Below are 48,602 nucleotides of genomic sequence, written 5' to 3'. Positions count from 1 at the left end.
TGTACGAGGCGGCGGTGCTCGTGGTCGCCGAGACGGACTCTCCTGCCCGCACCCGCGCGCACGCCCGACAGGTCGCCGCGGCCCTTGCCGGGGAAACACTCCTCGAACGCCACCGCCGCGCCGCCACCGAACGCACGGTCACGGTGCGGTCCCTCGACGACGGGCTGGCCTTGCTCACCGCGGTCCTCCCCGAAACGGTCGCGATCGCGATCCAGGACCGGATCACCCGCATGGCCCGCGACGTCATCCGCGCCCGGGGCGAGACGCCACCGGGTGAGGTCATCGGATGGGGCGACGATCCGGACGACCTGATCCTGCCTGAGCACATCGACCCCACCGACCCCCTCGCCGGCGTCATCTTCGGCGAAGACACCGCCACCTTCACCACCGACCCGCTCGGAGCCGACCCGCTCGCCACCGACACGCTCGGGTCAGCGTCGGTCACCGACGACATCAGCGTCCCCGGTGATACCGTTCCCGGTGACACCGTTCCCGGTGACACCGTTCCCGGTGACACCGTCCCGGGCGATGAGCGCACGATCGATCAGGTCCGCGCCGACCTGTTCAGCGATCTGCTCCTCGCCGTCACCCCCAGCCCCGCCCTCGGCAACAGCCTCGACGGCATCCAGGCCCGCATCCAGGTCACGATCGCCGCGACCACCCTCGCCGGCCTCGACGACCACCCCGCCGAACTCGACGGCCACGGCCCCCTCGACCCCGACATCGCCCGCACCCTCGCCGGCCGCAACAACGGGTGGAGCCGACTCTTCCTCGACCCCGACGGCATGGTCACCGAAACCGACACCTACACTCCGACCGAACCCATGCGACGATTCCTCCGCGCCCGAGACCAACACTGCCGCTTCCCCGGATGCCGCATGCCCGTCCACCGCTGCGAACTCGACCACAACCACGACCACGCCAAGGGCGGCAAGACGGCGATCACCAACCTCGCCCACCTCTGCACGAGTCACCATCAGCTCAAGCATCCCGACATCGATCCCGATCATCGATGGACGGCCCGTTCCGGTCCAGGCGGCACGATCGAATGGACCAGTCCCCTCGGCCGCGTCCACTCCGACCACGCCCCACGCCGCGTCATATTCGTCTGACGCGCCGTCGCTGTCGCACGCGCCTGGCGCTGGCGCTGGCGGGGTCGCGGTCGCCGGGCGCGGTCGCGGACTCACCTCGAGACACCACTCGGCTCGTGAGACACCACTCCGCTCGTGAGACACCACGTGAGAGCTGATGGCTCGCGACGAAAGTGGTGTCTCGACGACCGTGCACCCCTCACTCTCCGACGATGAGCCCCGCTCGGTGCGCCAGGATCACGGCATGGATGCGGTCGCGTGCACCCAGCTTGGCGAGCACGCGGCCGACGTGCGTCTTGACGGTCGATTCCGTGACGAAGAGGCTGTCGCCGATCTCGGCGTTGCTCAGGCCCCGGGCGAGTGCGAGGAAGACGTCACGCTCGCGATCGGTGAGTGACGCGAGAAGGGATGCCGGAGAATCGGACCCGTCACCCGACGCTGCCGGCGACGGCAGCGTCGAGGGCGCGGTCGAGACACCCAGCGTCGGAGTCACGTGCTGCAGCAGCATCCGGGTGATTCGCGGCGACAGGGCGGCGTCGCCGCGATGCACCGCCCGCAGCGCCGAGAGCAACTCATGCCGCTGCACGTCCTTGAGCAGGAAGCCGCTCGCGCCGGCGCGGATCGCGCCGAACGCATACTCGTCGAGGTCGAAGGTCGTGAGCACGAGAACACGGGTCTGCGGATGCCGCTGAACGATCTGCTCGGTCGCCGCGATGCCGTCGAGCCCGGGCATCCGGATGTCCATGAGCACGAGATCGGGCTGCAGCGCCGCGGCCTGGGCGATCGCCGCCTCCCCGTCGCCGGCCTCGCCGACCACCTCGATGTCGTCCTCGGCCTCCAGCACCATCCGGAACCCGAGGCGGATGAGCTGCTGATCGTCGACGAGCAGCACCCTGATCTTCTCGGTCATGCGTTCTCCTCCGCGGGGTCGGCGCCCGGTCGCGCATCGTCGAGCGGCAGTTCGGCGCGCAGCATCCATCGTCCCCCGTCGACCGGGCCGTGCGCGAGCGTCCCGCCGACGTGCGCGACGCGCTCGTCGAGACCACGCAGCCCGAACCCGGGGGCACCGGCGGATCCTCCGGCACCCGCGACCCCGGATCCCCCAACCCCGGCACCCCCAGCCCCGGATCGCCCAGCCCCGGCACCTGCGACCCCGGCTGCGCCGCGCGGCGCCACCCCGTCGTTCGTGATCTCGAGGTGCACCGCCTCGGTGATGTGCACGATCCGCACGTCGATCACACTCGCCCTGGGCGCATGGCGCATCGCATTGGTGACGCCCTCCTGCACGATCCGCGACACCGCGTGCCCGACGACGGCGGGCAGGGGCACCGGCGTTCCGACCGTGGTCAGCGTCACCGGGTAGCCGGCGCGCTGCGCCGCGGCCACGGTCTCCTCCGGCGAGGGTGCGGTGAGCGGCGCCAGCGGCAGCGGACTCGCGTCGTCGCGCAGAACGCCGAGCATCGCCCGCATCTCGGTGAGCGCTCCCCGAGCGGTCTCGGCTGTCGCGGTCGCCGCCGCCCGCGCCTGCGCCTGGTCGGGTGTCGCGGCCGCCCCCTCCGAGAGCGCGACGATGACCGTGAGCGAGTGCGACACGATGTCGTGCATCTCGCGGGCGATGCGCGCACGCTCTGCAGCGGCGGCGAGCTGCGCCTGCTGGTCGCGCTCGACGAGCAGCTGCCTCGACCGGTCGATGACGGCGGCGAGGTAGCGCTTGCGTCCGCCGACGTTCACGCCGATCAGCGTGCCGATGAGGCCCAGTACGAGCACGTTGATGACCGGGTTGATCGCCACCTGGAACGTGATCGCCCCCGAGAGGCTCAGCAGTCCGGCCAGTACCGCCAGCGCGCCCACGCCGATCCCGAAGCCCATCCAGGCGGCGCGCGCCGAGAGATAGACCGCGAGCGAGTAGCTGGTGACGAGGGCGAGCGGGGTGCCGCCGGGCAGGGTGCCGAAGAGGAACAGCACCTCGACGGCGAACGAGGCGATGAACGGCAGCAGCGGAACGCGTCGGCGCCACATCAGCGTCGCACACGCGAACACCACCGACACGGGTACGACGACCGCGAGGATCTGCCCGATCGGCGACGGCAGCGACGGGTCGATCCGGTTCGCCGGGGTGAGCGAGAGGACTAGACAGATCAGGGTGATCAGTACGTCGGCGACGACCGGATGCCGCGCCCAGAAGCGCCGGAACACCCCCGGCGGACGCGGCAGCCGCAGCTCCTCGTCTTCCCGGGCCTCGTCCCGGACCGAAGTCCGGGACGAGGCCCGCGGCGAGGCGCTGCGGCTGCTCGTCGTGATCACTCGCCAGACTCTACGCGTCGCGGGTGCGCAGCACCGCCCACGCCGTGAGCAGCGTCGCGACGACCCAACCACCCAGAGTCAGGTACGCGACGGGCGTCTCGAGCGATCCGCCCGAGAGGATGAGGCTCTGCGCCGCCGAGGAGGGCAAGTACATCCCGGCATCCGTGACCCACTTCCAGGCCTCGCCGGCGATCGAGAACATGCTCGCCACGATCGGCAGCACGAACAGCAGCCCGACGGTCGCGGCGATCGCCCCGGCGCCCGAGCGCAGGATGAATCCGAACGCGACCCCGATGAGCGCGAACACCGCCATCGAGAGCGACGCTGTGAGGATGGGACCGAACGAGAGGTCGAAGTCCGACCAGTCGATGCTCTGGTCGCGGCCCGCGACGACCGCCGATACGGCCACCGCCGTGATGCCGAAGATGATCAGCGACGACACGAACAGGAACACCGCGAGCACGACCGACTTGGCAGCCAGCACCGACCCGCGGCCCGGGTTGGCGGTGAGGGTCGACCGGATCATGCCCGTCGAGTACTCGCCGGTGACGGCGATGGCGCCGAGGATGCCGGCGAGGAGCATCGTGAACTGGATCGGCGAGACGACCGCCTGGATCGGCTCGAAGCCGGGCATGTCGACGGCCGAGGCGAAGAGCACGGCGATGCCGACGGTGAGCGCCGCGGCGATCGCGATCGACCACCAGGTCGAGCGCACGGTGGTGAGCTTGATCCACTCGCCGCGCAGGGCACGCACGAACGTCAGCCGGTAGCGGGTGTCGATCTGGTGCGGCACGGCGGGAACAGGGGCGTGGGTGACGACCGGGGCGGTCATGCGATCTCCTTCGTCCGGTACTCGACGGCCTCGCCGGTGAGCGCGAGGTACGCGTCCTCCAGCGATCCGGTGGTCGGGGTGAGCTCGTGCAGCGCGACGCCGCGCTCGGCGGCGAGGTCGCCGATGCGCGACGCAGGCAGTCCCGAGATGTCGAACAGGTCGGGAGCGGTGCTCACGATCTCGACGTCCGGTCCCGCGACGAGTTGGGCGAGCGCCGCACCGTGCGGGGTGCGCACCCGCACGCGGTTCGTGGTCCATGCCCGCACGAGGTCCTCGAGGGGAGCATCCGCCAGCACTTTGCCGCGTCCCATCACGATGACGTGATCGGCGGTCTGCGCCATCTCGCTCATCAGGTGGCTCGAGAGCAGCACGGTGCGCCCTTCGGATGCCGCGTGCCGCACGAACTGGCGCACCCAGCGCACACCCTCGGGGTCGAGGCCGTTGACCGGCTCATCGAGGATGAGCGTGTGCGGGTCGCCGAGCAGCGCCGACGCGATGCCGAGGCGCTGCCCCATGCCGAGCGAGAACTTGCCGGCGCGCTTGCGAGCGACCGATCCGATGCCGGCGAGGTCGATGACCTCGTCGACGCGCGATGCGGGGATGCCGTGGGTCGCCGCCATCGCGCGCAGGTGATTGCGGGCGGTGCGACCGGTGTGCACGGCCTTCGCGTCGAGCAGCACGCCCACCTCTGTCAGCGGCGCACGGAGCTTGCGGTACTCGCGGCCGCCGACGGTCGTACGGCCGGACGTGGGGCGGTCGAGCCCGACGATCATCCGCATCGTGGTCGACTTGCCCGCGCCGTTGGGCCCGAGGAAGCCGGTGACGGTTCCGGGCTTGATCGTGAACGACACGTCGTCGACGGCCGTCTTGTCTCCGAACCTCTTCGTGAGGCCTTCTGCTGTGATCATGTGCTCCACGCTACGAGCGGCACCGCGGCCACCGCATCCGCCGCAGGTACCGTCTTGCGGACGACGCATGTACGACCTGCGGAGGATGCCCGCGCGCGGCGCAGGTCACGCCGAGACATCTCATCGGAATCGTCCGTCAGGAACCCGCCGTTCGCGCAAAGAGAGCAGCGCAGCACGGCGCGCCGCGCGCGATAGCGTCGCTCGCGGAGGGGAGGACCGTGCAACGACTCGTATGGGTGATGCTGCTGGTGCTGGGTCTCGCGGCCGTCACGACCGCCGTGGTTCTGCGCCTGTGGACGCTCCGGCATCCGCTGATCGATGCCGAGCCGGTGCCGACCCTGCTGGTCATCGTCTTCTTCCTCGGACTCGCGATCGTCGTCGTCGCGACGATCGGGAACGTCGTGCTCACGGCGCTCGATCGGCGCTCGTGAACCGACCGCCGGCGCGGCCTCACAGGTGATCGAAATGCCCGCCGTAGGGGAAATCGAGATCCCCCGTGTCACGCTCGTCGAACTGCACGGTGGCCACGCTGATCGTGACCCGGCTGTTCCCCGTGACCAGCACACTCATCGAGCGGTTGCCGACGACCACGAAGTCGACGAAGCGGCCGGTCGTCGCAGCGGCGTCCTCGATCCGCGTTCGGAGTTCGTCGATGCTCTGATCCTGCGCCAGCAGGAATTCGATCCCGTCAACCGCGACGGTCGTCTGGATCATCGTCTCTCTCTTGGCCATGCACGCCAGCGTAGGAGCCGCGCGGACCACCCCAGAGGGGGTTGCGAGCGCGCTCGAGGTCTGGTTCGCGCACGACATGGAGAGGTGTGTAAGGAATCGCTCGCTCGAGCCAAAGAGCGGATGCCGCGGCCCCGCGCACCCGATCGATACTGAAGGTCGGGGGGCCGGCTCGTGCGCCCCGGCGGGGGCTGACGCGGGGCGCACGAGTGCTCTCTCCCGGTACCGTGAGGGAGCAGGGAAGAGACGGAGCGGGGTGGCGATGCGTCTGCGGTCGGACCCTCGCGCGCGCCTGCGCGTCGTGCTCGCCGAGGTCGACGGGCGCATCGCTCGCGAGCGTGCTCACGCCGCCCACTCCGGTACACCGGCACCGCGCAGCAAGGCCGTCGCCTTCCGGATCCTGTTCGACGAGCACCTGCCCCGGGTGCGTCGGCATCTCGCGTGCTACCTCGACGACCGGAGCGAGGTCGAGGAGATCGCGGCCGAGGTCTTCGTCGTCGCGTGGAGGAAGCTCCGGCCCGAGAACCCGATGGGCATCGCCTGGCTGCTCCGCACGGCCGACAACAAGCTGCGCGACGCCGCCCGACGCGATCGATCGAAGCGGCGCGCGCTCGACGCGCTCACGCGTGGCCTGGAGGAGACCTCCGATGCCCTGCATCCGCTCGAAGCCCTCGCGCTGCGCGAGGCGATCGTCACCCTGAGCGCACGCGAACGCCAGGTCGTCGTGCTCACGTATTGGGACGAACTCAGCGCCGGGGAGGTCGCGCAGGTGCTCCGGTGCAGCGCTGCCTCGGTCTGGACGACGCTGACCCGCGCACGCGCCAAACTACGACGTCAGCTCGAGACGAAGGAGGCGGATGCATGACCCTCACCGATGACCGGCTCGACGAGCTCTTCGCGCTCGCGCACCCCTCGCCCGCCCGCGACACCGCCCTGCGCGCTCAGGACATCGCCCTGCGCGAGCGGATCATCCGCGGCGACGTCACTCCGCGGCGAGCGCCGCACCGGCGCGGCATCTGGGCTGCGGGTCTGACGACGGCGGTCGCGAGCTGCGCGATCATCGCACTGATCGCCGTGAACGTGCTCGCCCCCGACCGGAGCGCGGTCGCCCTCACTCCGCCGCCCCTCGTCTACACGATGGCCGAGCCGCTCGACGTGGTCATCGCCGACGCACACGCAGCGCTCTCGGACGGCGACGGACCCGTACAGGCTCCGCACGTGGAGTTCGTGACCTGGGGGTGGAGCATCGACATGTCGGAGAAGAACATCGAGGTGATCCCCCAGGACGTCACGATCGACTGGACGCCCGGCGAGGGCGGCGTCACGACGATCCTCGCCGGCGAGCCGTACTGGGAGGACGGTGAACGGCCCGAAGGACTCGGCGAGAGCCCCTACGAGCCCGGCGAGTTGATCGATCGGGTCACGATGACGCCCGAGCAGTTCAACATCCCGCCCGCGACGGCGGCCCTCGACGGGTCGAGTCGCGAGGAGCTGGAGTCTGCGCTGGCCCCGTACCTGAGCGGCGATGCGGCACCAACGTCGGGAGAGCTCGCGACGGCCATCGTCTCGCTGATGTTCCAGTGGACGCTCACCGACGAGCAGCACGCGACGCTGCTCGACATGCTCGTCGATGCGGGCGGGGTGACCGTGCTCGGCCGCACGACCGATCGGCTCGGGCGCGACGTGGTGGGTCTCGAGGTCGCCGAGCCGCTCAACTCGCACTACCGGCTCACGGTTCTCGTCTCGCGCGAGACCGGACGCATCGTCGGCACGGAGGACGAACTCACCGAAGCCCTCGACTTCATCCCCGCGGGCGTGACCGGCTACACGCTCTGGGACGTGCGGTAGCGCGAGGAGCCGCGGGGTGCCCTGGTGACACCATGAGCGACTGACCCCCTGGGTGCCTGAGCCCGTCGACGAATCCTGCCCCACACACTGGGTCCCTGAGCCCGTCGAAGGGCCCACCCCGAGGTGCCCCGAGATACCCCGCCCGCCTACCGGTCGGCGAAGACATCGATGCGATCACCGCGCATGATCAGCTCGAGACCCGTGCCATCACCGAAGCGGTCGCGCAGCGCCTGGGGCTGAGCGGAGGTGACCTCGATCCTGATCACCGGCGGGAACGATCCCGCATCGCACCCCCAGGCCGCGATCTGGAACCCGCCGGAGTCTCCGAGAAGCTCCGCCGTGTCGATCGCGACGATGCACATCGCATCGGACTCGTCGAACGACAGCCACTCCACTCCGCGGGCGATCGTCAGCCCTTCGAACTCCTCGAACAGCGCCGCGTCCTGACCCTTCTCGCCGAAGGACTCCGGCCACGAGGCATCCGGGTCGACCGCGATCTCGGCCACCAGCCGCGCCTCGACCGACCGCACGGAGAGCGCGACGGTCGCCGCCCCGAGCGCGGCCAGCGCGATGCACGCCGCACCGAGCCACAGCCAGGGTGCCGACGGCCGCGGCGTGAAGAGGGCGCGCGGACGAGACGGCGACGGATGTTCGGCGGCCACGTCTTCGCGCGAATCCGCGTCGGTCGGGTCCTCGCGAACGCTGGCCTCGCGAACCGGCACCGCTGCCGGTTCAACTCCCGCCTGCACCACGCTCGCCGAAAAAACACTCGCCGAAACATCGCTCGCCGACCCAACACTCGCCGGAGCAACCTGCGCTTCCAACGCTCTCAACCGGGCGAGGGCCTGCGGGTCGCCGTCGATGTCGGCGTCACGTCCGTACGCGCGCGCACGCAGCGCGCGAAGTTCCTCATCGCTCATGCGTCGCCCCGCCCCCGAAGACGACGACCGAATCGGTGCGAGCCCGGGCGGCGCGCAGCGCGACAGCCCCCAGAGCACCGGTGGCGGTGATGCGGGTCAGCTCGGCGACGCTCACGACGAGGATGATCGCATTCATGTCGGTGACCGCGCCCGACAGCATGAAGTACCCCATGAGTCCCGCGAGCACGACGGCGGCGAGAGCGATCGCCGGCACCGCACGCCACGGCGACGCGAGCGTGCTGCGCAGGAGTCCGGCCACGGCGACCCCGCCGAGGGCGAGCTTCACCAGAGCATCCGCGAACGCGGGAACCGCGCTGGCGTCACCGAAGAGGAGCGACAGCAATGGCGGACCCGCAATGATCCACGTGGCGAGCATCACCAGGGCGATCGGCACAGCCGGTCTCGCCCGCACGGCCCACGGGTGCACCCGCACCGCCACCGCGGCGCAGACGAGTCCCGCGGCGAAGGCACCGGTCGCGAGAACGTTCAGCGCCGACAGGGTTGCGCCGTCGATACCGGCCGGCATGGAGCGGAGCAGACCCGCCGCGGTAGCCAGGAGCAACAGGATTCCGGATGCCGTCCACCACGGCTCCCAGCGATCGGGGGCGCGATGCACGGCGATGTGCGAGGCATCCGACTCCGTCATCGGGCATCACCGTCCTTGGTCCGTCGCTCTCCGTGAGGGCGTCGTTCGAGCGTATCGTTCGGCGGCTCTCGGACCCGCCGTCAGAACCCTTCGGCCTGGCGGGGCGTGTAGGCGCTTTCGAGTGCGTCGATCTCGGCGGGTTCGAGGCGGATGCCGACGGCCGCCACCGCGTCGTCGATGTGGGCGGCACGGGTGGCGCCGACGATCGGCGCGGTGACCGCCGACTGCTGGGCGACCCAGGCGAGGGCGATCTGCGCGCGGGAGACGCCCCGATCGGATGCCACGCGGGCGACGGCCTCGACGATCGCCCGGTTGGAATCCTCCTCGCGGTGGTAGAGCGTCGCGCCGAAGGCATCCTTCCCGGTGCGGTTCGTCGTCTCGTCCCAGTCTCGGGTGAGTCGGCCGCGCGCGAGCGGCGACCACGGCAGCACCCCGACACCGGAGTCGAGGCAGAACGGATGCATCTCCCGCTCCTCCTCGCGCTGCAGCAGGTTGTACTGGTCCTGCATCGACACGAACGGGGTCCATCCGTTCTGCACGGCGACGTGCTGCGCCTTCGCGAACTGCCACGCCCACATCGACGAGGCGCCGATGTACCGCGCCTTGCCGGAGCGCACGATGTCGTGCAGCGCCTCCATCGTCTCCTCGATCGTCACCTCGGGGTCCCACCGGTGGATCTGGTACAGGTCGACGTAGTCCGTGCCGAGGCGGCGCAGGCTCGCGTCGATTCCCGAGAGGATGTGCCCGCGGCTGAGGCCGGCCTGATTCGCGCCGGGCCCCATGCGTCCGTGCACCTTGGTCGCGAGCACGATCTCGTCGCGGCGGGCGAAGTCCGAGAGCGCACGGCCGACGAACTCCTCGCTCGTGCCGTCGGAGTAGACGTCGGCGGTGTCGAACGTCGTGATCCCCGCTTCGAGCGCCTGTCGGATGAGCGGACGGCTCGCCTCCTCATCGAGCGACCACCCGTGCGCGCCGCGATCCGGGGCGCCGAAGCTCATGCATCCGAGGACGACGGGCGAGATGCGCAGTCCCGATCGTCCGAGTCGCACGTGGTCAGCGGGCTCGATCATGAGGTCTCTTCCTTCTCGTGGGGGGCGCTTCTCGTGGGGGTTGGCTTGTCGTGAGGGTCGGACGGATGCCGGGCGGGCGCTATTCGATCTGCCCGATCGGCTCGCGCTTCTCCGCCTGGAACTGGTCCTCGGCGCGGCCGCGCGCCCAGTACGCCGAGATCGAGAGCGATTCGCGGGGCACCTCGCGCTGCTTCAGCAGGGCGCGCACCTCCTTGATCGTGCCGCGCTCCCCGTGCGCGAACACACCGGGGTGCCCCTCGGCCCAGGGCAGGTCGGCGAGAGCGGCGAGCAGTTCGTCGTCGGTCTCGGTCCACCGCACGCTCACCCCCGCCGGCGCTGCGGGCAGCACCCGGTCCGACGGGTCGGTGACGGTCAGGAGCACGTGGCCGACGGCATCCGCCGGCATCTCCTCGAGCGCCGACGAGATCGCCGGAAGGGCCGTGTGGTCGCCGACGAGCAGGTGCCAGGGCGTCGACGGCTCAGGCCGGTATCCGCCCCCGGCACCGCTGACGACGAGCGTGTCTCCCGGCTGCGCCCGACGCGCCCAGGGACCCGCGACGCCCTCGTCGCCGTGCACCACGAAGTCGATCACGAGCTTCTGCGCCTCGGGGTCGGCCGAGCGGATCGTGTACGTGCGGCGGGTCGGTAGCTTCTCGGGGCTCTCCTCGCGCAGCTGCGCCAGGTCGTAGGGCGGCACGAGTCCGTGGCGCGGATCGGCGAAGAGGATCTTCACGTACTTGTCGGTGTAGACGTTGTCGGTGAACTCCGTGTACCCGTCGCCACCGGCCGTGATCCGGATGAGGTCGGGGCTGACCTGTTCGACCTCCTGCACGGTGAGGACGGCTTGTGCGGGGGGCTTACGCGGCTGATCGGTCATCACATCTCCCGGAGGTTCGAACGTTCCCTCCAGTCTGCCCGGGATGCGAGGGGTGAGGGGCCGGTGGTTACAGGATTCCGGTGAGCACTCCCCCGTCGGCGCGCAGCGCCGCACCGTTGGTCGCCGAGGCGACGGGGCTCGCGAGGTAGGTGACGAGGCTCGCGATCTCGGTCGGATCGAGGAAGCGCTCGAGCAGCGTCGTGGCGTTCTGACCGATGATCGCCTGCTTCATGGCATCCGCCGGCAGCGACTGCGCCTCGGCTACGGCGGCGACCGTCGCCGCCACACCGTCGGAGTACGTGGGTCCGCCGAGCACCGTGTTGACGGTGACCTCGGTGCCGCGGGTGAGCTTGGCGAGACCGTTGTTCAGGGCGATCATCGCGGCCTTGGTCACGCCGTAGTGCACCATGTCGGCGGGAACGTTCACGCCGGACTCGCTGCTGATCGAGACGATGCGCCCCCATCCGCGCTCGAGCATGCCGCCGAGCACGTGCCGCGACAGGCGCACGGCGCTCATCACGTTCACGTCGAGGTAGCGCACCCACTCGTCATCGGTGACCGCGGCGAACTCGGCCAGACCGAACAGCCCGACGTTGTTGACGAGGATGTCGATGTCGCCGAGGTCGGCGAGGAGTCGTGCGACCTCGTCGGGCTTCGCGAAGTCGGCGACGAGCCCGGTCGGGTGGGATTCCGGATGCTCCGCCCGGAGCCGAGCCACGGCGCCGTCGAGGCGCCCCGCGTCGCGGCCGTTGAGCGTGACCTGCACGCCCTCCGCGGCGAGCGCCGATGCGATCGCATACCCGATTCCCTGCGTCGAGCCGCTGATGAATGCCTTCTTGCCTGCGAGTCGCAGATCCATGATCGATGCCCTTTCACTTGCCTGAGCAAGTCACGGTACAGCTTTTCACTTGCTTGAGCAAGTCATTTCCGACTATCCTTGTGCGATGCCGAAGACGAACGACGACGGACTCAGCACCGACGAGCTCGCGATCTGGGCCTCGCTCGCCACCCTGCTCGAGCGCCTGCCCACCGCCCTCGACGCACAGCTCCAGCGCGACAGCGGACTCACGCACTTCGAGCACGGCATCCTGTTCGCCCTGCACAGCGCACCCGAGCGCACCCTGCGCCTCAGCGTCCTCGCGGCCTACGCGAGCTGCACGCTGTCACGCCTGTCGCGCGCGGTCTCCCGCCTCGAGAGCAAGGGGTGGGTCCGCCGCGAGATCGACCCGACCGACGGACGCTTCACCCTCGGCATCCTCACCGACGCGGGCGCGCGAGTGGTCGCCGAATCGACCCCCGCCCATCAGGCCCTCATCCGGACCCTCGTCTTCGACGCCCTCACGGATGCCCAGGCGCGCCAGCTCGGCACGATCAGCCGCAAGGTCGCCGAGGGGATCGGGCCCGGGGGCGTGTGGAGTCCCACCTGAGCCGAGACTCAGCGCGGGCGGCGGGAAACGCACCATCGCTGGCAGTCGCTCCCCTGGCGGCAGACTCACGGCGAAGGCACCGTCGAAGGATGCAGAAGCACAACGTGTTCGACGAGGCCGCCACTCTCAGCGAGTTCTGGTCGCAGCGCGTCCTACAAGAGTCCAACGGCACCCTGCTCAAGGTCGCGAAGGGCATCGCCTCGACGCGGTGACACAGCCACGACGATCAGGACGAGACGTTCCTCGTGCTCAGCGGACGACTCATCGTGCAGCTCAGCGACGAGGACGTCGAGCTCGGCCCGGGCGACCTCTTCACCGTGCCGCAGGACGCCGAGCACTGCCCCGCCGCCCGCGCGGAGACGCGCTTCCTCATCCTCGGGCGGAGCGTGACGTCGAACGCCGCCGCTGGATCCGCTACTCGAAGACGCGCAGAAACTCGCCGAGCCGCTCTCCACGATCTGCGTCATCCACGGAGGTGCTGAGTTCGGCACTCACAGCTCCCGCCCCCATCCGGAGCGGGAGTGAGCCACATGCCATCGTGTTCTGGAAGTCGCCTCGGTAGGCGTAGAGGCAGATCGGGGCAGACGGGTCGGCGCCGGCAGCAATGAAGAACCGGGCTTCACCTCGGCTCTCCCCCAGGAACCGGATCGTGTCAGGGTCGACCATGTCGAGTTGATCGACAGTCATGCCTGCAGGGGGCACTGCTGGCTCGCCGCTGGACAATACGGCCTCGGATGCTGACGGCGCACACCCCGTCAGCACCGCAAGGAGCGCGCCACTAGCCACGAATGCGGACAGTCGACGGCGGTCATCCATCGTTTTAGGGTAGATGAACCACTCGTCAGCACCGGTATCGACGTCACACCCCGCGCACGCGAAAGGCCCGGTTCCACAACGGGAACCGGGCCTTCTCGACTCGCTGTGCGCGAGGGGGGACTCGAACCCCCACGCCCGCAAGGACACTGGCACCTGAAGCCAGCGCGTCTACCATTCCGCCACTCGCGCGAGTGTCTCGTTCCGAAGAACTCAACCTCGTAAGGCTATCACGCGTTCTCACCCCGCGAGAAACTCTCGCCGTCCCCTGAAAAACCCCGGAAATACGCGACTCCGACCCTGTCGCGAGGCGGATGTTCAGCACACCTGGCTACGATGTCCCTACCAGTTGGCATGCCAGAGGAGCCCAGTGGGACTACTTGACAGCTTTGAGAAGGGTCTCGAGCGCGCCGTGAACGGTGCGTTCGCGAAGACCTTCCGCAGCGGCATCCAGCCGGTGGAGATCGCTTCGGCGCTCCGGCGCGAAGCCGATACGAAGGCCGCGGTCGTCAGCCGCGATCGCATCATCGCGCCCAACAGTTACGTCGTGCGCCTCAGCGCCGACGACGCCGAGCGGATGCGTGGACTCGGCGGTGCGCTGACCGACGAACTGCACGCCCTCCTCACCAAGCACGCGAAGTCGCAGGGCTACAGCTTCGCCGGCCCGCTGTCGATCGCCCTCGAGCGCGACGAGAAGGTGTCGACGGGCACGGTGCGCGTCAGCTCGGGCACGGTCGAGGGCCGCGTCAGCTGGGAGGCCGTGGTCGACGTCGACGGCCGTCGCCACCGCATCACCAAGGCACGCACGGTCATCGGCCGGGGGACGGATGCCGACATCACGATCTCGGATGCCGGATCGAGCCGCAAGCATGCCGAGATCCTCTGGGACGGCGAGCGCGCCATGATGCGCGACCTCGGCTCCACCAACGGCACCAAGGTCAACGGGCAGAAGCTGCGCGAAGCGGCGCTCCCCTCCGACACCACGATCACGATCGGTCGCACCGATCTCGTCTTCCGCGTGGTGCCGCAGTCGGCACCGGCGCGTGTCAGCGACGCCACCCGTGCGTTCGGAGGCATCCATGAGTGAACTGGTCCTCCTGCTGCTGCGCATCGGCTTCCTGGTGCTGCTGTGGTTCTTCGTGTTCGGCGTGGTCTATTCGCTGCGCGCCGACCTCTTCGGCGTGAAGGTACGCAAGCTCCCGGCCGAGGCCGCAGCGGGCGCCCCGGCATCCGCTTCCTCCGGCGCACCGACCGCCGCCGTCGCGAAGCCCGCCTCGGCGAAGCCCGCGTCCGCCAAGCCCTCCACGGGACCTGCGACCGTCGCGACCGCCCAGCGTCTCGTCATCACCTCCGGACCGAAGGCGGGGCTCGAACTCCCCCTCGGCACCGACACCCTCACCATCGGCCGCTCGAGCGAATCGGCGCTCGTGATCCGCGACGACTACACCTCCAGCCACCACGCCCGCCTCATCCTCCGCGGTGATGCGTGGGCGGTGCAGGACCTCGACTCCACCAACGGCACCTTCGTCGCAGGTCAGCGCGTCGGCAACTCCCCCGTCTCGCTGTCGCTCGGAACCCCCATCAAGGTGGGCGCCACGACCTTCGAGCTGCGAGCCTGACGCCGGCATGGTCTTCGAGGGCTCGAGCGCCGCGATCTCCCATACGGGCAAGATCCGCTCCAACAACCAGGACTCCGGGTACTCCGGAGCCAACCTGTTCGTCGTCGCCGACGGCATGGGCGGTCACGCGGGCGGTGACGTCGCGTCGAGCCTCGCCATCCAGCGCCTCGAGCCCCTCGATCACGCCTACGCCTCGACCGACGACGCCCAGGCCTCGCTGCAGGCAGCCGCCACGACCGCCGCCGGCGACCTCATCCGCGCTGCGAAGGACCGCCCCGAACTCGCGGGCCTCGGCACGACCGTCAGCGCGATCATCATGGTCGACGAGTACGCGGTCATCGGCCACATCGGCGATTCGCGCATCTACCTCTACCGCGACGACGCCCTGACGCAGATCACCGCCGATCACACCTTCGTGCAGCGCCTCGTCGACTCGGGACGCATCACGCCCGAAGAGGCCCGCTACCACCCGCGCCGCTCCGTGCTCATGCGCGTGCTCAGCGACATGGACTCCGACCCCGAGCTCGACATGTTCGTCATGCCGACGCAGCCCGGCGATCGCTGGCTGCTCTGCTCGGACGGCCTCTCGGGGGTCGTCGACGAGAACCGCATCCTCAAGGCGATGCGCCTCGGCCTCGCACCGGGTCGCACGGCCGACAACCTGCTCAAGCAGGCCCTCGACGGCGGCGCCCCCGACAACGTCACGATCGTGCTGGTCGACGTCGGCGGACAGCATCCGCTCTCCTCCGGCACCCCCACGATCGTCGGCGCGGCCTCGAACCCCTCGGGCATCATCGTGCCGCCCGTGCGCGCCGCGCGCGGCAACTGGCTGCACCCGGTGCGCCAGGCGGCCAACGATCCGACCCACTTCGAGCCCGCCGCCGAGTACCTCGAGGAACTCATCGAGGAGGACCGCCGACGCGCGACCCGTCGCCGGGTCGGTTGGATCGCCGCGATGCTCCTCGTGCTGGCGATGCTCGGCTTCGCCGCCTTCGCCGCCTACAGCTGGACGCAGACCCGCTACTTCATCGGCGCCGACGACGACAGCGTGGTGATCTTCCAGGGCGTGCAGCAGAACATCGGCCCGATCACTCTGTCGACGCCCGTCGAAGACACCGACATCCTGCTCGCGAACCTGCCGGAGTACCAGCGCGCGTCGGTCGAGCGCACGATCACGGCCCGTTCGCTGTCGGATGCCATGGCCATCGTCGACCGCCTCCGGGCGGGTGCCGACGCGAACGCGCTGCCGACGCCGCTCCCGACGCCCACGCCCACTCCCTCCGAGACCCCGGGCGAAGACGGAGGTGACGGATGAGCACCGACGTCTCCGCCGACACCGCGGTCCTCAAGGCGCTCAAGCGCATCCGCACTCCGCAGAAGCAGCGCAACCGCGAGTTCTGGTTGCTCCTGTTCGCCGTGCTGATCTCCGGCGCCGCGCTCACTCTCGTGCAGCTCGGTGCCCTCGGAACGGTCGACCCGGTGATCCTCGCGATCGGCGGCGGACTCGCCGTGCTCGCCTTCGCCCTGCACATCGTGCTGCGGGTGGTGGCGTCGGATGCCGACCCCTTCGTGGTTCCCATCGCGACCCTGCTCACGGGGCTAGGCATCGCGATGATCTACCGCATCGACATCGCCAAGTCGCTGACCGGCTGGGATGCCTATTCCACCAAGCAGCTCGCGTGGACCGGTATCTCGCTCGCCGGTGCCATCGCCGCGGTGATCCTGCTCCGCAACTATCGCGTCCTATTCCGTTACACGTATATCTTCGGCTTCGCCGGAATTGTGTTCCTGCTGCTGCCGTTCGTGCCCGGTCTGCGCATCCCCGACGCGAACGCGGCCGTGTGGGTGTCGCTCGGCGGGGCGTTCGCCTTCCAGCCGGGTGAGATCGCGAAGATCTGCCTCGCGATCTTCTTCGCGGGCTACCTCGTGCGCACGCGCGAGAGCCTCACCTCGGTCGGGACGCGCTTCCTCGGCATGACCTGGCCGCGCATGCGCGAGCTCGGTCCGGTGCTCGTGGTGTGGCTGATCTCGCTCGGCATCATCGTGCTGCAGCGCGACCTCGGCACCGGAACCCTCATCTTCGGCATGTTCGTGGCGATGCTCTACGTCGCGACCGGCAAGACGAGCTGGGTCGTGATCGGCCTCGGCCTCGTCGCCGCGGGCGTCGCCCTCGCGACGCAGATCCTCAGCTACGTGCGCGGACGCTTCGTCAACTGGCTGTTCCTGTTCGATCCGAACCAGGTCGACCCCGAGAACGCCGGCTACCAGCCCATGCAGGGTCTCTTCGGCCTCGCGCACGGTGGCCTGTTGGGAACAGGATGGGGACAGGGCCGCCCGTGGGTCACTCCCCTGGCCCACAGCGACTACATCATCACGAGCCTCGGCGAGGAGCTCGGCCTCATCGGCCTGTTCGCGATCCTCTGCCTCTACATGGTGTTCGTGAGCCGCGGGGTGCGCATCGGGCTCGCAGGGCAGGACGACTTCGGCAAGCTGCTCGCGATCGGTTTCTCGTTCACGATCGCCCTGCAGGTGTTCATCATGGTCGGCGGCGTCACGCGCCTCATCCCGCTGACGGGTCTGACCACGCCGTTCCTCGCCGCGGGCGGATCGTCGCTCGTCGCGAACTGGCTCATCGTGGCGCTGCTGCTGCGGATCTCCGACGGCGTCCGCCGCCAACCGAGGGTGGTGATCGGATGACCAGAGAGCTACGCCGTCTGAGCGTCGTGATGCTCTTCATGTTCATCGCACTGTTCGCCGCCACGAGCTGGATCCAGGTCGTGGACGCCGATGCACTGGCCCAGAACGACAACAACCAGCGCACCCGACTCGACAGTTACGAGATCCAGCGCGGGTCGATCATCATCGATGGCGCGAACGTCGCGACCTCCGTGCCGTCCGACGACCGCTACCAGTTCCAGCGCTTGTATACCGATGCCGGCATGTGGGCTCCGGTCACCGGATACTTCAACGCCGCCCTCGATTCCCGCACCGGCATCGAGCAGGCGATGAACGCCGACCTCTCGGGAACCGGATCGAACGCGTTCTTCTCCGAGATCGAGCGCATCCTCTCGGGGCAGCCGCAGACCGGCTTCAGCGTCGAGCTCTCCCTCGACGCCGCGGCCCAGAAGGCCGCCTACGACGCGCTCGACGGGTTGGAGGGGGCGGTCGTCGCGATCGAACCCTCGACGGGACGCATCCTCGCGATGGTCTCGACGCCGTCGTTCGACACCAACCTGCTCGCCACGCACGATGCGGATGCCGCGAACGCGACGTACGACCAACTGGTGCAGGATCCGCTCAAGCCGCTCTCCAACCGGGCGATCGCGGGCGACCTCAATCCCCCGGGCTCGACGTTCAAGCTCGTCGTGGCGGCCGCCGCCTATGCGAGCGGAGACTTCACGCCCGATTCGACGCTCCCGAACCCCGCCGCGTACACGCTGCCCGGGTCGAGCAACCGCGTCTCGAACGCCTGGGGCGGCACCTGCGGCTCCGGCGAGACCGTGACGATCGCCGAGGCGATCCGCCTGAGCTGCAACATCCCGATGGCCGAGCTCGCGGTCGAACTCGGCGACGACGCGATCCGCGAGATGGCCGAGAAGTTCGGGTACAACCAGAGCTTCGAGACCCCTCTCGTGACGACGGCCTCGAGCTACCCGCGCGCGCTCGACGACGCCCAGACCGCTCTCACCGGTTTCGGGCAGGGCCAGGTCACCGCGACACCGCTGCAGATCGCCATGATCTCGGCCGGGATCGCGAACGACGGTCTGGTGATGAACCCGCACATGGTCGACCAGGTGATCGGCAACGACCTGTCGGTGGTGCGCTCGTACGACGACACCGAGTTCGGTCGTGCGCTCGAGCCCGACATCGCCGACGAGGTCACGGATGCGATGGTCGCGAGCGTCTCAACGGGCGCGGCGCAGGGTGCAAGAATAGACGGGATCGACGTGGCCGGTAAGACCGGCACCGCTGAGAACGGAAACAAGCCGCACACGTTGTGGTTCACCGGCTTCGCGCCGGCGGACGACCCCGCTGTGGCGGTGGCAGTCGTCGTCGAAGACGACGGAGGACAGGGTCAATCCGGATCCGGCGACACGATCGCCGCTCCGATTGCGAAGAAGGTCATAGAGGCGGTGCTGGGCAGATGAGACCGACGCAGGGTGTGTCGTTCGGTGGTCGTTACGAGCTGCAGTCGCGTATCGCGATCGGTGGCATGGGTGAGGTCTGGGAGGCGACGGATCACGTCATCGGACGTACCGTCGCGATCAAGATCCTCAAGGACGAGTACATGGGTGATCCCGGGTTCCTCGAGCGCTTCCGCGCCGAGGCCCGTCACGCTGCCCTCGTCAACCATGAGGGCATCGCGAGCGTGTTCGACTACGGCGAGGAGAACGGCAGCGCCTATCTCGTCATGGAGCTCGTGCCCGGCGAGGCGCTCTCGACCGTGCTCGAGCGCGACGGCGCGCTCAGCGCCGACAAGACGCTCGACATCGTCGCCCAGACGGCATCCGCTCTGCAGGCCGCGCACGCGGCCGGACTCGTGCACCGCGACATCAAGCCGGGCAACCTGCTGATCACGCCCGACGGCCGCGTCAAGATCACCGACTTCGGCATCGCGCGCATCGCCGACCAAGTGCCGCTCACCGCGACCGGTCAGGTCATGGGCACCGTCCAGTACCTCTCCCCCGAGCAGGCCTCGGGTCACCCGGCGTCGCCGGCGACCGACACGTACTCGCTCGGCATCGTCGCCTACGAATGCCTCGCCGGCAAGCGCCCGTTCACGGGCGAGTCGCAGGTGGCGATCGCGATGGCGCAGATCAACGAGCAGCCGCCGCCGCTGCCGCCGACGGTACCGATCCCCGTGCAGAACCTCGTCATGGCGATGATCGCGAAGAAGCCGGGCGACCGTCCGTCGTCGTCCGCGACCGTCGCGCGTGCCGCCCAGGCCCTGCGCCGGGGGGACCTGAATTCCGCGGCGATCGCCGTGCCCGCCATCGCGACCGGCGGCGTCGCCGACGACGCGACGCGCATCCTCACCGCGAGCGGCGACGACGGGGCGACCCGCGTGCTGCCGACCACGGCGCAGCTCCCGACCGGAGCCGGCGACGACAAGGATGCCGACGGCAAGAAGAAGAAGCGCAGCCCGTGGACGTGGCCCCTCGTCGCCCTGATCGCCCTGCTGGTGATCGTGCTCGGTGGAACCGTGTTCGCGCTCATGAACCAGGGCGGCGGGGATGCCGACCCGACGCCGAGTTCGTCGACCTCACGCACCCCCACACCGAAGCCCACTCAGACCGAGACCGAGACTCCCGCCCCAGAGCCGGTCGACATCGATGCCCTGCAGCTGCCGGGTATGTCGTGCGACGCAGCGCTGGCCGCCGCGCGGGACGCGGGCCTCGTGCCCAATTGCGTGACCGGGACGACCGTCGCGCCATCGGCCGACCTCGTCGGTGCCGTCGAACGCGTCGAGCCGCGCGGCTCGGTCGATGTCGGCAGCGACATCACGCTGTACCTCTACGCGAACCAGGCCGATGTCGGCGCACCGACCAACGCTCCGACCTTCTCGGGAACCTTCCTCGAAGGCGGCTCGGCGAACATCAGCTGGACGGCCTTCTCCTGCCCGAACGGCACCGGAACCCTCTCGTCCTACGAGGTGACGATCACGAACGCCTCCTTCGCGGGCCCCGGCCAGCCGGCCGTGACGACGAAGAGCTTCGGCCCCGGCGAGACGACCGCGGGGATCTCGATCAACACCGGTACGGCCGGACAGGTCGTGACCGGTACCTACAAGGCGTTCTGCGGCGATCGCGAGTCCGGCGTCTCGCCGCAGGGACAGTCCACCGCCATCCAGGGTGCGGTCGTCGCACCGGGTGACGGCGACGACAGCGGTGACGGCGGGGATACAGGCAACTGAGGGTAGCCTTTACCCACCACACTTCACGTCCAGTTGTCCCAGGGGGGTCATCCGTGTCCACAGAGCCACGCGTTCTCGCGGGTAGGTACCGCGTCGACGAGCTCATCGGGCACGGCGGCATGGCGAAGGTCTACCGTGGGTACGATCTGACCCTCGGACGCGAGGTCGCGATCAAGATCCTCGACCCCGAGCTGGCGCGTGACACCGCGTTCCGGACCCGGTTCCGGCTCGAGGCGCAGGCCGCTTCGCGCATGTCGCACCCCTCGATCGTCCGCGTGTTCGACGCGGGCGACTCCGCGGCGGATGCCTCCTCCGACGACCCGCCCTACATCGTGATGGAGCTCGTCAAGGGCACCCTGCTCAAAGACATCATCGCGGCCGGACCCGTGCCGCTCGACGACACTATCCGCTACGTCGACGGCATCCTCGAAGCCCTGAACTACTCGCACCGCGCCGGCGTCGTGCACCGCGACATCAAGCCGGGCAACGTCATGGTCACCACCGACGGCAAGGTGAAGGTGATGGACTTCGGCATCGCCCGCGCCGTCTCGGACTCCTCGTCGACGGTCGCCGAGACCACGCAGATCATCGGCACGGCCGCGTACTTCTCGCCCGAGCAGGCCAAGGGCGAGCCGGTCGATGCTCGCGCCGACCTCTACTCCACGGGTGTCGTGCTGTACGAGCTGCTCACCGGACGTCAGCCGTTCCGCGGCGAGTCGCCCGTCGCCGTCGCCTACCAGCACGTCAGCGAGACCCCCGTCCCGCCGACCGAGTTGAACGAGGAGTCCCCGGGCGCGCTCGATCCGATCGTGCTGCGGGCCCTCGCCAAGGACCCCTACCAGCGGTACCCGGATGCCGCGCACTTCCGCTCCGCGCTCGATGCAGCGGTGGCGGGCGAAGCGCCCACCCGCAAGCAGCTGGGTGCGCTCACGAGCGAGCTCTACGGCGCCAACCCGCGCCAGGCCCAGGAGACGGCCCGTTCGCTGCGCCAGCTCAGCACCGACACGACAATGGCGCGGACGCAGTCCGGCCCGCCCGTCGCGTGGATCTGGGCCGGTGTGGCGCTGCTCGCCGTGCTCATCGCCTCGGTGCTCTTCTGGGTGGTCACGATGCGTCCGCCCGAGGTGCCGCAGACCGCGCGCGTGGTGCCCGATCTCGTCGACGTCGCATCCGATCGCGCGCAGTCCGACCTCGCCGAGCTCGACCTCGAGGCGAAGCTGGTGCTCGAGACGAGTTCCGACATCGCCGAGGGCAACGTCACCCGCACCGACCCGCAGGCCGGTGTCGCGGTCGAGAAGGGTGACCTGGTCACCATCTACGTCTCGACGGGTCAGGAGACGGTCACCGTTCCGGCGATCGAGGGCATGGCACTCGATGCCGCCCGTCAGGCGCTGACGGATGCCGGACTCGAACTCGGCACGGTCATCCAGAGAAACGATCCCGCGATCGCCGGCGACACGGTCATCGAGTCGAGCCAGCCCGCCGACGCCGAGGTCGCGCCCGGAACCGTGGTCAACCTCGTCGTCGCGAGCGGCAAGGTCACGCTCCGCAACCTCAGCGGCTTCACGATCGACGCCGCGAAGGCCGAGCTCGAAGGCCTCGGACTCGTCGCGAGCCCGATCGACCAGGGCGAGTGCACGGCCGGGGTCGCGCCGAACACGGTGATCTCGATGTCGGCGGCTCCCGGCGACGTGCCGGTCGGCTCGACGATCGAGCTGCGCTTCTGCTCGACCGCCCCCGCCGGCTGAGCCGGTCCCCGAGCGAGCTCCCGCCCCGGTCCCGGAGCGAGCGCAGCGAGACGAAGGGCTACGCCAGCGGGTCGAGGCCCGCGGATCGCGCAACGGCATCCGTATCGCCGGCGAGGGCGAGCCAGTTGGCCAGCAGGCGGTAGCCGCTCTCGGTGAGCACGCTCTCGGGGTGGAACTGCACCCCGACGATCGGAAACTCGCGGTGCGCGATGCCCATCACCGTGCCCGACGCGGTCTGCGCGGTGACCTGCAGCGCCTCGGGCAGGTCGGATGCCGCGACCCCGAGCGAGTGGTACCGGCCGACGTCGAGGGGGGAGCGGATGCCGTCGAACAGCGCCGAGCCGTCGTGCGTCACCGCCGACACCATGCCGTGCATGAGCTCGGGCGCGGCAGTCACCGGGGCGCCGAAGGCCTCGGCGATCGCCTGATGCCCGAGGCACACACCGAGCAACGGCATCCGTCGTTCCGCCGCGAGCCGTACCGCGTCGATAGAGACGCCGGCATCAGCCGGAGTGCCTGGCCCGGGGGAGAGGAGAAGGGCATCGAAGTCGGGAAGGAGCGCGTCGAGCTCGGCGGCGTCGACGGCATCCGCCTCGATCATCGCGGTCTCGGCGCCGAGCTCGTGGAGGTAGCCGACCAGGGTGTGCACGAAGCTGTCGTGGTTGTCGACCACGAGCACCCGGGTCATTCGAGGTCGACCTCGCCCGGGTTGATGATGGGGCTGATCCACGGGAAGACGTACCAGAACAGGCCGTAGAGGATCGCTCCGACGACGACGAGCACAATGAGCAGGCGGATCCACCAGGGGCCGGGCAGCAGGCGCCAGATTGCGGCGTACATGGTTCTCCTCGTGCCTCAGATGGACGGTGCAGCCGGGGGCGGCGGCGGATCGGTCAGCGCCGGGGGCGGGCCCTCGGCGCGGGGCTGGAAGCTCTCGAACACCCCGTACGCGACGATGCGCTCGGCGAGCGAGTACAGGGGAGAGCACGCGGTGAGCGTGATGTACCGCTCACCCGTCTCGACCTCGGGCATCTGCGGCACATCGGCGAGCACGTCGGTCTGCGTCGGCTTGACGTATTCGAGCGTGCGGAACCGGTAGGTGAACCACCCGTCCTTCGTCTCGACGACGATCGCGTCGCCGATCTGCAGCTTGTCGAGCTGATTGAACGGCTTTCCCCAGGTCGTGCGGTGCCCGGCCATGGCGAAGTTGCCGACCTCGCCGGGCATCTTCGAGTTGGTGTAGACACCGATGCCGAGGTTGTCGAGCGTGCGGGCGCGCGTTGTGCCGCCGTAGATGCCCTTGACGTAATCGGAGCCGAAGCGGGGGATGTGCATCACGCCCAGCTCCTCCGTCTCCGCCGGATGCGCGGGGACGACGGGCTCGTAGTACGTCGTGCCGTCGTCGGCTTCGACGAGAGGGGGTGCCTCGGGAGCCGGACCCTGCGCGTAGGCGGCGACGGTCGCGGCGCCCTCCTCGTTCTTCTGCGCGTTGATGATGATGTCGCCGATCCACATCTGCCAGGCGACGAACAGCAGAACGAGCACGCCGGCGGTGAGCAGGAGCTCACCGAGGACGCTCGCGAACGTGGCACGCGAACGTCGACGGGACCGTCGCGCGCGTCGCCCCCCAGGCACGACGGATGCAGTCATGGCGCGATCCTATCCCGTCGTGCTGTGGGTGCGCTCCCGAACGCCCGGTGCGCACCGGCATCCGCACTCGGGATCGCCATTCGATTTCGGTACAATGCTGACATGGCCCGAGACCGAAACAACGAAGAGCCCACCGTCGAGCGCGCCGAAGGCGACGCCGCTCCCAACGCCGTGTGGTTCAAGCCGGTGATGATCGGCTTCATGCTGCTCGGCCTCGCGTGGATCCTCGTGTTCTACATCTCGGGACAGCAGTTCCCGATCCCGGGTCTCGGCAACTGGAACCTCGGCATCGGACTGGGCATCGCGCTGATCGGTTTCCTCATGACCACCCGCTGGCGCTGACCTCAGCCCCCACGATCTCCGAAGGCCCCCCGCTCCGGCGGGGGGCCTTCGTCGTTCTCGGAAGCAGTATCGCCAGGACTCGATATCCCCAGGAACTCACAAGCCGCCCACAGAGTTATCCACAGGACTATCCACACCTGGGGAGAATTACACGGCTGTTATTCACAGGTGTTAACAGAGTTGTTAACAACCCCTCATCAGGCCGGAAGGATCAGGCCAGGATGATCAGCGGCGGCACGACGAACACCGCCACGAGCAGCGCGACGGTCACCGCGGAGAGCGCGAGGATCTGCCAGATGCGCTGCTCGCGACGCTTCGTCTTGACGAGGATGTACGCGATGAGCGCGCCCACGACGAGTCCGCCGAGGTGCGCCTGCCAGGAGATGCGTCCGCCGCCGAAGAGCAGACCGTAGACGAAGTTGATCCCGAGGATCACCAGGAGGCCCGTGACGTTGGCGCCGATGTGGCGACCGATGATCAGCAGGGCGGCCATCATGCCGAAGATGGCACCGGATGCTCCGACCGTGGGCTGGCTCGGATCGAGGATCGCGACCATCACGGATCCGCCGAGACCACTGATCAGGTAGAGCGCGAGGAACCGCGCCCGACCGAGCATGGGCTCGAGGCTCTGACCGATCATGAACAGCGCGAGCATGTTCAGGGCGAGATGCACGAAGCCGCCGTGGGCGAAGACCGCGGTGAGCAGACGCCACGGTTCGAAGGGGAGCCCCGACAGATCGGGGAAGAGGTACGCCGCGGCGAACACCATCTGCTGCGTGATCGCGTTGCCGATACCGGGGATGAGCTGTAGGAGCCCGATGAGCGAGGTCACGGCGATCAGCGCGTACGTGACCACCGGGCGACCGCTGCGGGTGATCGCCATGGCCGGCCCGCGGCCGCCGCCCCAGCGACGCTCGGCGCGCTTCTGGGCGGGGGTGCGATTCTTGCGCTCGGCCTTCATGCACTCGGGGCAGATCACCCCGACGGCGGCGGGCGTCTGGCACTCGCCGCAGATCGTGCGCAGGCAGCGCTGGCAGAGCACGAAGCTCTGCCGATCCGGATGCCGGTAACAGAAGTTGTCGCGATTGCTCGCGAACTCAGGCGTCGTCATCCGGATCGGCGATCGCTGGCGTCAGGCCGCGACGATGTCGATCGACTGCAGAACGACGGGCTCGATCGGACGGTCGCCGGCGGCGGTCGGAACCGAGCCGATCTTGTCGACGACGGCCTTGGAGGCGTCATCGGCGACTTCGCCGAAGATGGTGTGCTTGCCCTTGAGCCACGGCGTCGGGTCGGTCGTGATGAAGAACTGCGAACCGTTCGTGCCCTCGACCTCGCCCGTGATCGCGTTGCGGCGCAGGCCGGCGTTCGCCATCGCGAGGATGTACGGCTGGTCGAAGTTGAGCTCGGCGTTGATCTCGTCGTTGAAGTTGTATCCGGGACCGCCGACGCCCTGACCGAGCGGGTCGCCGCCCTGGATCATGAAGTTCGGGATGATGCGGTGGAAGATGACGTCCTTGTAGAGGGGACCCTCGCCCGGCTTGCCGGTCGCGGGGTGCGTCCACTCCTGGGTGCCGTCGGCGAGGCCGACGAAGTTCTTGACCGTCTTCGGGGCCTGGTCGCCGAAGAGGTTGATGACGATGTCACCGTGGTTGGTGTGCAGGGTTGCGACATGGGAAGCGTGAGGCATACGTCCATTCTCGCAGAGCTTCCCGTGTGCGAGCCGGGTTCTCCTGCACATCTCGGGATAAGTCAAGGGGTGGGCGATTCCCTCCCCCTATACAGACTTGTCTGGCAGGATGGGGAACCCGTACTCCACATCGACAGGAGAGCATCGTGAGCCTCAGCCGCAAGCGGAAGAAGCAACTGCGTCGTCTTCAGAAGGACGCGAACCAGCTCTGGGAGGCGCAGCAGGAGCTCGTCGGGCACGCTGCCGGTGTCGCCCGCGAAGCCGGTCGCCAGCTCGGAAACTTCAACCGCGAGCAGGTCGCTCCGGTGGTGCAGGACACCTACAACCGTCGCGTCGCCCCCGTGGTCGATCGCGGTGTGCAGATCGGCAAGCACGTCGTTGACGACAAGGTCGTCCCGATCGTCGGTGGCGTCGTTGGCACGGCACTGAGCGCCTGGGACGTCGCGAACAACAAGCGCCACGGCATCGTCGCCCCGGTCTCGAAGAAGATCAAGAAGGCGCAGAAGCAGCACAAGAAGTCCCAGGAGAAGAGCTCGGGCCTCGGCTCGATCGTCGCGTTGATCCTCGGTGCGGCTGCGGCCGCCGCGGTGCTCTACGCCGCGTGGACCGCTCTGCGCGCCGACGACGAGCTCTGGGTCGCCGACGACCCGCTCTCCGCTCCCGACGCGTGAGCGCCGAATCCTCCACCGACCCGCACGCGCGGGTCACCGACGCCGCCGCCGCTCGCGGACTCGACATCGAGATCCGCGAGCGGCCGGAGGCGCGGAGCCTCTTCGAGGCAGCCGAGCTCTTGGGGCTCGACCCGTCCGGCATCGTGAAGACCCTCGTGGTCAAGCGCGCCGATGACACCTATCTGTTCGCGCTGATCCCGGGCGGACGCTCGATCTCGTGGCCGAAGTTGCGCGCTGTCGTCGGCGTCAACAAGCTGCGTCTCCCCGAAGCCGATCTGGCCCTCGCCGCCACCGGCTATGAGCGGGGGACCATCGTCCCGATCGGCAGCACCACCGATTGGCCCGTCTTCGCCGATGAGTCGATCGTCGGCCAGCGCATCGCCATGGGCGCGGGAGCGCACGGGTACAGCCTGTTCGTCGAAGCCGACGACCTCATCGCGGCCTACGGCGCGACCGTCGCCGACATCTCGGTTTCCGAGGAACCGCGGGCCTGAGCATCTGCTCTTCTGCGGAGCATCCGTTCCGTTTCGGGCTCAGAAGATCCCGGCCATGCGCAGCGAGATGTCGACCAGCTTCACCCGCTGCAGCTCCGCCACCGCTGAGCGCGTGAACCACGCCGCCATGTCGGTCGACCCGTCGGTCTCGTACCGCAGTTTGCCGCCGGTCACGGTCGCCCGGTAGACGATGCGCAGGGTGTGCAGAGGCTGATCGGCCTTGTGCACGCGCTGACTCGCCGGGATGACACGGGAGTGAATGCCGAGCAGCTCGCCGACCTTCACCGTGTACCCGGTCTCCTCGCGGAGTTCGCGTCGCACGGCGTCTTCGGGCGACTCCCCGGCCTCGAGGCCTCCGCCCGGCATGGTCCAGGCCACACGACGGCCCTCGATCCAGCGCGCGAGAAGCAGGCGATCGTCCTGATCCGTGACGACCGCGTACGCCGCCACGCGCAGGTCCATGCTCCCCACACTAACCGGCTCTCACCGGGTGATCTTCGCGTGTGACGCACCGATATGCCTGGACGCGTCGCATCGGTCGGAGGATCATGGCCGCATGGCGTTCGAAGTCGTCGACGGTCCGCGTATCGAGGCGCGAGCGGAGAGACCGAGTCTCGGCATCCGCATCGTGACCCCGTTCCGCGGCATGCTGGCGGTGCGCGATGCACTCATCACCGAGTTGTCATCGTGGCTCGACGACCACCACGTCGCCGCCGGCGGTCCGTTCTTCCTGCGGCTCCACCGCGTCGACATGGCCGGCGACATGGAGATCGAGGTGGGCCTGCTCGACACGATCGCGCCGGGTGACGAGCGCGTGCGCGCGGGCTCGTCTCCGGCGGGTGAGTACGCCGTGCTCGCGTACCGCGGCAGTTCGATGCAGGCCAATCGGATGCTGTTGACCTGGGCGCCCGCGCAGAGTCGGGAGTTCGCCGCCGAGCCGCAGTCGGGGGAGTGGGACGGTCGATTCGAGATCCTGCGCACCGACCCCCGCGTCGAGCGGCGAAAGACGGCGTGGACGACCGAACTCGCCTTCCTGCTGCGATGACCCGCGCATCGATCACGAATCGAGAAGCCGCGGGGGCACCGGCATCCTTACGCTGATCCCATCACCGAAATCCCCGAGAGGAGCCGTCATGGCCGAGGACACCAAGGGCGACACCAAGAACTTCACCGCCGAGGAACGCGAGGCCATGCAGGCCGCTGCCAAGGAGGCGAAGGCCAAGCGCTCCCGCGCGAAGAAGACGCCCGAGGAACAGCGTGCGGCCGGCGAGGCCGACCTGAAGGAAGCGATCGCCAAGCTGCCCGACGAGAACGACAAGAAGCTCGCCACCGCACTGCACGAGCTCGTCATGGAGGTCGCCCCCGAGCTCATGCCCCGCACGTACTACGGCATGCCCGGGTGGGGGAAGGACGGCAAGGTGCTCTGCTTCTTCCAGCCCGCGAGCAAGTTCAAGGTGCGCTACGGCACGTTCGGCTTCGAGCCCATCTCGAACCTCGACGAGGGCACGATGTGGCCGACCGCCTACGCGGTGCTCGAGCTCACCGCCTCGAACCGCAAGCTCCTGACCGAGCGCATCCGGCTCGCCATCAGCTGAGGGCCCGGCGGGGAGTAGCGTGGGCCGGGTGAGCACCCTCCCCTTCTCGTCTTCCGTGTACTCCGCCCGTCTGGATCGGGCATCCGCTCTCGCCGCCGAGGCGGGACTCGACGCCGTCGTCGTGGGTCCCGGACCCGACCTGCAGTACCTCGTCGGTGTCGAGGGCGACACGATCGAACGGTTGACCGCGCTCGTGCTCGGTCCCGGCATCGCGCCGACCGTGGTCATGCCTCGCATGGAGCTCGCCAAGGTGCGCAGCACGGCCGTCGGCACGCTCGGACTCGCGGTGTCGGACTGGGTCGACGGCGAGAACCCGTACGATCTGGTCGCGGCGGCCGTGGGGTCGGTCTCCCGGGTCGGCGTGTCGGATGCTCTGCCCGCCCTGCACGTCGTTCCGATCGGCGAGCGCCTCGGCATCCGTCTCGAGCTCGCGACGCCCGTGCTGCGCGAGGGGCGCATGATCAAGGATGCCGCCGAGGTCGTCGAGCTGCGTCGCGCCGGCGAAGCGATCGACGCCGTGCACCGTCGCGTTCCGGAGTGGCTGCGCGCGGGCCGCACCGAGCGCGAGGTCGCCGCCGACATCGCCGAGGCGATCGTCGCCGAGGGGCACGAGACGGTCGAGTTCGTGATCGTCGGATCCGGACCGAACGGTGCCGATCCGCACCACGAGGTGTCGGATCGTGTGATCGACGACGGCGACATCGTCGTGGTCGACATCGGCGGAGCGGTGCCCAGCGGATACAACTCCGACAGCACGCGCACCTACGTCGTCGGCACGCCGGCGCCGGAGGCCGCCGAGCGCATCGCCGTGCTGGTGCGGGCTCAGCAGGCAGCGGTGGATGCCGCGCGACCCGGGGTCACGGCATCCGAGGTCGATGCCGCTGCCCGGCAGGTGCTCGCGGATGCCGGGCTGGGCGAGGCGTTCCTGCACCGCACGGGCCACGGCATCGGCGTCTCGGTGCACGAGGAGCCGTACATCGCCCCCGGCAATGACCTCGTGCTGCGCGAGGGCATGGCCTTCAGCATCGAGCCCGGCATCTACTTCGCGGGGGAGTGGGGCGCCCGTATCGAGGACATCGTGGTGCTCACCGCCGACGGCTGCGAGCGGCTCAACACCGCCGAGCACACCCTGCGTTCGGTCTGAGGCGTTCCTCGGGGCGGGACGCTTCGACAGGCTCAGCGACCCAGCGAGAGGTGCGGCTCAGCGACGAAGACCTGGGTCCCTGAGCCTGTCGAAGGGCCCCACCACGAAGAACTCCGTCCCTGAGCCTGTCGAAGGTTCGCCCACGAGATCTCAGTCGACGAGCGGATGCCAGTGGCGATCGGCCAGGGTCGCGAGATCGACCCAGGTGCCGTCGATGAGCGGAGCATCCGGCGACGCCCAGACACCGAAGTGGGCGAGCGGGGTCGGCCAGGCGTAGTCGTTCGTCGAACGCTCGACGACGTTGCGCACAGCGCCGACGAAGGTCAGCTCGGTATCGACGCCCATCACCTCTGCGGCGAGTGCACGGATCGTGAGCGAGCCGTCGGGGTCGTCGGCATCCGTCCGTCGCGTCGGGAGGTCGAGCTTTCCCGTCTCCGACCGGGGGATGCAGAACGCCTGGCCGTCGCGACGCAGGAGCAATCGGACGATCGACATCGGGCGCGGCGGGAGCGTTCGTCGGACGACTTCGGCGCGTCCGCCGGGCGGGAGCCAGGGAGCGTTCGGGGTGACGCGCACCACGGTCTCGCGCTCGGAATCCATCCCGCGAGCGTATCGGGCGGTCTCGGGGCGGGGGCGCTTCGACAAGCTCAGCGACCCAGTGAGGTGCAGCTCAGCGACCCAGTGAGGTGCAGCTCAGCGACCCAGTGAGGTGCGGCTCAGCGACCCAGAACTTGGCCCCTGAGCCTGTCGAAGGGCCCCTCCACAAAGAACTGGGTCCCTGAGCCTGTCGAAGGGCCCCGCCGCGCAGAAGTGAAGCCGCCCTCCCCCGGGGGTGGGGAGGGCGGCTTCTGTGGGGAGTGCGCGGGGGCTACGACTCCACGCGACGCCGGCGGATCACCAGCACGCCACCCGCGGCGAGCAGGAGGATCAGCAGCGCGATAGCGGCGATCGGCACGGCTCCACCGGTTCCGGCGAGACCGTCACCGCCTCCGCCACCACCGACGGCCGGCGCGGCGGTGACCGTGAGGGCACCCTCCGCGGTGAGGCCGGAGTCGGCACCGACGGCGACCAGCGTGTGAGCGCCGACCTCGGCATCCACCGGGATCGTCACCGCGAGACGGAACGCTCCAGACTCGTCGGCCACGGCATCCGCGAGGTGGATCGGCTCGGAGAAGAGGGTCAGCGACACCGTCTCACCCGACGCGAACCCGCGCCCTGCGACCTCGACCGTGCCACCCTGCTGCACGGTTCCCGCTCCGATCACGAGCTCGGCCTCGAGCACCGGGGTGTCTCGCACCTCGATCGAGAGTGGTGCCGACTCCGAGGCGTGGAAGGCCGCGTCATCCGACGGCACGAACCGGGCGACGTAGGTGTGCGCACCCGAGGTCGCGATGGTGACGTCGGCCGTGGCCGTGCCCCCGGTGACCTCGGCCGAGCCGACGATCTCGTCGCCCTCGAAGAAGTCGACCTTTCCGGCGGCGCCCGCGGGCTTCACCGTCGCGATCAGCGGGATCGACTCACCCGCGACAGGGTCGTCCGACCCGGCGGCGAGCGACACTGAGGTGTTGCGCGGAGCCGTCGGGTCGACCGCCACCTGCACCGATCCGCGAGCCTCGACCTTCGAGACGTCGCCGAGCGCCACCACCGGGTGCGCGCCGTCGACGGCGTCCACCGGCACCGTGATCTCGGCGCTGATCGCACCGTTCACGTCGGCCTTCACGACCACCGGGGCCTCCGAGTCGATGCGCACCGACACGTTCTCCTCGGGCGCGAAGCCCGAACCCGTGATGGTCACGCGGTCGCCCGGCGCCACCGTGCCCTCGGGCACCTGGATCTCGGGCGAGTACTCGGGCTCGGGGTCGACGACGCCGATCTCGAGCTGCGCATCGGCCGACCGCACCCCGTCGTCCGCCGTGACCGTCACCGTGTAGGTGCCGGCGGTGGCGTAGGTGTGCGTACCGGTGATCGTGCCGTCGGCGATCGTCGCCTCGGTGACGGGCGATCCGTCACCCCAGTTGACGAGTGCGGACGTCTCGCCCTGCCCGCCGGCGATCGTCGCGAGCGTCGCGTCGAACTCCTCACCGGTGAGCTGACCGTCGACCGATCCGGCCGTGACGCTCAGGGGAGCGGCAGCCGTGCGGTCGCCGTCGGAGGCGAGGGCGAAGATGTGCACGCGTCCGTTGTTGAGCGAGCCCGTCTCCTTCGGCATGGTCAGCGAATCGACCACCTTCGGCGCACCGTCCCCGTCCACCGCGAGCGCGATCGGAGCGGTGGCGTAGATCGCCGTGTTCTTGACCGAGCCTTCGGGACCCGTGCCCGAGAGACGGCCCTCCGAGATCGTCAGCACCGTGTTGCCCTTGTAAGGGTTGCCGGATGCTCCGACCCAGTCGCCGAGACTGATCGTCACCTGCTGCGTCGTCCCGTCGGTGAAGTGCAGCGTCGCGACCGAGTCGCGGTTGCTCTCGGTGGCGGTTCCGATGAACGCGAGCTGCGTCGCACCGTCGCCGAGCGACACCTTGACCGTCTGGCCCTCCCCCGTGATGTTGTCGGGCTGACCGGCCGGGATCGCCGGCAGGTCGTAGGTCAGCGTGCTGTTCGGGATCGTCAGGGTCTGACCCTGCACGAAGCCGTCGGCGTTGATCTTGTCGCGGAAGTACCCGTGCCCCTGCGAGTCGCAGTTCGCGGCCGTGACGTTGAGATCACCGATGCAGACGTTGTTGAAGGCGCCCACCAGCGTCTGGTCGCGGAACGCGGTCACCGTCGCGGTGGTCTGCGCCACCGCTCCGGCCGAGTCGCGCACCGTGACGGCCGCCGAGTACGTGCCCGGGATGGTGAAGGTGTGCGGAGCGCTCACCTTCCAGCCACCCAGGTCGTCGCGCGTCAGCGCCACGTCGGTCACCTCGGTGCCGTCGCCGTAGTCGACCGTGACGGTGTAGCCGGAGGCATCCGTCTCGGTCCCGACGATCGTCGCGAGGGTTCCCGTGAACTCCGTGTCGACGGCGACCCGCTGGGGTGCACCGGCCGAAATGGCGAGTCCATCGGCGGCGGATGCCGAGGCGAACAGTTCGACCTCCGAGAGCGCCAGCGTCGCAGCATCCGTCTTCAGCGTCAGCTTCACGCTGGTGAAGCCGTCCTGGTTCGCGGTCGTGAACGGCCGCGTCTGCGTGTCCCAGGTGAAGGACTGCGCCGTGCGACTGTCGATCTCGGTCCAGGTGGTGCCGTCGACCGAGCCCTCGAGCGTCCAGCTCGACGGGGCGTTCGCCTTGTTGGCGCTCGTGAGCGTGTACTGGGCGATCGAGACCGGGCCGGACTGCGAGGTCCAGACGAGCTCGGTGGCGTCGCCGGTGAAGGCCACGTTCGAGCTCATGTTGTCGTCGACCAGCGATCCGACGGGGGTTCCGTCGGTGGCCTTCAGCACGCCGCGTCCGACCTTCGTCGCGTCGACCAGGGTCGCGGGAACGTCGAGCTCCTCGCCGAGGTCCTTCGCGCCCCACGCCGAGGCCGTGTCGCTCATGGTGAAGTCGAGCGTTCCACCCTCGCGAACGAGGTCGCCGTCGAACGTGGTCTCGGTGATCGGGGTGCCGTTGATGCTGACACCCGCCACGTAGTCCTTGCCCTCGGATGCTCCCGGCGCGTTGATCACGAGCTTCTTGCCGTCGATGTTCAGCGTCGCGCTGTCGAACAGCGGGGTTCCGATCGTGTAGTCGCCGGAGCCGACCTCGAGCGGGTAGAAACCGAGCGCCGAGAAGACGTACCAGGCCGAGAACTCGCCGTTGTCCTCATCGCCCGGGTAGCCCTGGCCGATGTCGTCACCGATGAAGAGGCGGTCCTGGATGTCGCGGATCAGCTCCTGCGCCCCCGACGGGTCGCCGGCCTCGGCGAGCACGTAGGGGATGTGGTGCGCGATCTGGTTCGACATGCCGAGCATTCCGAGGCGGACGTCGCGAGCTTCGCGCGCCTCGTGGATGCCGGAGTAGTCGGCCTTCTCGCGAACCGTGAGGAAGTCGTGCATCACGTCGAGCAGACCCTGGCGCCCGCCGTACAGCGCGGCCAGGCCGTCGACGTCGTGCGGAGCGTGGAATCCGAAGGTCCAGGCGCTCGCCTCGGTGAAGGCACCGCCCCACGCCTTCTTGTCGAACTCGGCGCCCGAGGTCCACGAGCCGTCGGCGTTGCGCGAGGTGAACGTGCCCGCCTCCGGGTTGAACATCTCGCCGTAGTGCTCGGCGCGCGCCTCGAAGTACGTCGCCTCCTCCTTCAGCTGCGCGACGCGGTCGGCGGGGGTGTTCGGGTCCTCCGACAGGGCCTTCGCCATCTCCGCGATACCGAAGTCGTTGATGTAGCCCTCGAGACCCCACGACGCGCTCTCGTGCGTCGTCGCCTCGGTGTAGCCGAGGAAGATCGACTGTCCGAGTCCCTTGCGGCCGACGGCGTTGGATGCCGGCAGCACGGTGGCGTTCTTGACGGCCGCGTCGTATGCCTCGAGCGCCGTGTCGGTCGACAGGGCCCCGGCCAGGTACGCCTCGGCGAAAGCGACGTCGGAGCTCGTACCGGTCATCAGGTCGGCGTAGCCGGGAGACGACCAGCGCGCGATCCATCCGCTGTCGCGGTACTGCTGCACGAAGCCGTCGACGAGTTCTTCGGTCGTGTCGGGGTAGAGCAGCGAGTACAGCGGCCAGGCGGTGCGATACGTGTCCCAGAAGCCGTTGTTGACGTAGATCTTGCCGTCGACGATCTTGGCGTTGGTCTGCGTGTCGGTCGCCGAACCGGTGGTGCCGGCGACGGGGCTCGCGTACTTGTAGACCGGGTTCGCCTCGGTTCCCGTGTTCTCGAACTGCGAGTTCGGGTAGAGGTTCAGGCGGTACAGGCTGGAGTACAGCGTGACGAGCTGCGTGTCCGTCGCGCCCTGCACGTCGTCGACGACCGAGAGGCGCTCGTTCCAGGCATCCTTCACCGCGGTGTGGGCCTGGTCGAACGAAACGCCGTCGAGCTCGAAGCCGTGGTTCTTCTGAGCCTGCTCCTGCGAGATGAACGACGAGGCGATGCGCAGCTCGACGTCGCGGTCACCCGCGGTGTCGAAGGCCGCGTAACGGGCCGTGCCGTTGCGGTTGCCGACGGTGGTCGCACCGCTCGCGCTCGGGGCGCGGTCGAAGGTTCCGTAAACGAACATGCGGGTGCGTCCCGGCCAGCCGGATCCGCCCTGCACCCAGCCCGAGATCGTGTCGCCCGAGATCGTGAGCTTCGATGCGGCATCGCTCGAGTCGGCGACCTGGTCGATGAGGATCGAGCTCGCGTCGCCGGTGAACGAGAAGCGGTAGATCGCTCCGTGGTCGGTGGCGGTCACCTCGGTGCGGATGCCGTTGTCGAACGAGACGTCGTAGATGTCGGGGCGCGCGATCTCGTTGTCGTGCGAGAACGTGAGCTTGCGGTCGTTGAGGTTCGACGTGGGGTTCGCGTTCGCGGCCGGCATCACGGCGAACTGGTTGCGGTCGCCCATCCAGATGCTCGGCTGGTGCGAGAACCCGATGCCGTTGAGCACCGGACGGTTCTGCGCATCGTTGGCGCGCTGGTACTGGTAGAGCGTTCCCGAACCCTGGGCGTTCGTCATCGGGGTGATGAAGTTGAACCCGTTGGGCCACGCCGTGGCGGGGAAGTTGTTGCCGCGCGAGAAGCCGCCCGTCGAGTTCGTGCCACGGCGGGTGTCGACGTACGACACGAGGCCGTCGGAGGTGTCGATCGGGGTGGCGGCATCGATCTCGATGTCGTCGATCCAGCCGCTGAAGGCCGTGGCCGCGGTCGGCGTCTCGATGCCCTTCAGATCGGTGTCGGGGTGGTCGTAGGTGAAGCGGATGTCGTCGACGGTGCGGCCCTCGAAGGCTCCGAGGTCGACCGTGACCTTGTTCCACTGGTTCGGCCAGAGCCGGTTCGAGCGACCCTGCTCGGCGGCGGCGACGGGGTATCCGTACGTGTCGGTCACGCCGGGGGTCGCGGCGAGGGTCGATCCATCGTCGAAGGTGAGGTCGACGCCGACGAAGGTGGCGGCGTAGGTCTGCTCGCCGTCGAGGTTCGGGAAGACGAGATACGAGAGCTGGCTGTCGGCGTCGATGGTGACGTCGACGTTCTCGTAGAGGGTGCTGGTCGACGACGCGGGGCCACCGGCGAGGTGACGGCCCGCGTACTGCAGCGCCTTGGTGCCCGTGAAGCCGACGCCGGTCTTGGCGGTGTCGGATGCCGTGGGGCCGTTGCCGACCGTCAGGCGCAGGTCGCTCGCGACCGGGCCGCCGTCGATCACGGTGATGGGCTCGAAGTCGGCGAGCTGGATGAGGTTCGTGGTGGGGGTGCGGTTCTCGGTGATGTCGAGCCGGTAGTAGAGGTACGGCGCGCTGGGGGCGGCCAGCTCGAAGGTGAGGGTCTGGCCGCGACCGGTGAACATCACGCCGGAGCGCTCGTCGACCGGGGTCCACTCGCTGCCGTCGTTGGAGCCGAGCACGCGGAAGTTCTTGGGGTCGCGCTCCTGCGCGTCGCCACCCGAGGTGAGCGTGTACTTCTGCAGCACCTGCGCGGCGGTGAGCTGGTACTGCAGCCACCCCTTGTTGACGAAGGCGAGCCACTTGGTCGATGCGTTGGCGTCGGCGGCGAACGTCGCGGACTCGTTGGGGGCGTTCTGCGCCGAGGCCGTGACGCCGTTCGGGGCGATCGACGGCAGCAGGCTGCCCGGGGCGAACCGGTCGCCGGTGACGTTGACGGGCGCACCGGTGCCTGTGAGGACGGGTGCGGCATCCGCTGATTCGAAGGACGACGAGAACGTCCCTCCTGCCGCGGCCGCCGCGGGGAGCGGCGTCAGCATGGCCAGGGTCACCGTCAGTGCGGCGCCGGCGGCCGCCCAGATGCGACCTGCGGGTCGTTCGTCCCTCTTACGGGGAACAGTCATGGTTGCTCCTCAAACTCCACTGCGGTGTGTCGTTCGCCTGTCGCAGATACCGGGGGCGGGCTGCGCGACGTTTATGACATCGCTGTCATAAATCGAGACACTAACACAGCGGATGCCGTGGGCGGAAGATGCATCCCCCATCGGATGACCCGTCATAATGAGCAGATCGCTCGAGGCGATAGAGGGACACATGACACCACACGAAGACGGGGCCGCGCCCCGCCCCACACTCGCGCAGGTCGCCGCGCGCGCCGGCGTGAGCCTGAAGACGGCATCGCGCGCGCTCGGCGGCGAGTCGTACGTCAGCGAGAAGACGCTCAGCAGCGTGCTCGCCGCCGCGGCCGAGCTCGACTACCAGCGCAACGCCGCCGCGAGCCTGCTGGCCAGCGGACGCCTCGCGGATTCACTCGGGCTCATCACCGGCGACTTCACGAACCCGTTCTACTCGGCCCTCGCCCAGGCCGTCGAAGACGAGGTCCGCCCGCGCGGGATGCACCTGTCGGTCGCGAACTCCCGGGAGTCCGCCGAGCAGGAGAAGCGCGTCGCACACGACCTCGCCGACCGGCAGACGAAGGCGGTCATCACGGTGTCGGCGATGACCGACCACGCAGACTACGCCACACTGCAGGCACGCGGCATCCCGGTCGTCTTCGTCGACCGTCCGGCCGAGAACCTCGCCGCCGACTCGGTCGTGTTCGACAACCGCGAGGGTGGACGCCTCGTCGCCCAGCACCTGATCGACCGCGGCCACCGGCGCATCGCGTTCATCGGCGACTACGCCTGGCTGCCCACCTACCGCGGGCGTCTGGCCGGTATGGGCGACGTGCTCGACGGATCATCGGTCACCTGGCGCGAGCTGCTGCGCACCGATGCGCACGACGTCGCCTCGTCGCGCGAGTGCGTGCGCGAGCTACTCGCCCTCAACGAGCCGCCGACCGCGATCGTCGCCGGCAACAACCGTGTGCTGCTCGGCGTCATGGAGGAGATCGCGACGACGGATGCCCCTCCCGCCGTGATCGGGTTCGACGATCCCGAGTGGGCGACGGTGCTCGGCATCAGCGTGGTCACCGGCGATGTCGAGGAACTCGGCCGGTCTGCCGCACGCCTCGCCCTCGCTCGCCTCGGCGACCGCACCCGTGAGCCCGAGACCGTCGTGGTGCCGATGCGGTTGATCGACAGATCGTCGACCCGTTCAGCCTGATCCTCAGCCGCGGATGCTGACCGGATCGGCCTCCACGGACACGAGCGCGTCGGCCATCGGCACGAGGTCGGCCATCGTCACCGGGCCCGACGGCTGCGCCTCGACCACGCGCAACGCGGCGAGCGCGGTCAGCCGTCCGGTCGCCTCCGACTGCCCGCGACCCGACGCCTCATTGCGCTCGCCCGTGCGGCGGTTCGCGGCGACGACGTGCCAGGCATCCGTTCCCACGTGCGGCGCCGACGTGAGCGCGCCGCGGAGCACCGGCATCCGCCCGACCAGGTCGAGTGCGCCGGTCATCAGGGCGGATCCGAGGGTCAGATAGGAGCGGATGTTCGGAGCATCCGTTCCGCCGAGCAGTACGTGGTCGGGGAAGTCGGCGCGCAGGTAGCGACGGGCCCGTCCGTCCGGACCGAGTGCGCGGATGCTCTCGCGGAAGTTGCGCACCGCGCCGCCCTCGGGCGGGCGGTGGACGTCGGCGCCGACGAGTCCAGCCGTCCAGGCGACCGCGGCGGGGCCGTGCTGTTCGCCGCTGCCGAGCATCACCAGCACGTCGACGTCGTCGCCCGCGCGAGTGTCGAGGGAGGCCGCGAGTACCGTGCTGAGGCCGGGAACGAGTCCGGCCCCGAGAACGACCGGTCCGGATGCCGTGAGCCGAAGCGTCTCGAGGTACGAGCCGGTGGCGGAGATATCGACGAGCGGGGTCGCTCCCGTCGCTGTAGCGAGGTCGGCGCGCTCGATGCCCGAGGCGTTGACGACCACGTCGTGCTCGGCGGCGAGAGCCGCGAGCGCGGTGAGATCGCCGCGTAGGTCGATGCGGGCGCCATCGGACTCGGCGCGGCTGGCGGCGGTGACGGTGTGCCCGTCGCGTTCGAGATCGCGGCGTACGACGGTGCCGACGGCCCCGCGCGCGCCGAGGAGCAGAGCCCTCATCGGATGCTCGGGAGGGTGGGGGTGACGGACATGGTGCTCCTTCGGTCGGCGGGGGTTCCATAGTCGTGTGCGCAGGACGATGCGGGCCAGGTGGTTTGCGGTTCCTGCAAAGATGAGGGAATGGATGCCGACACCGCCGCCGTTCTCGACGCGATCGGGCCCCGGCTCCGCGCGCTCCGCCAGTCGCGCGGACTCACCCTCACGTCGCTCGCCGAGAGGTCCGATCTCTCGATCAGCGTGCTGTCACGGCTCGAGACCGGCCACCGGCATCCGACCCTCGATCTGCTGATCCCGCTCGCGCGCGCTCACGAGGTGTCGCTCGACCGGCTGATCGGGGCTCCCGAGACGGGCGATCCTCGCGTGCACCTCGAACCGCACCGGCTCGTCGCCGGGGGAGTCGCAGTGCCGCTGACGCAGTATCCGGGCCGCGTGCAGGCGTTCAAACACGTGCTCGGCCCGCGCGATCCCGCGCTCGTCACGCATCGCGGGCACGCCTGGATCTATGTGCTGGCCGGGCAGCTCAGGCTGCGCATCGGCGACGACGAGCACCTGATCGATCCGGGCGAGATCGTCGAGTTCGACGCCTCGACGCCGCACTGGTTCGGCCCGGCCGACGGGCTGTCGGTCGAGATCCTGCACCTGTTCGGTCCCGAGGGCGAGCGGCCCGTGAATCGGGAGCTCTTCCCCTAGCCGTGAGGGTCAGACCAACACCGACGCCCGCCGGACCTCCTGCTCGCGCATCGCGTTCTCGACCGCCTCGACGTCACGCACGGCGCCGCGGTCAGCCGAGGTGGCCATCGCCGCGTAGGCGCGCAGCGCCAGGGAGACGGGGCGCTGACGGTCGGCGGGGCGGTAGCCACCGGCATCCAGCAGTCGAGCGCGGCGCGCGTCGAGCTCGGCCTCGCTGACCTCGAGCGTCATGCCGCGGGTGGGGATGTCGATCGAGATGATGTCGCCGTCTTCGACGAGCGCGATCACACCGCCGGATGCCGCTTCAGGCGACACGTGTCCGATCGAGAGACCCGACGTGCCACCCGAGAAGCGGCCGTCGGTGATCAGCGCGCACACCTTGCCGAGGCCACGGCCCTTGAGGAACGACGTGGGGTGCAGCATCTCCTGCATCCCCGGACCGCCCTTCGGGCCCTCGTAGCGGATCACGACCACGTCGCCCGGCTGCACCTTCTTGCCGAGGATCTTCGCGACCGCCTCCTCTTGCGACTCGCACACGACCGCCGGCCCCGAGAAGACCAGGATCGACGGGTCGACGCCGGCGGTCTTCACGACCGCTCCATCGACAGCGAGGTTTCCGCGCAGGACGGCGAGTCCGCCGTCGACCGAGTAGGCGTGATCGACATCGCGGATGCATCCGTTCTCGCCGTCCTCGTCGAGAGCCGCCCAGCGCTCCGACTGCGAGAAGGCGCTCGACGAGCGCACGCCACCGGGAGCTGCGAACCAGAGATCCTTGGCGGTGTCGGTCGCCTTGCCGCCGCGGATGTCCCAGTCGTCGAGCCACGAGGCGAACGACTCGGAGTGGATGGTGCTGACGTCCTCCTTCAGCAGACCGCCGCGACGCAGCTCACCGAGAACGGCGGGGATGCCGCCCGCGCGGTGCACGTCCTCCATGTAGTACATGCGGCCGTAGGCCGGGTTCGGCGCGATCTTGGCGAGGCAGGGCACGCGGCGGGAGATCGCGTCGATCTCATCGAGACCGAAGTCGATGCCGGCCTCGTGGGCGGCGGCGAGCAGGTGCAGGATCGTGTTCGTCGACCCGCCCATGGCGATGTCGAGCGCCATCGCGTTCTCGAAAGCCCCGAAACTCGCGACCTCGCGCGGCAGCACCGAACGGTCGTCCTCATCGTAGAAACGACGGGTGATCTGCACGGCGACCTCGCCGGCCTTCTCGTACAGCGCGCGGCGGGCGGTATGGGTGGCGAGCACCGAACCGTTGCCGGGGAGTGCAAGGCCCAGCGCCTCGACGAGGCAGTTCATCGAGTTGGCGGTGAACATGCCCGAGCACGAGCCGCAGGTCGGGCAGGCGTTCTCCTCGATGCGCTTGATGTCGGCATCCGAGACCGTGTCGTTCGCGGCCTCGGAGATCGCGTCGACCAGGTCGAGGGTGCGCACCGAGCCGTCGACCAGCGTCGCGCGTCCGGCCTCCATCGGGCCTCCCGACACGAACACAGTCGGGATGTTCAGGCGCAACGCGGCCATGAGCATTCCGGGGGTGATCTTGTCGCAGTTCGAGATGCACACGAGCGCGTCAGCCTGGTGCGCGTTGACCATGTACTCGACCGAGTCGGCGATCAGGTCACGCGAGGGCAGCGAGTAGAGCATGCCGCCGTGACCCATCGCGATGCCGTCGTCGACCGCGATCGTGTTGAATTCGCGGGGGATGCCGCCCGCTGCCGAGATCGCGTCGGAGACGATGCGTCCGACGGGCTGCAGGTGCGTGTGGCCGGGGACGAACTCGGTGAAGCTGTTCGCCACGGCGATCATCGGCTTGCCGAAATCGGCGGCGTTGACGCCGGCGGCCCGGAAGAGGGCGCGGGCTCCGGCGGCGTTGCGGCCATGCGTGACGGTACGGGAACGAAGAGGGGTGGGCATGATTCCACCTTTCCGGGGGAGAGCGGATGCCGGAAGACGGCGCTGACACTAGTAGTGAGAGCACTAGGTTTGTTCTGTGGCCGTGGACGAGGAGCAGCGCAAGGAACTGGGCGCGTTCCTGCGCGCCCGGCGCGAGCAGCTCGACCGCGGCGCCTACGGCCTGCCGCCCGCGGGGCGCGGGCGCACGATCGGCCTGCGCCGCGAGGAGATCTCGTACCTCTCGGGCGTCAGCGTCACCTGGTACACCTGGCTCGAGCAGGGGCGCGACATCAACCCCTCACGCCAGGTGTTGGATGCCGTCGCCACCGCGCTGCACCTGACCGTGGCCGAGCACGACTACGCGTTGCGGTTGGCCGGCTTCGCGCCGGGGCGACCCGGATCGGGCGAGGCCGTCGAGACCGCACCCGCGCATGTGCAGCGATTCCTCGACGCGCTCGAAGAGCACCCCGCTTACGCGCTCGCTCCGGACTGGGGAGTCGCCGGATGGAACGCGGCTTACGAGGCCCTGTATCCGAACGTCGCCACGACGCCGCCCGAGAAGCGCAACCTGCTCTGGCTGATCTTCACCGACCCCGCCGTGCGCGACCTCCTCGACGACTGGGACGACACCAGCCGGCGCTTCCTCGCAGAGTTCCGCGCCGAGGCCGGCCCCCGTCTCGGCGACCCCCGCTATCGCGATCTGGTCGGGCGGCTTCTCGAGGCGAGCCCCGACTTCCGCGAGCGGTGGGAGAGCCACGACGTGCGCGGCTTCGAGTCGCGCGAACGCGTGTTCCGGCATCCGTCGCTGGGCCGGCTGGTCTTCGAGCACCACCAGTTGCGGCCGTCGGATCAGACCGACATCCAGCTCGTCGTCTACACACCGGCGGATGCCGCAGCCCGCGCGAGGTTCTTCCGCCGCCGCGACTGAGGATGTTTCGTGGGGGACGCTTCGACAGGCTCAGCGACCCAGAAGAGCTGGGTCCCTGAGCCACGACTGGTCCCTGAGCCTGTCGAAGGGCCCCGCCCCGCGCGACAAACTGGGTCCCTGAGCCTGTCGAAGGGTCCCGCCGCGCCGAAAAACTGGGTCCCTGAGCCTGTCGAAGGGTCCCGCCGCGCCGAAAAACTGGGTCCCTGAGCCTGTCGAAGGGTCCCGCCGCGCGCGACTGATTCAGCCCTCGCCCGGCTCGATCCGCTTGCCCAGGAGTCCGTGGGTCGACTCGATCTCGACCTGCTCGTACAGCCCGGCGTAGTTCTCTCGGTGATCGGGGTCGTCGGTGAGGTTCTGACTGAGGCTCATCTCCCACACCACGTTCTCGAAGTCCGTCTCGAGCATCTGCTGCACTCGGCGATGCAGTTCGTCGAAGACGGCGGGCGGGGCGAGGAATCCGATCGAGAGCTCGGCCAGGTCGAAGGTGCTCGCGTCGGTCAGATCGCTGTTCTCGGTCATGCGGCCCAGGCTAACGCGTGAGCACTGTGACTACGCCAGATGCCGCACGGTCTCGCGCGCATCGGGGCCACGAGCAGGAAGAGCGTGCGCGACTGCCCGGGGAACCTCTCGTATCCGAATCTCTCGAAGAACGGGATGACCGGTCCGTCAAGCCCCTGACCAGAACGCGCCGCGGCACGCAGAGTGACGGAATGACTTCCTCGACCGCGCGCCGCACCGAACCCGAGCGCACGCCCGATGGGCATCACTTCGTGATCGATGGTCGGCGTTGGCGGGCGACGGACCCGTCGATCCCCGAGTCGTTCCGGCAGGAGCTCGTCGATGAACTCATGGACGCACGGCGCGCGGTGAAGGAGGGGGAGACGGATGCGCGGTCCCGGGTGCAGGATGCGAAAGTCGCTCTCGGGGAGCGCGGGCACCCCTGGTGGGAGGACAGTGTAGGAGAGGGGTTCGACGGCCGCATCGCCTCCGCCATCCGAGCACTCACCCACAAGCGCGCGGGATCGTCGATCTGCCCGAGCGACGTCGCCCGCATGATCGGCGGAAGGTCGTGGCGCGACCGCATGGACGACGTGCGCCGCGTCGCCCACACCCTCGCCGCGCAGGGCGAGATCGTCGTGACGCAGAAGGGCGAGCCGGTGCGCATCGATCAGGCCCGCGGGCCGGTGCGTATCGTCGCGGGGCCTGCCCGCTGACCCGGACTCCCCTCAGCCCACCCGCAACAGCGACACGGCATAGACGGTGGGGGCGCCATCGAGGTCGAGGACGACGCTCATCCCGGTTTCGGTGGTGGTGACGTCGAATGCGATGGTCGCGTTCTCGCATACGACCGGGTCGGTCGCCGGGTCGGCGTCGAGCTCGCCCGCCGTGAGGGTGATGGAGCCCTCGCCGCGGCACGCGATCTGCGCCTGATACTCGCCCGGCTCTGTCGATCGGAAGTTCGTCAGGTGGTGCGGTGAGGTGTTCTCGCTGAGCCAGCCGGAGAACACTCCGACACCCGCACCCGGATCGATCTTCGGCACCGCCGTCTCGGCCCAGTCGGCGATCTCGTCGACGGGCATCGGCAGCAACGCTTCGTCGGTTTCGGCATCCGCCGTGGGTGTCGCCGACGAGGTCGGAGCGGATGCCGGCTGCGCCGAGGTTTCGGCATCCGTCGGTGCGCCCGTGCACCCGGCGAGAGCGGCACCGATCGTCAGAAGCGCGCCGATGAGGAGTCCTCTTCTGGTATCCATGACCTCCACGCTACGGACGGGGCCGATGTCGATCGAGGCGAGCGGCCCGACTCGGAGGAGTTACGGAGGTGCGGACGTGGGACCCGAAAGTTCTTAACAGAGTTGTTAACACCTGTGGAAACGAGAAGGCCCCGCCGAAGCGGGGCCTTCTCGAACTGTCTCAACACAGTGTGGAGCCTAGGAGATTCGAACTCCTGACATCCTGCTTGCAAAGCAGGCGCTCTACCAACTGAGCTAAGGCCCCGTAGGGGATTTCTTGAGTTAAGGAGTGGGGCTACCAGGACTTGAACCTGGGACCTCTTCATTATCAGTGAAGCGCTCTAACCGCCTGAGCTATAGCCCCGTCAACCTCCGAAACTTTACCGGAGATTCGTCGAAACTCCCAATCGAGCGCGGGAACTCGGGCGAGTCCCCGCGCTCGTGGGGTGGTCAGCGGCCCGGACGGATGGTCACTCCACCGGCCGAGAGCGAGACCTCGATGGTGCGACGGGCGCTCGAGGACTGCTCGACCCGGGCGTCGAGGGACCCGGCATCCACACGCTGACTGATGTCGTAGGTGACGTCGGGAACGGTGAGATCCACCGATCCCGCGCTGACGTCGACCGTCGTGCGCGTCGGGGCTGCCCCGGTCAGTTCGACGTTGAGGTCACCGGCCGAAACGCTCAGCGCCGCGTCGGCCACGTCGTCGAGGACGATGTCCGCCCGCCCCGCACTCATGCCGACCGACAGCGCGGTCGCCGAGCCCTCGACATCGAGCGCACCCGCGCTGACGTCGATGTCGAGAGCGCCGAAGTCGCCGACGACGTCGAGGCTGCCGGCGTCGAGCGTGAGGTCGGCGTCGATTGCATCGGAGCGGAGGCTCTCGGGGAGCGTCAGCACGACGACCTCCTCCCCGCCGAACCAGTCACCGAACCACCAGCCCCAGCGGCTCTCCGGGCTGCGCACGACGAGCTCGTCGCCGTCGCGGCGGATGGTCCAGTCCGGTCCGCGCGTGTTCGTGATCGCGAGCTCCGCCTGGTCGACGTCACCGAACTCCACGCGCATGCTGCTCGCATCGGCGTCGACGGTGAGCGAGTCGATGCCGTCGACATCGATGCTCTGCACGCTGTCTCCGCCGGCGTTGCTCGCGACGCTGATGTTGCTCGTCGCGGCGATCGCCGCCGTTCCCGCCGTGCCGACGAGGGCGATCCCGCCGATCACCGCGGTGACGATCGCGATCGCGGTGACGCCGCCCGATCGTGCACCGGATCCGCTCGGACCGCCCGGAGCTACCGGCGGAGTCGCCGGCGGAGTGGTGGGAGGAGCGGATGCCTGCGGCTGGGGCGGCACGGCTGCCGGCGGGGGAGTGAGCGGGGTGTGCCCGCCCTGGTGGTCGTTCTGGTCGGTGCTCATCGCGCCGCTCCGTTCTGGGTGGACGGCGGGATGGGACCGCCGGTGTTCTCGATGTGGGCGAGGGCGGCAAGCACGCGGCGGTTTCCCGACTCGTCCTGCTCGAACCCCAGTTTCTGGAAGATGGAGGTGATGTGCTTCTCGACGCTCGCCTCCGAGACGAAGAGGAGGCCCGCGATCGCCTGATTGGACTTGCCCTCGGCGATCAGCGCCAGCACGGTGCGCTCGCGCTCGGTGAGCCGCAGCATCCGATCGTCCCGGTTGCGCCGTGTCAGCAGCTGCGCCACGACCTCAGGGTCGAGAACCGTCGCGCCCTCGGCGATGCGCTGCACCGACCCGAGGAACTCGGCGACGTCGGCGACCCGATCCTTGAGCAGGTAGCCGAGCGGCCCGCCCTGCGCGGCGATCAGGTCCGACGCGTACCGCTCCTCGACGTACTGCGACAGCACGAGGAGGGCGAGCGAGGGGTGGGTCGCCCGCATGCCGAGCGCCGCGCGGATGCCCTCGTCGGTGAACGTCGGAGGCAGGCGCACATCGAGGATGCACAGCTCGGGATCCGTCGTGGCGACGGCCTCGGTGAGCCCGGAGGTGTCGGGGAGCGCCGCGACCACCTCGTGGCCGGCGTCTTCGAGCAGTCGCACGAGTCCTTCGCGCAGCAGGACCGAGTCCTCGCAGATCAGGATGCGCATGGCACGTTCACCTCCAGACTGGTCGGACCGCCCACCGGGCTGTCGAGACGGAACGTTCCGCCGGCGGCGAGGATGCGGTTGGCGATGCCGTCGAGGCCACCACCGGGCTGCACCTGAGCGCCGCCCATCCCGTTGTCCTCCACGCGGGCCCAGAGCGTCCCGCCCTCGCGCAGCCGCACGGTCACCCGGGACTCACTGGCCCGCGAGTGCTTCGCGGCGTTGGTGAGCGACTCGGCAATCGAGAAGTACACGGCAGCTTCCGCCTCTCGGCTGCACCGACCGTCCATCCGCACATCGAGGGCCACCGGGATGTGGGAGCGGCCGGCGAGCGCCGACAGCGCCGCATCGAGTCCGCGGTCGTCGAGCACCGAGGCGTGGATGCCGCGGGCGAGCTGTCGCAGTTCGGTGATCGCGGCCTTCGTGGAGGTGTGGGCTTCGGCGATGAGTTCCTTCGCGGCATGGGGGTCGTTGTCGATCTTCTGCTGCGCGAGGCCGAGCGTCATCCCGACCGAGACCAGACGCGGCTGGACGCCGTCGTGCAGGTCGCGCTCGATGCGGGTGCGCTCGACGTCGGCGGCGCGGACCGCGCCCTCACGCTGAGCGCTGCTCGTGCGCACCTGCTCGGTGAGTTCGGCCTCCCGGCTGCGCACCACGATCGCGAGCGACAGCGTGCGGTGCAGGAGTGCGAGACCGATCATGCCCGCGATCGACGCGGCGATCCCGAGGATGCCGACGAGGGGCGCCCAGGAGGTGAGCAGCGCGCCCCCGCCGAACGGGCCGACCACCGATTCCGCGGCGGTGAGGGGAGCGAACGAGATCACGACCGACCATGCGAACGCCGCGGCGAGGCGCAGCACGATGAAACCGAGGACCACGGCGATGGCGAAGTTTGCGAGCGCGCGCCACATCCGACCGTCGATCGTCTGGCGGAGGAGAGCACGCAGCCATCCTCCGAACCCGGGCCGCTCGCGCGGCCGCAGTCGCAGCGGGGCGATCGGTGTGCGGTAGAGCGCGCTCACGCGGGCGACCTCGAACCAGCCGACGCCGAAGAGCGCGTAGACCAGACCGACGAGGAAGACCACGCCGATGCCGAACGCGAAGAGCAGTCCGAGGCCGGTTCCAAGGAGCCCGACGAGCGTCGTGTTGATGATGCCGCCGATGACACCCACTCCGGCGAGATGCAGGATGGTGAGAGGGATCCGCAGCGGCGGCTTCACGGCCGTCGCCTGCGGCGGGGTCGCAGTGTGTGTGGTCATGATTCCACGGTAGAGGCGCGGCGATCGCGCCGACACCGAGGAACCCGGACACCTGCTTTCGGGTTTTCCCTACCCCGCCCCTTCGTCTCGCTTCGCTCGCTCAGGGACCGGTTCCTGAGCGAGGAGCGCAGCGACGAAGGGTCGTCGAAACGGGTCAGTTCGACATGAAGCCGACGAGCAGGCCGCCGGTGACCTTCACCGCGAGGTTGTAGATACCCGCGATCACGGCGCCGAGCACCGTGAAGACGATCAGGTTGAGGATCGCGACGACTGCCGCGAACGCCATGACCTGCGGGAGGCCCACGACCTCGGTGAGCTTGAACGCGTTGTCGGTGATGCCCGCGAGGAACGAGTCGGCCGTGGTCAGCACGTTCGTCGCCTGCAGCACGAGGTAGACGAGGAAGAACGACACCATCGTGACGACCGCGAGGGCCACCGCCCCGAGGAACGAGAGCTTCACGGCCGACCAGAAGTCGACGTAGACCAGGCGCAGGCGAACCTGCTTGCCACCGGTCTTACGGGTGGATTTCTTCGCGAGCTTGTCGGCTACCGTGCTCATGCGTCCGTGCTCTCCTCGGGGGTCTGGGTCGTCTCGGTGACGTCTGCGGGGGCACC

The 48,602-nt window shown here is 69.2% G+C and carries 50 protein-coding genes, 3 tRNA genes and 1 pseudogene (1 of these 54 only partly in view); 24 read left to right on the top strand and 30 right to left on the bottom strand.

All coding sequences use genetic code 11. The annotated features are described in order from the left end of the window. Window positions 1–1,112: HNH endonuclease (locus tag ACFY9N_RS15440; protein ID WP_391479682.1), on the top strand; the 1,112-nt coding region annotated here is incomplete at its 5' end. A 178-nt stretch (window positions 1,113–1,290) separates the two neighbouring features. On the opposite strand, the gene ACFY9N_RS15435 is transcribed toward ACFY9N_RS15440, so the two are convergent. Genes ACFY9N_RS15435 through ACFY9N_RS15420 form a run of 4 tightly spaced genes read right to left on the bottom strand, consistent with a single transcriptional unit; the run spans window position 1,291 to window position 5,135 of the window. Then, entirely contained in the window at window positions 1,291–2,001 is a 711-nt protein-coding gene (locus ACFY9N_RS15435) for a response regulator (protein WP_391479681.1), read from the bottom strand. Continuing rightward, window positions 1,998–3,395 (bottom strand): sensor histidine kinase, encoded by a 1,398-nt coding sequence (locus ACFY9N_RS15430; RefSeq protein WP_391479680.1) that lies wholly within the window; start codon window positions 3,393–3,395, stop codon window positions 1,998–2,000. The genes ACFY9N_RS15435 and ACFY9N_RS15430 overlap by 4 nt, the downstream gene beginning before the upstream one ends. 10 nt (window positions 3,396–3,405) lie before the next feature. After that, on the bottom strand, window positions 3,406–4,227 hold the full coding sequence (locus ACFY9N_RS15425; RefSeq protein ID WP_391479679.1) for an ABC transporter permease: 822 nt from the start codon (window positions 4,225–4,227) through the stop codon (window positions 3,406–3,408). Next, on the bottom strand, window positions 4,224–5,135 hold the full coding sequence (locus tag ACFY9N_RS15420) for an ABC transporter ATP-binding protein (protein WP_391479678.1): 912 nt from the start codon (window positions 5,133–5,135) through the stop codon (window positions 4,224–4,226). The genes ACFY9N_RS15425 and ACFY9N_RS15420 overlap by 4 nt, the downstream gene beginning before the upstream one ends. Window positions 5,136–5,353: 218 nt before the next feature. Between ACFY9N_RS15420 and ACFY9N_RS15415 the strand changes: the two genes are divergently transcribed. After that, complete coding sequence (locus ACFY9N_RS15415) at window positions 5,354–5,566, top strand: hypothetical protein (RefSeq protein ID WP_391479677.1); 213 nt, start codon at window positions 5,354–5,356, stop codon at window positions 5,564–5,566. Window positions 5,567–5,585: 19 nt separating this feature from the next. Here ACFY9N_RS15415 and ACFY9N_RS15410 read toward each other — a convergent pair whose 3' ends face one another. After that, window positions 5,586–5,867: a hypothetical protein gene (locus ACFY9N_RS15410; RefSeq protein ID WP_391479676.1), complete on the bottom strand. Its 282-nt coding sequence runs from the start codon at window positions 5,865–5,867 to the stop codon at window positions 5,586–5,588. A gap of 259 nt (window positions 5,868–6,126) precedes the next feature. Between ACFY9N_RS15410 and ACFY9N_RS15405 the strand changes: the two genes are divergently transcribed. Together ACFY9N_RS15405 and ACFY9N_RS15400 are read left to right on the top strand one after the other, a co-directional pair. Continuing rightward, window positions 6,127–6,729, top strand: a complete 603-nt coding sequence (locus ACFY9N_RS15405; protein WP_391479694.1) for an RNA polymerase sigma factor — start codon at window positions 6,127–6,129, stop codon at window positions 6,727–6,729. Continuing rightward, a complete protein-coding gene (locus ACFY9N_RS15400) occupies window positions 6,726–7,712 on the top strand; it encodes a hypothetical protein (RefSeq protein ID WP_391479675.1) in 987 nt (328 codons plus the stop codon). Before ACFY9N_RS15405 ends, ACFY9N_RS15400 begins: the two co-directional genes overlap by 4 nt. A 146-nt stretch (window positions 7,713–7,858) precedes the next feature. Here ACFY9N_RS15400 and ACFY9N_RS15395 read toward each other — a convergent pair whose 3' ends face one another. From ACFY9N_RS15395 to ACFY9N_RS15375, 5 genes are all read right to left on the bottom strand, one after another. Then, a complete protein-coding gene (locus ACFY9N_RS15395) occupies window positions 7,859–8,632 on the bottom strand; it encodes a hypothetical protein (RefSeq protein WP_391479674.1) in 774 nt (257 codons plus the stop codon). Continuing rightward, window positions 8,622–9,278: a hypothetical protein gene (locus ACFY9N_RS15390; RefSeq protein ID WP_391479673.1), complete on the bottom strand. Its 657-nt coding sequence runs from the start codon at window positions 9,276–9,278 to the stop codon at window positions 8,622–8,624. The genes ACFY9N_RS15395 and ACFY9N_RS15390 overlap by 11 nt, the downstream gene beginning before the upstream one ends. Window positions 9,279–9,358: 80 nt before the next feature. Next, a complete protein-coding gene (locus ACFY9N_RS15385) occupies window positions 9,359–10,348 on the bottom strand; it encodes an aldo/keto reductase (protein ID WP_391479672.1) in 990 nt (329 codons plus the stop codon). Between the two features lie 79 nt (window positions 10,349–10,427). Continuing rightward, window positions 10,428–11,225, bottom strand: coding sequence for a siderophore-interacting protein (locus ACFY9N_RS15380; protein ID WP_391479671.1), 798 nt, complete (start codon window positions 11,223–11,225; stop codon window positions 10,428–10,430). A 67-nt stretch (window positions 11,226–11,292) separates the two neighbouring features. Then, entirely contained in the window at window positions 11,293–12,084 is a 792-nt protein-coding gene (locus ACFY9N_RS15375) for an SDR family NAD(P)-dependent oxidoreductase (protein WP_391479670.1), read from the bottom strand. A gap of 85 nt (window positions 12,085–12,169) precedes the next feature. Here ACFY9N_RS15375 and ACFY9N_RS15370 point away from each other — a divergent pair, with 85 nt between their 5' ends. The 3 genes and pseudogenes from ACFY9N_RS15370 to ACFY9N_RS15360 form a co-directional block, all read left to right on the top strand. After that, the gene (locus tag ACFY9N_RS15370; protein ID WP_391479669.1) at window positions 12,170–12,652 is read left to right on the top strand and encodes a MarR family winged helix-turn-helix transcriptional regulator; all 483 of its coding nucleotides are present in this window, start codon (window positions 12,170–12,172) and stop codon (window positions 12,650–12,652) included. Between the two features lie 89 nt (window positions 12,653–12,741). Next, window positions 12,742–12,864, top strand: a complete 123-nt coding sequence (locus tag ACFY9N_RS15365; RefSeq protein WP_391479668.1) for a hypothetical protein — start codon at window positions 12,742–12,744, stop codon at window positions 12,862–12,864. A gap of 12 nt (window positions 12,865–12,876) precedes the next feature. Then, a pseudogene (locus ACFY9N_RS15360) lies at window positions 12,877–13,134 on the top strand (cupin domain-containing protein); the annotation flags it as partial. 440 nt (window positions 13,135–13,574) lie between these two features. Here the strand turns inward: ACFY9N_RS15360 and ACFY9N_RS15355 are convergent. Continuing rightward, window positions 13,575–13,657, bottom strand: a tRNA-Leu gene (locus ACFY9N_RS15355). 178 nt (window positions 13,658–13,835) lie between these two features. On the opposite strand from ACFY9N_RS15355, the gene ACFY9N_RS15350 reads away from it, so the two are divergent. The 7 genes from ACFY9N_RS15350 to pknB are packed head-to-tail and all read left to right on the top strand — an operon-like array spanning window position 13,836 to window position 22,746. Next, entirely contained in the window at window positions 13,836–14,552 is a 717-nt protein-coding gene (locus tag ACFY9N_RS15350) for an FhaA domain-containing protein (RefSeq protein ID WP_391479667.1), read from the top strand. Further along, window positions 14,545–15,084, top strand: a complete 540-nt coding sequence (locus ACFY9N_RS15345; protein WP_391479666.1) for an FHA domain-containing protein — start codon at window positions 14,545–14,547, stop codon at window positions 15,082–15,084. The genes ACFY9N_RS15350 and ACFY9N_RS15345 overlap by 8 nt, the downstream gene beginning before the upstream one ends. Before the next feature lie 7 nt (window positions 15,085–15,091). Further along, window positions 15,092–16,399, top strand: coding sequence for a PP2C family protein-serine/threonine phosphatase (locus tag ACFY9N_RS15340; protein WP_391479665.1), 1,308 nt, complete (start codon window positions 15,092–15,094; stop codon window positions 16,397–16,399). After that, window positions 16,396–17,781 (top strand): FtsW/RodA/SpoVE family cell cycle protein, encoded by a 1,386-nt coding sequence (locus ACFY9N_RS15335; protein WP_391479664.1) that lies wholly within the window; start codon window positions 16,396–16,398, stop codon window positions 17,779–17,781. The genes ACFY9N_RS15340 and ACFY9N_RS15335 overlap by 4 nt, the downstream gene beginning before the upstream one ends. Then, window positions 17,778–19,232: a penicillin-binding transpeptidase domain-containing protein gene (locus ACFY9N_RS15330; RefSeq protein WP_391479663.1), complete on the top strand. Its 1,455-nt coding sequence runs from the start codon at window positions 17,778–17,780 to the stop codon at window positions 19,230–19,232. Before ACFY9N_RS15335 ends, ACFY9N_RS15330 begins: the two co-directional genes overlap by 4 nt. Continuing rightward, window positions 19,229–20,998: a serine/threonine-protein kinase gene (locus tag ACFY9N_RS15325; protein WP_391479662.1), complete on the top strand. Its 1,770-nt coding sequence runs from the start codon at window positions 19,229–19,231 to the stop codon at window positions 20,996–20,998. The genes ACFY9N_RS15330 and ACFY9N_RS15325 overlap by 4 nt, the downstream gene beginning before the upstream one ends. Before the next feature lie 53 nt (window positions 20,999–21,051). Further along, window positions 21,052–22,746: a Stk1 family PASTA domain-containing Ser/Thr kinase gene (gene pknB, locus ACFY9N_RS15320; RefSeq protein ID WP_391479661.1), complete on the top strand. Its 1,695-nt coding sequence runs from the start codon at window positions 21,052–21,054 to the stop codon at window positions 22,744–22,746. 58 nt (window positions 22,747–22,804) lie between these two features. Here the strand turns inward: pknB and ACFY9N_RS15315 are convergent, their stop codons facing one another. Genes ACFY9N_RS15315 through ACFY9N_RS15305 form a run of 3 tightly spaced genes read right to left on the bottom strand, consistent with a single transcriptional unit; the run spans window position 22,805 to window position 24,396 of the window. Then, window positions 22,805–23,434: an anthranilate synthase component II gene (locus ACFY9N_RS15315; RefSeq protein WP_391479660.1), complete on the bottom strand. Its 630-nt coding sequence runs from the start codon at window positions 23,432–23,434 to the stop codon at window positions 22,805–22,807. After that, on the bottom strand, window positions 23,431–23,586 hold the full coding sequence (locus tag ACFY9N_RS15310) for a hypothetical protein (protein ID WP_391479659.1): 156 nt from the start codon (window positions 23,584–23,586) through the stop codon (window positions 23,431–23,433). Before ACFY9N_RS15310 ends, ACFY9N_RS15315 begins: the two co-directional genes overlap by 4 nt. Before the next feature lie 15 nt (window positions 23,587–23,601). Continuing rightward, window positions 23,602–24,396 carry a class E sortase gene (locus ACFY9N_RS15305; protein ID WP_391479658.1) on the bottom strand — a complete coding sequence of 265 codons (795 nt, stop codon included), beginning with the start codon at window positions 24,394–24,396 and terminating at the stop codon, window positions 23,602–23,604. 102 nt (window positions 24,397–24,498) lie between these two features. Between ACFY9N_RS15305 and ACFY9N_RS15300 the strand changes: the two genes are divergently transcribed. Beyond that, window positions 24,499–24,738, top strand: a complete 240-nt coding sequence (locus ACFY9N_RS15300; RefSeq protein WP_391479657.1) for a cell division protein CrgA — start codon at window positions 24,499–24,501, stop codon at window positions 24,736–24,738. Between the two features lie 211 nt (window positions 24,739–24,949). Here the strand turns inward: ACFY9N_RS15300 and ACFY9N_RS15295 are convergent, their stop codons facing one another. Together ACFY9N_RS15295 and ACFY9N_RS15290 are read right to left on the bottom strand one after the other, a co-directional pair. Further along, entirely contained in the window at window positions 24,950–25,849 is a 900-nt protein-coding gene (locus ACFY9N_RS15295) for a rhomboid family intramembrane serine protease (protein ID WP_391479656.1), read from the bottom strand. A gap of 21 nt (window positions 25,850–25,870) precedes the next feature. Continuing rightward, window positions 25,871–26,428 carry a peptidylprolyl isomerase gene (locus ACFY9N_RS15290; RefSeq protein WP_247633396.1) on the bottom strand — a complete coding sequence of 186 codons (558 nt, stop codon included), beginning with the start codon at window positions 26,426–26,428 and terminating at the stop codon, window positions 25,871–25,873. Window positions 26,429–26,574: 146 nt separating this feature from the next. Between ACFY9N_RS15290 and ACFY9N_RS15285 the strand changes: the two genes are divergently transcribed. Together ACFY9N_RS15285 and ACFY9N_RS15280 are read left to right on the top strand one after the other, a co-directional pair. Next, window positions 26,575–27,099, top strand: coding sequence for a DNA helicase (locus ACFY9N_RS15285; RefSeq protein WP_391479655.1), 525 nt, complete (start codon window positions 26,575–26,577; stop codon window positions 27,097–27,099). A 65-nt stretch (window positions 27,100–27,164) separates the two neighbouring features. Next, entirely contained in the window at window positions 27,165–27,593 is a 429-nt protein-coding gene (locus ACFY9N_RS15280) for an aminoacyl-tRNA deacylase (protein ID WP_391479693.1), read from the top strand. 39 nt (window positions 27,594–27,632) lie between these two features. On the opposite strand, the gene ACFY9N_RS15275 is transcribed toward ACFY9N_RS15280, so the two are convergent. Beyond that, window positions 27,633–28,055, bottom strand: a complete 423-nt coding sequence (locus ACFY9N_RS15275; protein ID WP_391479654.1) for an NUDIX hydrolase — start codon at window positions 28,053–28,055, stop codon at window positions 27,633–27,635. A 94-nt stretch (window positions 28,056–28,149) separates the two neighbouring features. Between ACFY9N_RS15275 and ACFY9N_RS15270 the strand changes: the two genes are divergently transcribed. From ACFY9N_RS15270 to ACFY9N_RS15260, 3 genes are all read left to right on the top strand, one after another. After that, window positions 28,150–28,638: a hypothetical protein gene (locus ACFY9N_RS15270; protein ID WP_391479653.1), complete on the top strand. Its 489-nt coding sequence runs from the start codon at window positions 28,150–28,152 to the stop codon at window positions 28,636–28,638. Window positions 28,639–28,726: 88 nt separating this feature from the next. Further along, a complete protein-coding gene (locus tag ACFY9N_RS15265; protein ID WP_391479652.1) occupies window positions 28,727–29,188 on the top strand; it encodes a hypothetical protein in 462 nt (153 codons plus the stop codon). Between the two features lie 28 nt (window positions 29,189–29,216). Continuing rightward, window positions 29,217–30,332 (top strand): M24 family metallopeptidase, encoded by a 1,116-nt coding sequence (locus ACFY9N_RS15260; RefSeq protein WP_391479651.1) that lies wholly within the window; start codon window positions 29,217–29,219, stop codon window positions 30,330–30,332. A 150-nt stretch (window positions 30,333–30,482) separates the two neighbouring features. Here ACFY9N_RS15260 and ACFY9N_RS15255 read toward each other — a convergent pair whose 3' ends face one another. Both ACFY9N_RS15255 and ACFY9N_RS15250 read right to left on the bottom strand, forming a co-directional pair. Further along, a complete protein-coding gene (locus ACFY9N_RS15255) occupies window positions 30,483–30,932 on the bottom strand; it encodes an NUDIX hydrolase (RefSeq protein ID WP_391479650.1) in 450 nt (149 codons plus the stop codon). A 268-nt stretch (window positions 30,933–31,200) separates the two neighbouring features. Further along, window positions 31,201–37,260 (bottom strand): GH92 family glycosyl hydrolase, encoded by a 6,060-nt coding sequence (locus ACFY9N_RS15250; RefSeq protein ID WP_391479649.1) that lies wholly within the window; start codon window positions 37,258–37,260, stop codon window positions 31,201–31,203. A gap of 190 nt (window positions 37,261–37,450) precedes the next feature. On the opposite strand from ACFY9N_RS15250, the gene ACFY9N_RS15245 reads away from it, so the two are divergent. Beyond that, window positions 37,451–38,461 carry a LacI family DNA-binding transcriptional regulator gene (locus tag ACFY9N_RS15245; RefSeq protein WP_391479648.1) on the top strand — a complete coding sequence of 337 codons (1,011 nt, stop codon included), beginning with the start codon at window positions 37,451–37,453 and terminating at the stop codon, window positions 38,459–38,461. A gap of 3 nt (window positions 38,462–38,464) precedes the next feature. On the opposite strand, the gene ACFY9N_RS15240 is transcribed toward ACFY9N_RS15245, so the two are convergent. Next, a complete protein-coding gene (locus ACFY9N_RS15240; RefSeq protein WP_391479647.1) occupies window positions 38,465–39,391 on the bottom strand; it encodes a hypothetical protein in 927 nt (308 codons plus the stop codon). 120 nt (window positions 39,392–39,511) lie between these two features. On the opposite strand from ACFY9N_RS15240, the gene ACFY9N_RS15235 reads away from it, so the two are divergent. Further along, the gene (locus ACFY9N_RS15235; protein ID WP_391479646.1) at window positions 39,512–40,081 is read left to right on the top strand and encodes a helix-turn-helix domain-containing protein; all 570 of its coding nucleotides are present in this window, start codon (window positions 39,512–39,514) and stop codon (window positions 40,079–40,081) included. A 9-nt stretch (window positions 40,082–40,090) separates the two neighbouring features. Here the strand turns inward: ACFY9N_RS15235 and ilvD are convergent, their stop codons facing one another. After that, entirely contained in the window at window positions 40,091–41,995 is a 1,905-nt protein-coding gene (gene ilvD / locus ACFY9N_RS15230) for a dihydroxy-acid dehydratase (protein ID WP_391479645.1), read from the bottom strand. Window positions 41,996–42,077: 82 nt separating this feature from the next. Here ilvD and ACFY9N_RS15225 point away from each other — a divergent pair, with 82 nt between their 5' ends. Further along, complete coding sequence (locus tag ACFY9N_RS15225; RefSeq protein ID WP_391479692.1) at window positions 42,078–42,902, top strand: helix-turn-helix transcriptional regulator; 825 nt, start codon at window positions 42,078–42,080, stop codon at window positions 42,900–42,902. Window positions 42,903–43,142: 240 nt separating this feature from the next. Here the strand turns inward: ACFY9N_RS15225 and ACFY9N_RS15220 are convergent, their stop codons facing one another. Next, window positions 43,143–43,421, bottom strand: a complete 279-nt coding sequence (locus tag ACFY9N_RS15220) for a hypothetical protein (protein ID WP_391479644.1) — start codon at window positions 43,419–43,421, stop codon at window positions 43,143–43,145. Between the two features lie 191 nt (window positions 43,422–43,612). Between ACFY9N_RS15220 and ACFY9N_RS15215 the strand changes: the two genes are divergently transcribed. After that, window positions 43,613–44,116 (top strand): DUF3253 domain-containing protein, encoded by a 504-nt coding sequence (locus ACFY9N_RS15215; protein ID WP_391479643.1) that lies wholly within the window; start codon window positions 43,613–43,615, stop codon window positions 44,114–44,116. Window positions 44,117–44,128: 12 nt separating this feature from the next. Here the strand turns inward: ACFY9N_RS15215 and ACFY9N_RS15210 are convergent, their stop codons facing one another. The 8 genes from ACFY9N_RS15210 to gyrA form a co-directional block, all read right to left on the bottom strand. Next, window positions 44,129–44,653: a hypothetical protein gene (locus ACFY9N_RS15210; RefSeq protein ID WP_391479642.1), complete on the bottom strand. Its 525-nt coding sequence runs from the start codon at window positions 44,651–44,653 to the stop codon at window positions 44,129–44,131. Window positions 44,654–44,824: 171 nt separating this feature from the next. Beyond that, window positions 44,825–44,897: transfer RNA gene (locus ACFY9N_RS15205), tRNA-Ala, on the bottom strand. A gap of 25 nt (window positions 44,898–44,922) precedes the next feature. Beyond that, window positions 44,923–44,996: transfer RNA gene (locus ACFY9N_RS15200), tRNA-Ile, on the bottom strand. A gap of 86 nt (window positions 44,997–45,082) precedes the next feature. Next, on the bottom strand, window positions 45,083–46,045 hold the full coding sequence (locus ACFY9N_RS15195) for a DUF4097 family beta strand repeat-containing protein (RefSeq protein ID WP_391479641.1): 963 nt from the start codon (window positions 46,043–46,045) through the stop codon (window positions 45,083–45,085). Next, the gene (locus ACFY9N_RS15190) at window positions 46,042–46,731 is read right to left on the bottom strand and encodes a LuxR C-terminal-related transcriptional regulator (RefSeq protein WP_391479640.1); all 690 of its coding nucleotides are present in this window, start codon (window positions 46,729–46,731) and stop codon (window positions 46,042–46,044) included. Before ACFY9N_RS15190 ends, ACFY9N_RS15195 begins: the two co-directional genes overlap by 4 nt. Further along, window positions 46,719–47,987, bottom strand: coding sequence for a histidine kinase (locus ACFY9N_RS15185; protein ID WP_391479639.1), 1,269 nt, complete (start codon window positions 47,985–47,987; stop codon window positions 46,719–46,721). The genes ACFY9N_RS15190 and ACFY9N_RS15185 overlap by 13 nt, the downstream gene beginning before the upstream one ends. A gap of 154 nt (window positions 47,988–48,141) precedes the next feature. Next, the gene (locus ACFY9N_RS15180; RefSeq protein WP_391479638.1) at window positions 48,142–48,546 is read right to left on the bottom strand and encodes a DUF3566 domain-containing protein; all 405 of its coding nucleotides are present in this window, start codon (window positions 48,544–48,546) and stop codon (window positions 48,142–48,144) included. Then, on the bottom strand, window positions 48,543–48,602 hold the final stretch of the coding sequence (gene gyrA, locus ACFY9N_RS15175) for a DNA gyrase subunit A (RefSeq protein WP_391479637.1). The gene runs 2,499 nt beyond the window's last position; the window shows 60 of its 2,559 coding nt (coding positions 2,500–2,559); its start codon lies off the right edge, out of view; its stop codon occupies window positions 48,543–48,545. The genes ACFY9N_RS15180 and gyrA overlap by 4 nt, the downstream gene beginning before the upstream one ends.

Source organism: Microbacterium sp. NPDC008134 (assembly GCF_042957055.1).
GTDB lineage: Bacteria > Actinomycetota > Actinomycetes > Actinomycetales > Microbacteriaceae > Microbacterium.
Note: the sequence above shows the minus strand (reverse complement) of the source record. Positions and strands in the feature narration are given on the sequence as shown.

Coding starts and splice junctions, on each gene's coding strand:
- ACFY9N_RS15325 (WP_391479662.1), top strand. CDS start 19,229: ATGAGACCGACGCAGGGTGTGTCGTTCGGTGGTCGTTACGAGCTGCAG.
- ACFY9N_RS15185 (WP_391479639.1), bottom strand. CDS start 47,987: ATGACCACACACACTGCGACCCCGCCGCAGGCGACGGCCGTGAAGCCG.
- ACFY9N_RS15425 (WP_391479679.1), bottom strand. CDS start 4,227: ATGACCGCCCCGGTCGTCACCCACGCCCCTGTTCCCGCCGTGCCGCAC.
- ACFY9N_RS15315 (WP_391479660.1), bottom strand. CDS start 23,434: ATGACCCGGGTGCTCGTGGTCGACAACCACGACAGCTTCGTGCACACC.
- ACFY9N_RS15400 (WP_391479675.1), top strand. CDS start 6,726: ATGACCCTCACCGATGACCGGCTCGACGAGCTCTTCGCGCTCGCGCAC.
- ACFY9N_RS15410 (WP_391479676.1), bottom strand. CDS start 5,867: ATGGCCAAGAGAGAGACGATGATCCAGACGACCGTCGCGGTTGACGGG.
- ACFY9N_RS15265 (WP_391479652.1), top strand. CDS start 28,727: ATGGCCGAGGACACCAAGGGCGACACCAAGAACTTCACCGCCGAGGAA.
- ACFY9N_RS15420 (WP_391479678.1), bottom strand. CDS start 5,135: ATGATCACAGCAGAAGGCCTCACGAAGAGGTTCGGAGACAAGACGGCC.
- ACFY9N_RS15330 (WP_391479663.1), top strand. CDS start 17,778: ATGACCAGAGAGCTACGCCGTCTGAGCGTCGTGATGCTCTTCATGTTC.
- ACFY9N_RS15190 (WP_391479640.1), bottom strand. CDS start 46,731: ATGCGCATCCTGATCTGCGAGGACTCGGTCCTGCTGCGCGAAGGACTC.
- ACFY9N_RS15270 (WP_391479653.1), top strand. CDS start 28,150: ATGGCGTTCGAAGTCGTCGACGGTCCGCGTATCGAGGCGCGAGCGGAG.
- ACFY9N_RS15365 (WP_391479668.1), top strand. CDS start 12,742: ATGCAGAAGCACAACGTGTTCGACGAGGCCGCCACTCTCAGCGAGTTC.
- ACFY9N_RS15275 (WP_391479654.1), bottom strand. CDS start 28,055: ATGGACCTGCGCGTGGCGGCGTACGCGGTCGTCACGGATCAGGACGAT.
- ACFY9N_RS15335 (WP_391479664.1), top strand. CDS start 16,396: ATGAGCACCGACGTCTCCGCCGACACCGCGGTCCTCAAGGCGCTCAAG.
- ACFY9N_RS15290 (WP_247633396.1), bottom strand. CDS start 26,428: ATGCCTCACGCTTCCCATGTCGCAACCCTGCACACCAACCACGGTGAC.
- ACFY9N_RS15245 (WP_391479648.1), top strand. CDS start 37,451: ATGACACCACACGAAGACGGGGCCGCGCCCCGCCCCACACTCGCGCAG.
- ACFY9N_RS15250 (WP_391479649.1), bottom strand. CDS start 37,260: ATGACTGTTCCCCGTAAGAGGGACGAACGACCCGCAGGTCGCATCTGG.
- ilvD (WP_391479645.1), bottom strand. CDS start 41,995: ATGCCCACCCCTCTTCGTTCCCGTACCGTCACGCATGGCCGCAACGCC.
- ACFY9N_RS15345 (WP_391479666.1), top strand. CDS start 14,545: ATGAGTGAACTGGTCCTCCTGCTGCTGCGCATCGGCTTCCTGGTGCTG.
- ACFY9N_RS15385 (WP_391479672.1), bottom strand. CDS start 10,348: ATGATCGAGCCCGCTGACCACGTGCGACTCGGACGATCGGGACTGCGC.
- ACFY9N_RS15375 (WP_391479670.1), bottom strand. CDS start 12,084: ATGGATCTGCGACTCGCAGGCAAGAAGGCATTCATCAGCGGCTCGACG.
- ACFY9N_RS15435 (WP_391479681.1), bottom strand. CDS start 2,001: ATGACCGAGAAGATCAGGGTGCTGCTCGTCGACGATCAGCAGCTCATC.
- ACFY9N_RS15295 (WP_391479656.1), bottom strand. CDS start 25,849: ATGACGACGCCTGAGTTCGCGAGCAATCGCGACAACTTCTGTTACCGG.
- ACFY9N_RS15255 (WP_391479650.1), bottom strand. CDS start 30,932: ATGGATTCCGAGCGCGAGACCGTGGTGCGCGTCACCCCGAACGCTCCC.
- ACFY9N_RS15305 (WP_391479658.1), bottom strand. CDS start 24,396: ATGACTGCATCCGTCGTGCCTGGGGGGCGACGCGCGCGACGGTCCCGT.
- ACFY9N_RS15240 (WP_391479647.1), bottom strand. CDS start 39,391: ATGAGGGCTCTGCTCCTCGGCGCGCGCGGGGCCGTCGGCACCGTCGTA.
- ACFY9N_RS15195 (WP_391479641.1), bottom strand. CDS start 46,045: ATGAGCACCGACCAGAACGACCACCAGGGCGGGCACACCCCGCTCACT.
- ACFY9N_RS15380 (WP_391479671.1), bottom strand. CDS start 11,225: ATGACCGATCAGCCGCGTAAGCCCCCCGCACAAGCCGTCCTCACCGTG.
- ACFY9N_RS15210 (WP_391479642.1), bottom strand. CDS start 44,653: ATGGATACCAGAAGAGGACTCCTCATCGGCGCGCTTCTGACGATCGGT.
- ACFY9N_RS15235 (WP_391479646.1), top strand. CDS start 39,512: ATGGATGCCGACACCGCCGCCGTTCTCGACGCGATCGGGCCCCGGCTC.
- ACFY9N_RS15300 (WP_391479657.1), top strand. CDS start 24,499: ATGGCCCGAGACCGAAACAACGAAGAGCCCACCGTCGAGCGCGCCGAA.
- ACFY9N_RS15370 (WP_391479669.1), top strand. CDS start 12,170: ATGCCGAAGACGAACGACGACGGACTCAGCACCGACGAGCTCGCGATC.
- ACFY9N_RS15395 (WP_391479674.1), bottom strand. CDS start 8,632: ATGAGCGATGAGGAACTTCGCGCGCTGCGTGCGCGCGCGTACGGACGT.
- ACFY9N_RS15180 (WP_391479638.1), bottom strand. CDS start 48,546: ATGAGCACGGTAGCCGACAAGCTCGCGAAGAAATCCACCCGTAAGACC.
- ACFY9N_RS15215 (WP_391479643.1), top strand. CDS start 43,613: ATGACTTCCTCGACCGCGCGCCGCACCGAACCCGAGCGCACGCCCGAT.
- ACFY9N_RS15390 (WP_391479673.1), bottom strand. CDS start 9,278: ATGACGGAGTCGGATGCCTCGCACATCGCCGTGCATCGCGCCCCCGAT.
- ACFY9N_RS15220 (WP_391479644.1), bottom strand. CDS start 43,421: ATGACCGAGAACAGCGATCTGACCGACGCGAGCACCTTCGACCTGGCC.
- ACFY9N_RS15340 (WP_391479665.1), top strand. CDS start 15,092: ATGGTCTTCGAGGGCTCGAGCGCCGCGATCTCCCATACGGGCAAGATC.
- ACFY9N_RS15405 (WP_391479694.1), top strand. CDS start 6,127: ATGCGTCTGCGGTCGGACCCTCGCGCGCGCCTGCGCGTCGTGCTCGCC.
- ACFY9N_RS15310 (WP_391479659.1), bottom strand. CDS start 23,586: ATGTACGCCGCAATCTGGCGCCTGCTGCCCGGCCCCTGGTGGATCCGC.